At 62.3% G+C, this 57671-nt stretch carries 49 protein-coding genes and 1 pseudogene (2 of these 50 only partly in view); 20 read left to right on the top strand and 30 right to left on the bottom strand.

Annotation, left to right across the window (positions count from 1 at the left end):
- Nucleotides 1-258, top strand: partial view of a GcrA family cell cycle regulator gene (locus ACWTU8_RS21725; protein ID WP_455849781.1) — the 3' portion only. The gene continues 261 nt to the left of window position 1, outside the view; only the last 258 of its 519 coding nucleotides appear in the window; the start codon falls outside the window, past its left edge; the stop codon is at nt 256-258.
- A 115-nt stretch (nt 259-373) separates the two neighbouring features.
- Here ACWTU8_RS21725 and ACWTU8_RS21720 read toward each other — a convergent pair whose 3' ends face one another.
- From ACWTU8_RS21720 to ACWTU8_RS21710, 3 genes are all read right to left on the bottom strand, one after another.
- Nucleotides 374-1381, bottom strand: a complete 1008-nt coding sequence (locus ACWTU8_RS21720) for a magnesium and cobalt transport protein CorA (protein WP_455849780.1) — start codon at nt 1379-1381, stop codon at nt 374-376.
- Nucleotides 1382-1472: 91 nt separating this feature from the next.
- Nucleotides 1473-2198 (bottom strand): phosphate signaling complex protein PhoU, encoded by a 726-nt coding sequence (gene phoU / locus ACWTU8_RS21715; protein ID WP_455849779.1) that lies wholly within the window; start codon nt 2196-2198, stop codon nt 1473-1475.
- 202 nt (nt 2199-2400) lie between these two features.
- Nucleotides 2401-3672 carry an ATP-binding protein gene (locus ACWTU8_RS21710; protein WP_455849778.1) on the bottom strand — a complete coding sequence of 424 codons (1272 nt, stop codon included), beginning with the start codon at nt 3670-3672 and terminating at the stop codon, nt 2401-2403.
- A gap of 222 nt (nt 3673-3894) precedes the next feature.
- Between ACWTU8_RS21710 and ppk2 the strand changes: the two genes are divergently transcribed.
- Nucleotides 3895-4803, top strand: coding sequence for a polyphosphate kinase 2 (ppk2, locus tag ACWTU8_RS21705; protein WP_455849777.1), 909 nt, complete (start codon nt 3895-3897; stop codon nt 4801-4803).
- Nucleotides 4804-4874: 71 nt separating this feature from the next.
- Here ppk2 and ACWTU8_RS21700 read toward each other — a convergent pair whose 3' ends face one another.
- The 3 genes from ACWTU8_RS21700 to ACWTU8_RS21690 all read right to left on the bottom strand — a co-directional run bounded on the left by ACWTU8_RS21700 (nt 4875) and on the right by ACWTU8_RS21690 (nt 7104).
- The gene (locus ACWTU8_RS21700; protein ID WP_455849776.1) at nt 4875-5621 is read right to left on the bottom strand and encodes an enoyl-CoA hydratase-related protein; all 747 of its coding nucleotides are present in this window, start codon (nt 5619-5621) and stop codon (nt 4875-4877) included.
- Nucleotides 5622-5636: 15 nt separating this feature from the next.
- A complete protein-coding gene (locus tag ACWTU8_RS21695; RefSeq protein WP_029356847.1) occupies nt 5637-6275 on the bottom strand; it encodes an acyl-homoserine-lactone synthase in 639 nt (212 codons plus the stop codon).
- A 97-nt stretch (nt 6276-6372) separates the two neighbouring features.
- Nucleotides 6373-7104: a helix-turn-helix transcriptional regulator gene (locus ACWTU8_RS21690; RefSeq protein WP_455838405.1), complete on the bottom strand. Its 732-nt coding sequence runs from the start codon at nt 7102-7104 to the stop codon at nt 6373-6375.
- 289 nt (nt 7105-7393) lie between these two features.
- On the opposite strand from ACWTU8_RS21690, the gene ACWTU8_RS21685 reads away from it, so the two are divergent.
- Entirely contained in the window at nt 7394-8212 is an 819-nt protein-coding gene (locus tag ACWTU8_RS21685; RefSeq protein ID WP_455850021.1) for a transporter substrate-binding domain-containing protein, read from the top strand.
- Between the two features lie 56 nt (nt 8213-8268).
- On the opposite strand, the gene ACWTU8_RS21680 is transcribed toward ACWTU8_RS21685, so the two are convergent.
- The gene (locus ACWTU8_RS21680) at nt 8269-8679 is read right to left on the bottom strand and encodes a tellurite resistance TerB family protein (RefSeq protein ID WP_455849775.1); all 411 of its coding nucleotides are present in this window, start codon (nt 8677-8679) and stop codon (nt 8269-8271) included.
- 166 nt (nt 8680-8845) lie between these two features.
- Between ACWTU8_RS21680 and ACWTU8_RS21675 the strand changes: the two genes are divergently transcribed.
- Complete coding sequence (locus ACWTU8_RS21675) at nt 8846-10495, top strand: lysine--tRNA ligase (RefSeq protein ID WP_455838404.1); 1650 nt, start codon at nt 8846-8848, stop codon at nt 10493-10495.
- On the opposite strand, the gene ACWTU8_RS21670 is transcribed toward ACWTU8_RS21675, so the two are convergent.
- The 7 genes from ACWTU8_RS21670 to ACWTU8_RS21640 form a co-directional block, all read right to left on the bottom strand.
- The gene (locus ACWTU8_RS21670) at nt 10458-11315 is read right to left on the bottom strand and encodes a thermonuclease family protein (protein WP_455849774.1); all 858 of its coding nucleotides are present in this window, start codon (nt 11313-11315) and stop codon (nt 10458-10460) included. The two genes, ACWTU8_RS21675 and ACWTU8_RS21670, sit on opposite strands and share 38 nt — an antisense overlap.
- A gap of 9 nt (nt 11316-11324) precedes the next feature.
- On the bottom strand, nt 11325-11975 hold the full coding sequence (locus ACWTU8_RS21665) for a S24 family peptidase (protein ID WP_455849773.1): 651 nt from the start codon (nt 11973-11975) through the stop codon (nt 11325-11327).
- Between the two features lie 81 nt (nt 11976-12056).
- Nucleotides 12057-14276 carry a 3-hydroxyacyl-CoA dehydrogenase NAD-binding domain-containing protein gene (locus ACWTU8_RS21660; RefSeq protein ID WP_455849772.1) on the bottom strand — a complete coding sequence of 740 codons (2220 nt, stop codon included), beginning with the start codon at nt 14274-14276 and terminating at the stop codon, nt 12057-12059.
- 14 nt (nt 14277-14290) lie between these two features.
- Nucleotides 14291-15499, bottom strand: a complete 1209-nt coding sequence (locus tag ACWTU8_RS21655) for an acetyl-CoA C-acetyltransferase (protein WP_455849771.1) — start codon at nt 15497-15499, stop codon at nt 14291-14293.
- Between the two features lie 31 nt (nt 15500-15530).
- Nucleotides 15531-16703 (bottom strand): acyl-CoA dehydrogenase family protein, encoded by a 1173-nt coding sequence (locus tag ACWTU8_RS21650; protein ID WP_455849770.1) that lies wholly within the window; start codon nt 16701-16703, stop codon nt 15531-15533.
- Nucleotides 16704-16756: 53 nt separating this feature from the next.
- A complete protein-coding gene (locus ACWTU8_RS21645) occupies nt 16757-18553 on the bottom strand; it encodes an acyl-CoA dehydrogenase (RefSeq protein WP_455849769.1) in 1797 nt (598 codons plus the stop codon).
- A gap of 310 nt (nt 18554-18863) precedes the next feature.
- Nucleotides 18864-19325, bottom strand: a complete 462-nt coding sequence (locus tag ACWTU8_RS21640) for a MerR family transcriptional regulator (protein ID WP_455850020.1) — start codon at nt 19323-19325, stop codon at nt 18864-18866.
- Between the two features lie 475 nt (nt 19326-19800).
- On the opposite strand from ACWTU8_RS21640, the gene ACWTU8_RS21635 reads away from it, so the two are divergent.
- From ACWTU8_RS21635 to ACWTU8_RS21620, 4 genes are all read left to right on the top strand, one after another.
- Nucleotides 19801-23724 carry a peptidoglycan-binding protein gene (locus ACWTU8_RS21635; protein ID WP_455849768.1) on the top strand — a complete coding sequence of 1308 codons (3924 nt, stop codon included), beginning with the start codon at nt 19801-19803 and terminating at the stop codon, nt 23722-23724.
- 192 nt (nt 23725-23916) lie between these two features.
- Nucleotides 23917-24840, top strand: coding sequence for a sulfite exporter TauE/SafE family protein (locus tag ACWTU8_RS21630; protein WP_029356872.1), 924 nt, complete (start codon nt 23917-23919; stop codon nt 24838-24840).
- Nucleotides 24840-25631: a TIGR02186 family protein gene (locus ACWTU8_RS21625; RefSeq protein ID WP_029356874.1), complete on the top strand. Its 792-nt coding sequence runs from the start codon at nt 24840-24842 to the stop codon at nt 25629-25631. Before ACWTU8_RS21630 ends, ACWTU8_RS21625 begins: the two co-directional genes overlap by 1 nt.
- 106 nt (nt 25632-25737) lie before the next feature.
- Entirely contained in the window at nt 25738-26994 is a 1257-nt protein-coding gene (locus ACWTU8_RS21620; protein WP_455849767.1) for an Hsp70 family protein, read from the top strand.
- A 6-nt stretch (nt 26995-27000) separates the two neighbouring features.
- Here the strand turns inward: ACWTU8_RS21620 and ACWTU8_RS21615 are convergent, their stop codons facing one another.
- Nucleotides 27001-27903 carry a LysR substrate-binding domain-containing protein gene (locus ACWTU8_RS21615; protein ID WP_455849766.1) on the bottom strand — a complete coding sequence of 301 codons (903 nt, stop codon included), beginning with the start codon at nt 27901-27903 and terminating at the stop codon, nt 27001-27003.
- A 277-nt stretch (nt 27904-28180) separates the two neighbouring features.
- On the opposite strand from ACWTU8_RS21615, the gene ACWTU8_RS21610 reads away from it, so the two are divergent.
- From ACWTU8_RS21610 to ACWTU8_RS21600, 3 genes are read left to right on the top strand one after another with little or no spacing between them, the layout of a single operon-like run.
- Entirely contained in the window at nt 28181-31114 is a 2934-nt protein-coding gene (locus ACWTU8_RS21610) for a molybdopterin oxidoreductase family protein (RefSeq protein ID WP_455849765.1), read from the top strand.
- Nucleotides 31111-31845, top strand: coding sequence for a 4Fe-4S dicluster domain-containing protein (locus ACWTU8_RS21605; RefSeq protein ID WP_029356878.1), 735 nt, complete (start codon nt 31111-31113; stop codon nt 31843-31845). Before ACWTU8_RS21610 ends, ACWTU8_RS21605 begins: the two co-directional genes overlap by 4 nt.
- A gap of 11 nt (nt 31846-31856) precedes the next feature.
- Nucleotides 31857-32792 (top strand): dimethyl sulfoxide reductase anchor subunit family protein, encoded by a 936-nt coding sequence (locus tag ACWTU8_RS21600; protein ID WP_455849764.1) that lies wholly within the window; start codon nt 31857-31859, stop codon nt 32790-32792.
- Nucleotides 32793-32798: 6 nt separating this feature from the next.
- Here ACWTU8_RS21600 and pdeM read toward each other — a convergent pair whose 3' ends face one another.
- From pdeM to ACWTU8_RS21575, 5 genes are all read right to left on the bottom strand, one after another.
- Entirely contained in the window at nt 32799-33515 is a 717-nt protein-coding gene (pdeM, locus tag ACWTU8_RS21595; protein ID WP_029356883.1) for a ligase-associated DNA damage response endonuclease PdeM, read from the bottom strand.
- The gene (locus tag ACWTU8_RS21590) at nt 33512-36034 is read right to left on the bottom strand and encodes a ligase-associated DNA damage response DEXH box helicase (protein ID WP_455849763.1); all 2523 of its coding nucleotides are present in this window, start codon (nt 36032-36034) and stop codon (nt 33512-33514) included. Before ACWTU8_RS21590 ends, pdeM begins: the two co-directional genes overlap by 4 nt.
- Nucleotides 36035-36119: 85 nt before the next feature.
- Nucleotides 36120-36980, bottom strand: a complete 861-nt coding sequence (locus ACWTU8_RS21585; RefSeq protein WP_455849762.1) for a C40 family peptidase — start codon at nt 36978-36980, stop codon at nt 36120-36122.
- 31 nt (nt 36981-37011) lie between these two features.
- Nucleotides 37012-37362, bottom strand: a complete 351-nt coding sequence (locus ACWTU8_RS21580; protein ID WP_455849761.1) for a MarR family winged helix-turn-helix transcriptional regulator — start codon at nt 37360-37362, stop codon at nt 37012-37014.
- Between the two features lie 70 nt (nt 37363-37432).
- The gene (locus tag ACWTU8_RS21575; RefSeq protein ID WP_455849760.1) at nt 37433-38797 is read right to left on the bottom strand and encodes a leucyl aminopeptidase family protein; all 1365 of its coding nucleotides are present in this window, start codon (nt 38795-38797) and stop codon (nt 37433-37435) included.
- Nucleotides 38798-38919: 122 nt separating this feature from the next.
- Here ACWTU8_RS21575 and ACWTU8_RS21570 point away from each other — a divergent pair, with 122 nt between their 5' ends.
- Nucleotides 38920-39741 carry a tetratricopeptide repeat protein gene (locus ACWTU8_RS21570; protein ID WP_095517160.1) on the top strand — a complete coding sequence of 274 codons (822 nt, stop codon included), beginning with the start codon at nt 38920-38922 and terminating at the stop codon, nt 39739-39741.
- A gap of 113 nt (nt 39742-39854) precedes the next feature.
- Here the strand turns inward: ACWTU8_RS21570 and ACWTU8_RS21565 are convergent, their stop codons facing one another.
- From ACWTU8_RS21565 to ACWTU8_RS21525, 9 genes are all read right to left on the bottom strand, one after another.
- Complete coding sequence (locus tag ACWTU8_RS21565; RefSeq protein WP_455849759.1) at nt 39855-40871, bottom strand: type II secretion system F family protein; 1017 nt, start codon at nt 40869-40871, stop codon at nt 39855-39857.
- A 12-nt stretch (nt 40872-40883) separates the two neighbouring features.
- Nucleotides 40884-41897 (bottom strand): type II secretion system F family protein, encoded by a 1014-nt coding sequence (locus ACWTU8_RS21560; RefSeq protein ID WP_455849758.1) that lies wholly within the window; start codon nt 41895-41897, stop codon nt 40884-40886.
- A 29-nt stretch (nt 41898-41926) separates the two neighbouring features.
- Nucleotides 41927-43435: a CpaF family protein gene (locus tag ACWTU8_RS21555; RefSeq protein WP_455849757.1), complete on the bottom strand. Its 1509-nt coding sequence runs from the start codon at nt 43433-43435 to the stop codon at nt 41927-41929.
- Nucleotides 43436-43464: 29 nt separating this feature from the next.
- Nucleotides 43465-44748 carry an AAA family ATPase gene (locus ACWTU8_RS21550; RefSeq protein WP_029356896.1) on the bottom strand — a complete coding sequence of 428 codons (1284 nt, stop codon included), beginning with the start codon at nt 44746-44748 and terminating at the stop codon, nt 43465-43467.
- Nucleotides 44749-44782: 34 nt separating this feature from the next.
- A complete protein-coding gene (locus ACWTU8_RS21545) occupies nt 44783-45526 on the bottom strand; it encodes a CpaD family pilus assembly protein (RefSeq protein ID WP_455849756.1) in 744 nt (247 codons plus the stop codon).
- 14 nt (nt 45527-45540) lie between these two features.
- On the bottom strand, nt 45541-47073 hold the full coding sequence (locus ACWTU8_RS21540; RefSeq protein ID WP_095517027.1) for a type II and III secretion system protein family protein: 1533 nt from the start codon (nt 47071-47073) through the stop codon (nt 45541-45543).
- Entirely contained in the window at nt 47070-47882 is an 813-nt protein-coding gene (gene cpaB, locus ACWTU8_RS21535) for a Flp pilus assembly protein CpaB (RefSeq protein ID WP_455849755.1), read from the bottom strand. The genes ACWTU8_RS21540 and cpaB overlap by 4 nt, the downstream gene beginning before the upstream one ends.
- A gap of 221 nt (nt 47883-48103) precedes the next feature.
- A complete protein-coding gene (locus ACWTU8_RS21530; protein WP_095517026.1) occupies nt 48104-48622 on the bottom strand; it encodes an A24 family peptidase in 519 nt (172 codons plus the stop codon).
- 147 nt (nt 48623-48769) lie between these two features.
- Nucleotides 48770-48943, bottom strand: coding sequence for a Flp family type IVb pilin (locus ACWTU8_RS21525; RefSeq protein WP_029356905.1), 174 nt, complete (start codon nt 48941-48943; stop codon nt 48770-48772).
- Nucleotides 48944-49295: 352 nt separating this feature from the next.
- On the opposite strand from ACWTU8_RS21525, the gene ACWTU8_RS21520 reads away from it, so the two are divergent.
- From ACWTU8_RS21520 to ACWTU8_RS21510, 3 genes are all read left to right on the top strand, one after another.
- Nucleotides 49296-49718: a pilus assembly protein N-terminal domain-containing protein gene (locus tag ACWTU8_RS21520; protein ID WP_455849754.1), complete on the top strand. Its 423-nt coding sequence runs from the start codon at nt 49296-49298 to the stop codon at nt 49716-49718.
- Nucleotides 49719-49870: 152 nt separating this feature from the next.
- Nucleotides 49871-50428, top strand: coding sequence for a TadE/TadG family type IV pilus assembly protein (locus tag ACWTU8_RS21515; protein WP_095517024.1), 558 nt, complete (start codon nt 49871-49873; stop codon nt 50426-50428).
- Between the two features lie 37 nt (nt 50429-50465).
- On the top strand, nt 50466-51086 hold the full coding sequence (locus ACWTU8_RS21510) for a TadE/TadG family type IV pilus assembly protein (RefSeq protein WP_455849753.1): 621 nt from the start codon (nt 50466-50468) through the stop codon (nt 51084-51086).
- On the opposite strand, the pseudogene ACWTU8_RS21505 reads toward ACWTU8_RS21510, so the two are convergent.
- Nucleotides 51038-52033: pseudogene (locus ACWTU8_RS21505) on the bottom strand (phosphate/phosphite/phosphonate ABC transporter substrate-binding protein). The gene ACWTU8_RS21510 and the pseudogene ACWTU8_RS21505 sit on opposite strands and share 49 nt — an antisense overlap.
- 153 nt (nt 52034-52186) lie before the next feature.
- Between ACWTU8_RS21505 and ACWTU8_RS21500 the strand changes: the two are divergent.
- The 5 genes from ACWTU8_RS21500 to dnaA all read left to right on the top strand — a co-directional run.
- A complete protein-coding gene (locus ACWTU8_RS21500) occupies nt 52187-53425 on the top strand; it encodes a phosphopentomutase (RefSeq protein WP_455849752.1) in 1239 nt (412 codons plus the stop codon).
- Entirely contained in the window at nt 53418-54326 is a 909-nt protein-coding gene (gene mutM, locus ACWTU8_RS21495; RefSeq protein ID WP_455849751.1) for a bifunctional DNA-formamidopyrimidine glycosylase/DNA-(apurinic or apyrimidinic site) lyase, read from the top strand. The genes ACWTU8_RS21500 and mutM overlap by 8 nt, the downstream gene beginning before the upstream one ends.
- A gap of 99 nt (nt 54327-54425) precedes the next feature.
- The gene (locus ACWTU8_RS21490) at nt 54426-55199 is read left to right on the top strand and encodes an enoyl-CoA hydratase (RefSeq protein ID WP_127211873.1); all 774 of its coding nucleotides are present in this window, start codon (nt 54426-54428) and stop codon (nt 55197-55199) included.
- Nucleotides 55200-55380: 181 nt separating this feature from the next.
- Nucleotides 55381-55647: a 30S ribosomal protein S20 gene (gene rpsT, locus ACWTU8_RS21485; protein ID WP_029356919.1), complete on the top strand. Its 267-nt coding sequence runs from the start codon at nt 55381-55383 to the stop codon at nt 55645-55647.
- A 917-nt stretch (nt 55648-56564) separates the two neighbouring features.
- On the top strand, nt 56565-57671 hold the 5' portion of the coding sequence (gene dnaA, locus ACWTU8_RS21480) for a chromosomal replication initiator protein DnaA (protein WP_245316063.1). It continues 366 nt past the right edge of the window; the window shows 1107 of its 1473 coding nt (coding positions 1-1107); it begins with the start codon at nt 56565-56567; its stop codon lies off the right edge, out of view.

The following is a 57671-nucleotide window of genomic DNA, read 5'->3' as shown; positions in this document are numbered from 1 at the left end:
ACCGCGCTGCAGGCGCAATTCGACACCGCACCGGTGGCGCGTCATTACGTCCGTCCGGTCGAGAACGTCGTCGTGCCGATCTCGCGGCATCTGCAACTCGTCGAGTTAACCGAGCGGACATGCAAATGGCCGAATGGCGATCCGCTTTCGGAAGAGTTCCATTTCTGCGGCAACGACGCGGCCGAAACCGGGCCCTATTGCAAGTACCACGCCCGCATTGCGTTCCAGCCCGCATCAGAGCGGCGGCGGAGTAGATAAGGCAATAGGGGAGTAGGGCAGTATGGGAGTAGGTAAAGATTAGGCTTTGTGAGTGCGACCCTTGGCAACGCACTACATACTCCCTTACTGCCCTACTCCCCTATTGCCTTCTATTTCACAGCCACCCATTCCTGCGAAAACGCCAGTACAGGAAAGAGCAGATCGCAGCGATCGCAGCCAGCACGAGCGGGTAGCCATATTCCATCTTCAGTTCCGGCATGTCGTCGAAATTCATGCCGTAGATGCCGGCGAGCGCCGTCGGCACCGCCAAGATGGCAGCCCACGAGGCTAGCTTCTTGGTGTTCGCCGTTTCCTGGCTCTGGCCCACCAGGAGGCTGGCCTCGAAGGCAAAGGCGAGAACCTCCCGCAAACTGTCGATCTTTTCCTGCACGGTGCGGATATGATCGGTCACGTCGCGAAACAACGGGTGCATGGCTGCGTGGATCTGCGGCAGGTCGGCGCTGGTCAGCCGGCGGCAGACCTCCACCAGCGGCAGCGCCGCATTGCGCAAGCGCAACAGATCGCGGCGCAGCATATAGAGCCGCTCGATATCAGGTCCAGTCATAGGCCTTAGCAGGACCTTGTCCTCGATCGCCTCGACCTCGTCCTCGATCTGCTCGAGCACCGGCATGTAGTTGTCGACGATGAAATCGAGAATGGCATAGAGGACAAAATCCTCGCCCTTGGCCAGCGAAAGCGGGCAGCTTTCCCAATGCTGGCGAACGGCGGCATAAGAAGTCGACGGACCGTGCCTGACGCTGACGATATAGCCGGCGCCGACGAACAGATGCGTCTCACCGAAGGTGACGCGCCTGTCGATCAGTTGAGCCGTGCGGGCTACGATGAACAACGCATCGCCATATTGCTCGATCTTCGGCCGCTGATGCGGATGCTCGGCGTCCTCAATCGCCAGATCGTGCAGATGGAATTGCGCCTGGACGCGAAGCAACAGGTTGCGGTCCGGCTCCAGCAGGCCGATCCAGACGACATGACCTGGCTTCTTGGCCCATTCGCCAGCTTCCTCGATCGGAATGTCGGCGACACGCCGGCCGGCGGTATAGACGCTGGAAGCGATGATGGCCGATGTCGGCGGGGCCGGCGTCAGGTTCCGAACGGTTTCCATCGCTACCTCCTGGAGGCATGGCCTCGGGTCAGGATCAGGAACGTTCGGTAAAGCTTAGCCCAAATCAGCAATGGGTTCGAGAGGCAGCCGTTCACTTCGCGGGTAGCGCTCCCGGGACAACAATCTTATCTGTCTTGTCGCCCTTCGGCCGCTCGGCCGGCATCTGGTCGCCGGTTACGATGTAGTAGATCGTCTCGGCGATATTGGTGGCATGATCGCCGATCCGCTCGATATTCTTGGCGCAAAACAGCAGGTGCGTGCAAGGCGTAATGTTGCGCGGATCTTCCATCATGTACGTCAGCAACTCGCGAAACAGCGAGGTGTACACGGCATCGATCTGATCATCGCGATCACGCACGAAGCCGATTTTTTCCACCGAGCGCGACGCGTAGATGTCGAGCACTTCCTTGAGCTGCGTCAACGCCAGGTCGGCCAAGGCCTCAATGCCGCGGAACAGGCTGGTCGGCTGGCGCCCTTCTATGACGGCAACCACGCGCTTGGCGACATTCTTGCCGAGGTCGCCGACCCGTTCGAGGTCCGCCGAGATGCGGATCGCGCCGACGATCTCGCGCAAATCCGTCGCCATCGGCTGGCGCTTGGCGATGATGATGATCGCCTTGTCGTCGATCTCGCGCTGCCCTTCGTCCAGAACGGAATCGTCACGGATGACTTTCTGGGCAAGGCCGGGGTCGGCGTTGACCAGGGCCGCGATCGCCTGTTCGACCATGCGTTCGGCATGCCCGCCCATCGCGGCGATGCGCTTCGACAAATATTTCAGCTCCTCGTCATAGGCGCTGACGATGTGCACGGACTGCATAGAGATGCCTTCCCGGGGTCTTCTGGTCCCAGTCGTTTCCTCGAATCCCCGCTGATATGCTAGCCGGATGACAGAAAAAAGAAACCGTTAGAGCGACGTGCGTTCACTTGGATACAGAGTACGCTCTAAATCCCTTATCCACGCATCCGACTATCCTGAAATCTTCCGGTTTTCGGGCCACGCCTTCTTAGATAGTGAGGCGTCAGTGCGCCGGCAAATGCACCGTGAAAGCTGCGCCCTTGCCGACCTCCGACTTGATCGAGAGCCTGGCATTGTGGCGTGTCAAGATATGCTTGACGATGGACAGGCCAAGACCGGTGCCTTTCTGGGTCCGGCTGTTTTCGACATCGACGCGGTAGAAGCGTTCGGTAATGCGCGGGATATGCTCCTCGGGAATGCCGGGGCCGAAGTCCCGGATGGTGACGTCGATGCCCGGTTCGGGACCGTCATCGCGGTGAGCAATCGTCACCACGACACGTCCACCCGACTGTCCGTATTTGCAGGCGTTTTCCAGCAGATTTTCGAAAACCTGGAAAAGTTCATCGCGATCCCCGGGCACATCAAGCGGCCCTTCTGCGAAATCCCGCTCTATGGCAACGCCGTTTTCCCTGGCAAGCGGCCCCAGCGAATCGATGACGCTGTCGAGGGTCTGGCGGAGATCGACCTCGGTTCCCGGCTTCAGATAAGGTTTCATCTCCAGCCGCGACAGCGACAGCAGGTCGTCGATCAGGCGCGCCATGCGGCCGGTCTGGTTCTGCATGATCTGCAGGAACTGCTCGCGCGCCGCCGGGTCGTTGCGGGCCGGGCCGCGCAGCGTCTCGATGAAGCCGGAGATCGAGGCGAGTGGGGTGCGCAGTTCGTGGCTGGCATTTGCGATGAAGTCGGCGCGCATCCGGTCGATCCGGCGCGCCTCGCTCTGGTCCTTGAAGACCAGCACATAGAGGTCGGTGCCGTGACCGACCGAAGACGCACTCACCCGATAGGCCCGTTCGACCGGCAGCTTTTCGGTATAGTCAACGACATCCGAAGCGGCGGCGCCCGATAAAATACTGTCCAGCAAGGCCTGCATCTCGGGCGCCCGGAATTTCAGCGACAGCGACATGCCCGGTGCTATGCCGCCGAAGGCGGCGAAGGCGGCGGCGTTGGCATGGACGATCGTGGCGGTGCGATCGAAGATGATCAGCGGATCGGCAACGGCGGCCGCCAGATATTCTCCCGACAGCTGTTGTAGCCCGCCCGCCTCGATCGCCGCGGCATCCTCCGCTGACTGGGGCGCAACGCTGGCCGGCAGCATCGCGGCGGCAAGCAGCAGTACGGCACATGCCAGCAGCACGACATAGCCGGACATGTCTGCGAAACCATAGACGGTCAGGACCGCGACGATGCCGGCCGCCAGCAGCCAGCGGCTGTTCCACAACCGGATGACGACGGCTTGCGCCGTGCTTCGCTGTTCTGCGCCGCCGATGTCAGCCATTGTCAGCCATTCGCGCGCATTGTGCCTCCCTCACCCCGACCGGTCAGGTGGAACTCCCCACTGGACCGGCGCCAAAGCGCCGTGCGTTACAATTGGACGCACAAAGGACGCTCTACCACTCTCAATCTGCTGCATCGTTCTTTCCGAAATCGATTCCGATTTTCGGGCCGATGCAGTAAGGCTCCAATAGCATGAGTCCGGAAACTGGAAAGGTTCGTCTCGATGAAAAACCCCAAGGAAGATGCCGGCGCGCCCGTTCCAGGGCCGCTGAAGATCCGCATCGACGGCAAGGAGCGCGAATTCGACATCGACGATCCCAAGCTTCCGGCCTGGGTCGAGGACAACAAGCTGACCGCCGGCGGCTATCCCTACGACAAGAAAATGAACAGCGACGAGTATGACGAGGCGCTCGAGCGGCTGCAGATCGAGCTGGTCAAGGCGCAGGCATGGCTGCAATCGAGGGGCAAGCGGGTGATGTCGCTGTTCGAAGGACGCGATGCCGCCGGCAAGGGCGGTACGATCTTCGCGCTGCGGCAGTACATGAATCCCAGGACAGCGCGCAACGTAGCGCTCACCAAGCCTAGCCCAACCGAACTCGGGCAATGGTATTTTCAGCGCTATGTCGCGCACTTTCCGACATCCGGCGAGTTCGTCACTTTCGACCGCTCCTGGTACAATCGCGCCGGCGTCGAGCCGGTCATGGGCTTCTGCACGCCGGAGCAGCATGAGAAATTCCTGGACGAGACGCCGTATTTTGAACGGATGATCTGCAACGAGGGCATCCATTTCTTCAAATTCTGGTTGAACATCGGTCGGGAAACACAGCTTGAGCGGTTTCACGATCGCCGCTGGAGTCCTTTGAAGAGCTGGAAATTCTCGCCGATCGACATTGCCGGCATCACCAAATGGGACGACTACACCAAGGCGCGCGACCTCATGTTCGAACGCACGCACGAGGAATTCGCGCCCTGGATCATCGTGCGGGCCAATGACAAGCGGCGCGCGCGACTTGCCATCATCCGGCGCATCCTGTTGTCGCTTCCCTATGACGGCCGCGATCTTGACGCCATCGGCAAGGAAGACAAGAAGATCATCGGGGAAGGGCCTTCGTTCCTGGGAAAGCGGGCCTGAAGCACTGCCGCGCGCCCCCAAGGACGCGCGGCACGATTCCGAATATTCCTGTCATTCTGCCAAATGACTTCTTATGCCGCCAGCCGGGCAATCCGCTGCAGCCGCTTCAGCGTGGTATCGTCCTGCAAAGCCTGCTGAAACAGCGAAATCTCCTGGTCAATGCGATCGCAGAGCGCGCCTGTGTCGCCCTTGAGCAGGTCGCGCGTCTGCAGCAGTGCGGCGAATGGCTTCTTGGCGAGTTGCCTGGCTCTGCCTAGTGCGGCTTCCTCGACATCGCCCACCACGATCTCCGTGACCAGGCCAAGCATCCTGGCGTCCTCGGCACTAAGCGTGTCGCCCAGGCAGAAGAAGCGGAAAGCGCCGGCATAACCGAGTTTCTGCGGCGCCAGGATGCTGGTCGCCGCGTCCGGCACGAGGCCGAAATCGACGAACGGCACCCGGAACGTGCTTTCATCAGATGCGATCACCATGTCGCAATGGAACAGGATGGTGCAGCCGACGCCGACGGCGTCGCCATCGACACAGGCAAGGACTGGTTTGGGGAACGTCGCCAAGGTGCGGAACATGTCGGTGACGGCGGCGATCAATCGTTGATGCTTGGTGGCGTCGAGGAATTCGGAAAAGTCGCCGCCGAGGCAGAAGCAGCCGGCGAGGCCGCGCAGCACCACGACGCGCACATCATCGTCGATTGTGGCTTCGTGGAAGATCTTGGCCAGGCTTTCATAGGCTCGCCCGTCCAGCACCGGCCGGCCGTCATCTGACGACACCGTGACAATTAGCGTATGATTGCGGAACTCTGTTTGCGGGTGGATGTTCATGGCTGTCTCCAATTCTCACGAGGCCTGCCTCATTCCGAGCCTGTCGGGATAACCCCTGGCCAGCACTGGTGCGAAATGACTGCGACGCGAGCGCACCACCTCAAGCGTATGCTCGTTGAAGGTGAGCAGCGTCGCGACGACCTGCTGGTTGCCATAGGTGCGCTGGTAGCCAAGCGGCTTCGCCAGGAAGTGCAATTGCAGCGCCCGCAGGACCCACATCGGCTCGAACTCGATGATCACCTGGTTGACGTTGCGCCTCAGCCCCCACTCGACGAAGCCGGCAATGAGCTCGGTGCCGACCGTCGACACGCCGCGCTTGCCGTCACGAAAGCCCGGCGCCACCGCATAGCGGGTCAGTTCCCAGACGTTCGGCCCGGACGGCGGCGTCCCTTCATAGAGGTCCGCCAGCACCTCGGTCAGGAGATGCGCCCGCGTTGTCGGCAACATCCGCTGATAACCGGCGAGCTCGCCATTGCGGATGACGAGCTGATGCACCGCCTCGTCATGGTCGAACTGATCGATCTCAAGGCCATCGGGGCGCTGCAGATCGGTCCACCCCATCTCCTCGACGAAAATCTTGTAGCGCAAACGATGAACGGCCTCCCAAAGGTCGGGACGTTCCATAAGTTCCTGTGTGGTAAGGGAAAAAAGCATCTGCCGTCTCCTAGGTTCAATAGGAAGATACGGCCGGGCTGTCCCGAGAAAATTACGCGATCACGTAGGCAAGAATTTCTAGGCCGGCACGGCCGAGCTAGCTAATATAGCCGCGCCTTATCGCTTCCGCGACTGCTTGCACCCGGTTGACGGCACCGAGTTTGCTTTTGGCGTTAAGAAGGTGTTTCTCTGACGTGTGTTCCGAAATGCCGAGAATCTGTGAAATCTCCCATTCGGACTTGCCGACGGCGGCCCATTGCATGCATTCGCGCTCACGCGGCGTCAGTTCGATGTGGTCGATGGTCTTGGCCGCCATCGTGTGGATCTGCATGGCGCGGCCAATCGCATAGGTCGCCACCAGCGACACCAGCCCAAAATCGGCGCCAGACAATTCGACGGCTTCGCCGCCGAGCGACACCATGACGATCTGGCCATCGAGCGTGATCAGCGGGAAGGCCAATCCGTCGCGCAGCTTGAATTCGCCGGCGTCGCCCATCACTTCGCCGCTGCTCTTGTCGATGCGAATGCCCTGAGACGCTTCCCGCCACTGGAACGGCGCCTGCAGCTGCTTCATGTGGCTGACGACGGGGTCATGGTCGACATAGTTGCGCGCGACGTAGCGCTCCAGCCATTCCCCCGGCCACTCGCAAAGCAGCACATGGTCCTTTTGCTGGCCTCGTGGCGTTCCCGGTTGCGGAACCGTCCCGGCCATAAGTGCCGTCAGACCGAATTCCGAGGTTATGCCAAGCAGCTTTTCGCAGACCGCGGCCGCCGTATTGGCGTGCTGCAGCTGATCTATGAATTCCAGTGTGCGATCGAAGTGGCCCATTGCAACATCTACCCCATGTTGCCTTCTGCGTTGAGATCAACGGTCCAGCGCTTGACTTGCACTTTGCCATCGACCCCGGATTACAAACCTGCTCCTCTCTGTTTGCAGCGCCTTGCGGCTACCCTCCAGCCGACGCCGCACATGTTTGCAAGGTCGCTGAAGCATAACCCTAAATCGGCGTGATGAAATCAAAAACCGTTGTGCCTGTAGCATTTTCGTACCAAAAGCCACATTGGACAGGACAGGGCGGAGCTCGATCGTGGCAATTCGGTGGACAACCATCGTCTTGATGATGGCAATCACCGGGGCACAGTGGCTCACGGCAGCGCGTGCCGCGGAGCCGCAAGTGCCGGTGCTGTGGGATGCCAAGGAGCGGCTGCCGAAGCCTGACCTTTCCGCGCTGCCGCGTCTTAGATTTCTGACCACCACCGATTTCCCGCCGTTCAACTTCCTCGACAGAGCGGGTCGCTTGTCCGGCTTCCACGTCGATCTGGCACGCGCCATCTGCGCCGAACTCGGCATCGCGGAAAAATGCCAGATCCAGGCGCTGCCTTGGGCCGAGCTCGAAGGGGCGCTGCAGAAGGGCGAAGGCGAAGCGATCATTGCCGGCATCGCCGCCACGCCGGAGACGCGGTCGAAATACGCCTTCTCGCGTTCCTACCTGCAGTTTCCGGCGCGCTTCATCATGCCGAAGACAAAGGCGTTCACGGAACCGATCTTCGACAGACTGCGCGGCAAGCGCGTCGGCGTGGTCGCCGGCTCCGCGCATGAGCGGATGCTGCGCGACTATTTCGGCACCGTTCAGGTCGTCCCCTTCGACCGGCCGGAAGAGCTCTATGATGATCTCAAGGCCGGCAAGATCGACGCCGCCTTCGGTGACGGCATGCGCTTCGCCTTCTGGCTGGGCGGGTCGGATGCCGCAGCCTGCTGCCGCTTTGCCGGCGGCCCGTATCTGGCGCCAGAATATCTGGGCTCGGGCATGGCCATCGCCACCAGGGCCAACGATCCGGCGCTGGCCGCAGCGTTCGACTACGCACTGCAGGAGATTTCGGTGAAGGGCACCTTCGCCGAATTTTATCTGCGCTATTTCCCGGTCAGTTTTTTCTGATCCGGTCAGTTTTCTAGTCCGGTCCGGTCAGTTTTTCTGAGTCTTCAGGGCCTGGATCAAGTCAACGTGCGCAGGCGGGCCTTGGCGGCACGGGCGATGGCGGCGACGGTGAGCGTGTCGAGATCGAGTTGGCGACGGATAAGCTGCAGCACCCTCACCTCCTCCAAACGCATTTCGAGGTCGACGGCCGCAACCTCGAAGGCTGCGGCATAGGCGGTATCAAGCAGGCGTTCGGGCAGTGCTTCAGCGACCCGCGTCAAAACGCCTTCCAGCCCGTCCTTTTCGTGCAGCATCTTTTGGCAGTCCTGGGCGACGCCGACCAGCCGGTCGTGGTCGAAATCCTCGAACACCGGCCATGAGCGGACGACGTCGCCGATCCGCGCCAGTTCGACATTGGTCATGTCGCGATCGGACGCGGAGGTGATGACCATCAGATAGATCAGGGCTTCATGCGGCGGCAACGACATTTAGAACTCCTCAAACGGGCTCCGAAGTTAGGAACGCGGCACCGACGCCGCAAGGAAAAAGAGCCGCGATCGTTGACGCCCACGGCAGGCACGCCTAGAGACCGGTTGAAAACCTCTTCCGGCCCCCATTTGCGGCGATGCCGGCGAACGATTTGGAAACAGTGACATGGCGGGATCAAACATCGTCGATCTCAATCCCGAGGTGCTTGCGGCAGCGGCTGAAAGCAAGGCGTGGCCGTTCGAAGAAGCCAGGAAGATCGTCGAGCGCTACAAAGACACTGATTTTCCCGAGACCGTTCTGTTTGAGACCGGCTACGGTCCGTCGGGGCTGCCGCACATCGGTACTTTCGGCGAGGTCGCACGCACCTCGATGGTGCGCCATGCCTTCCGCGTCCTCACCCGGGACGCGGTCAAGACCAAAATATTGTGCTTTTCCGACGACATGGACGGCATGCGGAAGATTCCGGACAACGTCCCCGATCGCGCCGCACTCGAGCCGCACCTGCACAAGCCGCTCTCGTCCGTCCCCAACCCTTTCGGCGGCGACTATGCGAGCTTCGCAGACCACAACAACGCAATGCTTTGCCGTTTCCTGGACACGTTTGGCTTCGACTACGAGTTCGCCAGCGCGACGGAATACTACAAGGCTGGCCGTTTCGACGACGTTCTGCTGCGCGCTGCCGAACGTTTCGATAAGATTATGGACGTGATGCTGCCGACGCTCGGAGAGGAGCGTCAGGCGACCTACAGTCCGTTCTTGCCGATTTCCCCCAAAAGTGGCCGCGTGCTTTACGTCCCCATGAAGCGTGTCGACGCCAAGGCCGGCACTATCACCTTCGATGATGACGGCACCGAAACCACGCTGCCCATAACCGGCGGCAGGGTGAAGCTGCAATGGAAGCCGGATTTCGGCATGCGCTGGGCGGCGCTCGGCGTCGATTTCGAAATGTTCGGCAAAGACCACCAGACGAATGCGGTGATCTACGACCGTATCTGCAATATCCTGGGCGGGCGGGCGCCGGAGCATTTCGTCTATGAGCTGTTCCTGGACGAGAACGGCCAGAAGATTTCGAAGTCGAAGGGCAACGGACTGACCATAGACGAGTGGCTGACCTACGCGCCGACCGAAAGCCTCGAACTCTACATGTACCAGCGGCCGCGGCAGGCAAAGAAGCTCTATTTCGACGTCATTCCGAAGGCGGTGGACGAGTATTACGCCTTTTTGTCCGCCTATCGCCGGCAGGAGTGGAAGGAGCGGCTGGGAAACCCCGTCTGGCACATGCATGACGGTAACCCGCCTGTCGTCGACCTGCCGGTGTCGTTCGCGCTGCTGCTCAATCTGGTCAGCGCCTCGAACGCCCAGAACAAGGACGTGCTGTGGGGGTTCATTTCGCGCCACACATCGGGCGTGACGCCGAAGACCCATCCCGAGCTCGACCGGCTGGCCGAATATGCGATCCGCTATTTCGACGATTTCGTGAAGCCGGCCAAGGTGTACCGGGCCGCCGACGCGGTCGAGCGCGAGGCGCTGACGAAACTCTCCGAGGCGCTCGCCACGTTGCCGCCAGATGCCGATGGCGAGGTGATCCAGAATGCCGCCCTCAACGTCGCGCGCAAGATCGAACGCTATCAGGACCATTCGAAGCAGAGCCCGGAGGGCGGGCCGGGCGTGTCGGTCGCCTTTTTCCAGATGATCTACCAGGTGCTGATAGGACAGGAGCGCGGCCCACGCTTCGGTTCCTTCGCCGCGCTCTACGGCATCGCAGAAACCCGCGCGCTCATTCAGAAGGCGCTGGCTGGTCAGTTGGCGGCGTAGCCGTCGTCTCGGTTGGCGGCGTAGCCGTCGCCGACGGATCGAGAATCAGCTGCGTCGGCTGCGCTGCCGCGACAGGGGCTGGTGCCGGAGGCAGGCCGGCGAGACTGGGCGGCGGCCCGAAAATGCCCTTCCTCGCCGTACGCGCCTTCTCGCCGGCCTCGACGTAAGGGCCACCCTCGGCTGCGCGCGCCCAGCCGTTTTCGATCAACCACTGACCGACATCCTGGTTGCCAACGCGGCATTCGGCGGCGATCAGGTCGCGGCCGCCTTCGGGCGGCACCGCGCAAACCACCGCCCGGCCGCGCAGGAAAGCACGGAACGCCGTTCGCGCCCGGCTGCCGCACGTCCAGGACTTGCCGCCGTCGGCGCAAGTCTCGTCCTGCAAGACGATGTCGATACCCGAAATCGCGACCGAGTAGCCCTTGGCCTCGATCACACCGGCGGCCGGCGCAACCGGCTGGAACAGTTTTGTGCCGTTCCAGTCGTCGGGCATTTTCAATTTGGGCGGTTTAGGGGGTCCGGCCAGCGCCAGGTCACTCAGCGGGGCGCGCGGCTCGACCCGTTCAAGCTCTTCGGGCTGAAGCTGCGGCGGCGCGACGACCTCGGGATCGATGGCCCTGGAATGCGCCTCCGGCCTTGCCGCCTTGGGTCGCGGGATCGCTGATGTGGCAGGCGCGTCGGATTGCGCCGCCATGCCGGCCTGCGCTCGAGCCGCGACACGGCCGTTTTCGCCTTGAAGCACGGCGCGGCCGCCGGCGACGATCGCGGCCCCCATAACCAAGATCGTCAACAAGGCAGCGGCTTTATGTAGCGGACGCACTGGCGGCCCCTACTGGCTTGCCCAGACAATCCGCGCCACCCATTCGACATCGCGCATAGGGATTTCGCGGTCCGGGTGATCGGGATTGAGCGAGACCAGCATGATCGACTTCGACGACTGGCGGTCCAGCACCTTCGCCATGACCTCGCCGGCATTGGTCTTGACGACGACCCGGTCGCCCTTGCGGGTGGCAGCGCCCGGCTCGACGATCAGCACGTCGCCATTGCGGTACAGCGGCAGCATGGAATCGCCCTGAACCTGCAGCGCATAGGAGGTTTCGGTCGCCTGTGCCGGAAGCTCGATCAGGTCCCAGCCTTGCCCCGCCGGAAAACCGGCATCATCGAAGAAGCCGCCGGCGCCGGCCTGGGCGAAGCCGAGCAGCGGCACCGAAGACCTCTGTGCGGGCAGAGATCCGGGAGCGGGCTTGCCCCGGCCTTCGACCAGCCCCGTGAATTCGTCGAGCGAGGCGCCCGTCGCCTCGATGATCTTGGCCAGTGATTCGGTCGACGGCCAGCGCGGCCGCCCGTCCGAGGACAGCCGCTTCGACTTGTTGAAGGCAGTCGAATCGAGGCCCGCGCGTTTCGCCAGCCCGGAGGCCGAGAGCGAATAGCGCTCGGCGAGAGCATCGATGGCGGCCCATACGCGGTCATGCGAGAGCACTTTGCTCTCCTTCAGAACAGGAAAAAATACCTTCTCCGTTCTAACCGGTGGCCGTGATTTTGTCCACCACCGAAGGCGGCGTCACGCCGCCTTCTTGGCTTCGCTCCTGGCATAGGGATCGAAGCGTTCGTAGAAAGTGTCGCCCTTCTCCGCCATGTCGAGCAGGAGCTTGGGCGCCTTGAACTCGGCGCCGTACTTCTTTTGCAGGCCCTTGGCGATCTTGACGAATTTCTTTGCGCCGATGCCGTCGATGTAGGACAGCACGCCGCCGGTAAAGGGCGCGAAGCCGAAGGCGAGGATCGAGCCGACATCGGCTTCGCGCGGATCGGTGACGATGCCCTCCTCCATCACCCGCGCCGCCTCTAGCGCGATGGTGACCAGGAGCCGCTGCTTCAGTTCCTCATAGTCGACCTTTCCAGGCGCCAACTGCGGATAGAGATCCTTCAGGCCCGGCCACAACTTCTTCTTGGCAGGCTTTTGCGGATAGTCGTAAAAACCCTTGCCGTTCTTGCGGCCAAAGCGACCATGCGTGTCGACCAGCGTGTTGATCAGCGCCATCTGCTTCGGGTCGACCGCGTTTTCGCCGAGATCGCGCATGGTCTGCTTCATGATCTTCTGCGCGAGGTCGATCGCCGTTTCGTCCGTGAGCGCCAAAGGACCGACCGGCATGCCGGCGGCCTTCGCCGCGTTCTCGATCATCGGCGCCGGAACACCCTCGATCAGCATCTTGTAGGCTTCCGACATGTAGCGCAGCACGCAGCGGTTGACGTAGAAGCCGCGCGTGTCGTTGACGACGATCGGCGTCTTCTTGATGGCGCGGACGAAGTCGATCGCGGCGGCCAGCGCCTTGTCGCCCGTCTTCTTGCCCAAAATGATCTCGACCAGCATCATCTTGTCGACCGGCGAGAAGAAATGGATGCCGATAAAATTCTTCGGCCGCGCCGAAATCTTCGCCAGCGACGTGATCGGGATGGTGGACGTGTTCGACGCGAAGACCGCCGACGGCTTCAGCATGGCCTCCGCCTTTTCGGTGGCGTCCTTCTTGACGCCCGAATCCTCGAACACCGCCTCGACCACCAGGTCGCAGCCTGCGAGGTCGGCATAGTCTGCCGTCGGCGTGATCAGCGACAGCAGCCTGTCCTTGTCCTCTGGCTTGGCGCGGCCCTTCCTGACCTGATCCGAGATCAGGCTGTCCGAATGCGCCTTGCCCTTGGCGGCAGCTTCCATGTCGCGGTCGAGCAGCACCACCGGAATGCCGGCCTTGGCCGTGACATAGGCGATGCCGGCACCCATGAAACCGGCGCCGAGCACGCCGATCTTCTTGAACTTGGTTTCCGGCACGCCGCTCGGACGACGCGCGCCCTTGTTCAGTTCCTGCAGCGACACGAACAGCGAGCGGATCATCGCCGCCGCTTCCCTGGTCTGCATGATCTCGGTGAAATAGCGCTGCTCGATGCGCAAGGCGGTGTCGAACGGCACCAGCAGGCCTTCATAGACGCATTTCAGGATGGCGGCGGCGGCAGGGTAGTTGCCATAGGTCTCGCGACGCAGGATGGCGATTGCCGGAGGCCACAGATTGGCGCCGGCCACCGAATAGACCGGGCCGCCGGGCAACTTGAAGCCCTTCTCGTCCCACGGCGCCACCGGCTTCAAGCCATTTTTGATCATTGCTTTGGCGGTTTCGACCAGCTTTTTCGGCTCGGCGATCTCGTGGATCAGGCCCATCGACTTGGCCTTCTGCGGCGACAGCGTCTGGCCGGAGGTCAGCATCTGCAGCGCCTGCTGCTGGTCGGTCAGCCGCGGCACGCGCTGGGTGCCGCCGGCGCCCGGGAAGATGCCGATCTTCACTTCGGGGAGCGCCATCTTGACCTTGTCGGAATCGGCCGCGACACGGCCATGGCAAGCGAGCGACAGCTCGAATGCGCCGCCCATGCAGGTTCCGTTGATCGCCGACACCCACGGCTTGCCTGAGGTTTCCAGTTTGCGGAACAGGCCGGTCATATAGCCGGCATTTTCGAACAGCGCCTTGGTCGCCTTGTCCAGGTCCTTGGCTTTGTTGGCGGCGAAGGTCGCCAACATCTTCTGCAGCATGGTGATGTCGGCGCCGCCAGAGAAACTATCCTTGCCGGAGGTGATCACCGCCCCCTTTGTCGCCGCGTCGCTCGCCACCTTGTCGACGATGGCGTTCAGTTCCAGCATCGCTTCTTCGGTGAAGACGTTCATCGAGCGGCCAGGCATATCCCAGGTGACCAGCGCGATGCCGTCAGCGTCGATGTCGAGGGTGAAATTGGTGTAGCTCATCGTCTTTCTCCCGGTCAGACGCGTTCGATGATCGTTGCGGTGCCCATGCCGGCGCCGATGCAGAGCGTCACCAGCGCGGTGTTCAGGTCGCGGCGCTCCAGTTCGTCCAGCACCGTTCCGAAGATCATCGCACCTGTCGCGCCGAGCGGATGGCCCATGGCGATGGCGCCGCCATTGACGTTGATCCTATCGTGCGAAATGTCGAAAGCCTGCATGTAGCGCAGCACCACCGAGGCGAACGCCTCGTTGAGCTCGAACAGGTCGATGTCCGACAGCTTCATCCTGGCGCGCTTCAGCAGCTTCTCGGTCACGTCAACCGGACCGGTCAGCATCAGCACCGGTTCCGAGCCGATATTGGCGAATGCACGGATGCGCGCGCGCGGCTTCAGGCCGAGCGACTTTCCAGCCTTCTTGGAGCCGAGCAGAACGGCCGCCGCGCCATCGACGATGCCGGACGAATTGCCGGCGTGGTGGACGTGATTGACCTCCTCCACCTCGGGATGCTTCTGCACCGCGACGGCATCGAAGCCGCCCATTTCGCCGGGCATGACGAAGGACGGGTTGAGTGCGGCCAGCGACTGCATATCGGTCGAAGGCCGCATGTGCTCGTCGTGGTCGAGGATGGTCAGGCCGTTCTGATCCTTGATCGAGATCACCGAATTCTTGAAGCGGCCTTCGCCCCAGGCTTTGGCGGCGCGCTTCTGGCTCTCGACCGCATAGGCGTCGACGTCGTCGCGCGAAAAGCCGTATTTCGTGGCGATCAGATCGGCCGAGATGCCTTGCGGCACAAACCAGCCCGGCAGGCCGACCGAAGGATCCATGAACCAGGCGCCGCCGGATGCGCCCATACCGACGCGCGACATCGATTCGACGCCGCCGGCGATGACGATCTCGTCGGCGCCTTGCGCGATTTTGGCCGCCCCGAAATTGATGGCGTCCAGGCCAGAGGCGCAGAAACGCGAGATCTGCATGCCGGGCGCTTTCGTGTCGTAACCCGCCTCGAAGGCGGCGGCACGCGGAATGACAGAACCCGCCTCGCCGACCGGGTCAACGCAACCGAAGATGATGTCGTCGACGATGCCGGTATTCAGCCCATTGCGGTCGCGGATCGCCTCAAGCACCTTGGCGCCGAGCCGCACCGCCGGCACCTCGTGCAGCGAGCCATCCTTCTTGCCCCTGCCGCGCGGCGTTCGCACTGCGTCATAGACATAAGCTTCGGCCATTTTCCTGCTCCTTGGTTTGCCGAAAAGTCGCTCAGAGAGAGCGTCCAATCAGCAATTTCATGATCTCGTTGGTGCCGCCGTAGATACGCTGGACGCGAGCGTCGCGGAACATGCGGGCGATCGGATACTCATTCATGTAGCCATAGCCGCCATGCAATTGAAGGCACTCGTCGACGACTTTTCCCTGGAGGTCGGACAGCCAGTATTTGGCCATCGAGGCCGTCGCCGGGTCGAGGCCACCATTGATATGGCGTGTGACGCAGTCGTTGTAGAAGACCCGGCCGATGGTAGCTTCGGTCTTCAGTTCGGCAAGCTTGAACTGGGTATTCTGGAATTCGATAATCGCCTTGCCGAAGGCTTTGCGCTCCTTGACGTAGTCGATGGTCAACGCCAGCGCCCGCTCGATCATGGCGATGGCGCCAGTGCCGATCTGCAGCCGCTCCTGCGGCAATTGCTGCATCAGCTGGACGAAGCCCTGGCCTTCCTCGTGGCCGAGCAGATTGGAGGTCGGCACGCGCATATCGTTGAAGAACAGTTCCGACGTGTCGTTGGCCTTGAGCCCGATCTTGTCGAGGTTGCGGCCACGCTCGAACCCTTCCACCTCGTCGGTCTCGACGACGATCAGCGAAGTGCCCTTGGCGCCCTTCTCCGGATCGGTCTTGGTGACGACTATGATGAAATTGGCGAGCTGGCCGTTGGTGATGAAGGTCTTCGAGCCGTTGACCTTGTACTGGTTGCCATCCTTCTCGGCTCGCGTCTTGACCCCCTGCAGGTCGGAGCCGGCGCCGGGCTCGGTCATGGCGATGGCGCCGATCAGCTCGCCGGTCGCCAGTTTCGGCAGCCATCTCTTCTTCTGCTCTTCCGAGCCATAATGGAGGAGATAAGGGGCGACAATCGAATTGTGCAGGCCGATGCCGAAACCGTCGACGCCGACGTGGCCGATCGCCTCGATGATGGCGCTCTCATGCGCGAATGTCCCGCCCGAACCGCCATATTCCTCCGGCATCGAGGCACAGAGCAGACCGGCCGCGCCCGCCTTCAGCCAGCACTCGCGGTCGACCATCTCGTTCTTCTCGAACTCGTCATAGCGCGGCGCGATCTCTTCCGACATGAAGCGGTGCGCCATGTCGTAGAGCATGCCGACCTCGTCTGCCGCCCAGGTGGGTTTGGGCAAAGCAAGCACTTCGGCAGGATTTGTCGCCACGATTTCCTCCGCGTATCGACAGGTTAAGGCCGGCTGTACCGACGCTGTCGAGCTTAGAACGCTTCCGCCGGCAGTGCCATCAATGTCTCGGCGCCGCTGGAGATGCGGGCGAGATGCGCCGACGTCTCCGGCATAATCCGCTCCATGAAGAAGCGCGCCGTCACCAGCTTGTTGTCGTAGAAGGTCGAAGGCCCATTGGCGCCATTCGCCAATTTCGCCCCGGCTGCCTTGGCCATCTGCGCCCACATGTAGCCCAGCGCCACCAGGCCGAAGAGATGCATGTAGTCGGTCGAGGCGGCGCCGGCGTTGTCGGGCTTGGCCATGCCGTTCTGCATCAGCCACATCGTCGCCGCCTGCAGATCGTTGAGGCCCTTCTTCAGCGCCTTGGTGAAAGGCGCCATCTCCTCGTCGGTGCGGTTCTCCTCGCAGAATTCGCCGACCTCCTTGAAGAAGGCCTGCACGGCGCGGCCGCCATTCAAGGCCAGCTTGCGGCCGACGAGGTCGAGTGCCTGGATGCCGTTGGCGCCTTCGTAAATCATGGCGATGCGGGCATCGCGCACGAACTGGCTCATACCGTGCTCTTCGATGTAGCCGTGGCCGCCGAACACTTGCTGCGCCATCACCGCGTGGTCGAAACCCTTGTCGGTGAGCACGCCCTTGACCACCGGCGTCATCAGGCCGGTGTAGTCGTCGGCAGCCTGGCGGTCCTTGTCGTCACTGGCACGGTGAGCGATGTCCGACTTGATCGCCGTCCACAGCGCCAGCGCGCGGCCGGCCTCGTTGAAGGCCTTCATGGTCATCAGGCTGCGGCGGATGTCGGGATGGACGATGATCGGATCGGCTTTCTTGTCCGGCGCCTTCGGCCCGGACAACGAGCGACCCTGCAGGCGATCCTTGGCATAGGACACAGCGTTCTGGTAGGCGACCTCCGACAGAGAAAGCCCTTGCAGGCCGACGCCGAGCCGGGCCTCGTTCATCATCGTGAACATGGCCTTCAGCCCGCCATTGGCCTCGCCGAGCAGCGTGCCTTGCGCCTCGTCATAGTTCATGACGCAGGTCGAATTGCCATGGATGCCCATCTTCTCCTCGATCGAGCCGCAGGACACGGTGTTCTTCTCGCCAGGATTGCCTGATGCATCGAGCTTGAGCTTCGGCACGATGAACAGCGAAATGCCCTTCACGCCTTCCGGTGCGCCCTCGATGCGGGCCAGCACGAGGTGGACGATGTTGTCCGACATGTCGTGCTCGCCGGCCGATATGAATATCTTCTGGCCTGAGATCCTGTAGGTGCCGTCGCCATTGGGAACCGCCTTAGTGCGCAGCAGGCCGAGATCGGTGCCGCAATGCGGCTCGGTCAGGTTCATGGTGCCTGTCCAGGCGCCCTCGACCAGCTTCGGCAGCCAGATCGCCTTCTGCTCGTCGGTGCCGTGAGTAATGATCGCCGCGATCGCGCCCTGCGTCAGGCCGGGATACATCATCAGCGACATGTTGGCCGAAACCATATATTCGGAAACAGCAGTATGCACCGCGTAAGGCAGACCCTGGCCGCCAAATTCGACGGGTGCGGCCAGTCCCATCCAGCCGCCATCGCGATACTGGTCGAAGGCCTCCTTGAAGCCTTTCGGGGTACTCACCGAGCCATTGTCATGGCGCGCGCAACCTTCCATGTCACCGACGCGGTTCAGCGGCTGCATGACGTTTTCGGCGAGCTTGGCGCCCTCGGCGAGGATGGCCTCGACCACATCCGGCGCCGCGTCGGAAAATCCGGGAAGGTTGGAATAGCGTTGGTAGCCCAGTACCTCGTTCAGCACAAACAGTGTGTCCTGGACCGGCGCCCTGTAGATCGGCATGCGTTTCCTCCACCATGCGGCCTTGGCCCCGAAATCAAGCCCCAAGATGAAGTCAGGGACAGCATGCGGACCAATGTTCAGGTCGGGGATAGCAAAAGTTGACGTTTGCGTAAACGTCAATTTTTTGATGCGACAAATTTTCCCGAAGTCTCACCCGTGAGCGTAGCGGCGCTACACCGTTGAAGCCAGTGCGGAACAGATTGAAATGTAGTCCTCCCGACGCAGCCGGAAGACAGAAAGAGCCGCGCGGCCAAGGCCACACGGCTCTCATTCGTCAGAAGCCCGGTCACCGGAAGCCGGCGAGATCGAATTATCCGGCGACGCTGGCCTGCGGCGCCGCACGTTCGCTCAGCATCTGACGCACCGCCGCCATCGAGTTGCTCAATTCGTTGATGGCATCGTCGATCAGCGCCCGCTGCTTCTGCAGACGGGCAAGCTGCTTCTCCGACTTGTCGAGCGCCAGTCGCAACTGCTTGGTGTTGGAGCCTGTCGGATCATACAGATCCATCATCTGCTTGACGTCGCGCAGCGAGAATCCGACCTTGCGGCCGAGCAGGATCAGCTTCAGCCGCGCCTTGTCGCGGCGCGTGTAGAGACGGGTCGAGCCGTCGCGCTGCGGATTGAGAAGGCCCTTGTCCTCGTAAAAACGCAGCGTGCGCAGCGTTACTCCGTATTTCTTGGCCATTTCGCCGATGCGGACAAGATCCTCGCCGGCTTTATCAGACATGTCATTAGCATTGGCCGCGGCTGCGCCGGGCGAAACAAGTTTCATGGTCACTGGCTTTCCCCATCTGGTGGCGTCGCGGTCCCGGACCTTGCGTCGCCTGAGTGGAAGCGGGGGCGTGCTTCCACTCGTGGTTTCAACAAACAAATCGCAAACGGCACAGTCTGTGCACCCTTACGTTTACGTCAATTCTATACCGATAGCCGCCTCACGAAGCAAGGGCGTTGTGGGGAGGAACTTTTTGCCGCATCCGCCAGCGCACGGCCCGGCGGCGCTTTGGGCGGCCCGCCAACGTTGTAACTTCTTAAGCTTAGTTAACGCGTTGTTTACCACGTTGGGCGAAATGTGCGCATGTCGGTTACCCGTGTTTATCCTGTAGCGAATTTTTCACGGTTTTTCGGAGCGCGGGTGAAACCCGGGAAGTTGGTCTTCCGCCGCAGCAAAGCCGCGCGGCCGCCTTCGTTTCCGGCAGGACTTTGGGAAACTGGTCGTAAGCCAGCAGTAATTCTGAACGGGCGCATCGATGAACAGCAAGCGGTCCTATCTCGATACACTCAACGCCGGCAGGCAGCGCAGGCCGCACACCACGCTTGAACAGCTCAACCGTTCCCTGGAAACGCTGGAGCAGCGGCTGGAGCGGACGCGCGAGGACATGAGCGAGCGTCTCGATCCGCGCCGGCCGAGCGCGGAGCCGCGCTATGCCAGCGCCCGACCCGATGAGGATCCGCGCCTCGCACAGCCGCCGAAAAGCCCGGCGCCGGCTACCTTCGACCAAAGTTACCAGGCCATCGCCCGCGATATCGACCGCGTGCGCGGCCAAGAAGACGGCGTCGCCGTGGTCGGCAAGATCGCCGGCGAATTGCGCGGTCTGCGCGAGGAACTGCGCCACCAGATGACCGCCGGCCTGCAGCGCGAATTCGAAGCGCTGCGCAAGGACATCGAGCGGGCTTTCCAGGCAAGCCCCCAGCCCGGTGGCCAATCGGGGGGAGGCAAAGGCAGCGCCGAACTCGGCGTCGAGTTCGAGCGGCTTTCCAGCGCCATCCAGACCCTTGCCGAAAAGAGCGACGACAGAAGCGTCAACATGCTCCGGCTCGAGCTGGAGCAGGTCAAGGCCGCGCTCGACACGTTGGCGCGCGAGGAGAGCGTGCAGGCGGTCGGCCGCCGCTGGGACGATTTCGACCGCCGCTGGACCGCGTTCGAGGATCGTGTCGATGCCGATCAGCGCAAGTCGTCGGACGCACCCGGGCTTTCGATGCTGACCGACCGGCTCGAACAGATCAGCAATGCCGTCAACAATTTGCCGGAATCACTGTCGCTGCGGTCGCTCGAAGAAAAGGTCCGCACGCTTGCCGGTGCCATAGATCATTTCGCCAGGCAGCAGGACAATCGCGGCAGCAGCACATTCGCTATGATCGACGAGCGGCTGGACGAGATTTCCCGCGCTATCGTCGCATCCACCGTCGCCGCGCAGGCCAATTCATTCGACCCCGAACCCTTCGAACGAATCGAGAAGCGAATCGCCTCGCTTGCCCAGCAAATCGAGGAAGTCACGCAAGTTCACCCCAGCGGCGAGGTTATCGACCGCCTCAACATGCTGTCGAGCCGGGTCGACGATCTTGCCGGCCGGGCCAATTTGCCGGAGCAGGCGATGGAGCGTCTCGACAAGCAGATCGCGCTCATTGCCGACAAGATCGACAGGGCGCCTGCCATGCCGGATGCCGACTACATCTTCCAGGGGCTGGAGCAACGTTTCGACGTGCTGTCCGGCATGATAGAGCGCCGCCAAGGCGACGCGATCGAACAAGGCAACATGCTGTTTCGTGATCTCGAGCGCCGGCTGGACGAAGTCGTCGACAGGCTGGACCAACGTGTGCCGCAGATCGACGGGGCCGGCATCATGGACGCCATCGACGCCCGCTTCAGCGCGCTGGCCCAGCGCATGGAAACGCGCGTTCGCGATTCCGCAAGCGAAGCGGCGATCCGTGGCCTGGAAGGCCGCCTCGAAGATATTTCAAGCCGGCTGGATTCATCCGCGGCACAAGTCGCCGGCATCGACCCGGCCCTGATCCGCAGCCTGGAGGCGCAAGTCGCGGGTCTGTCGGCGCATCTTTCGAAGCCCGGCACGCCACTGCCGGAATTCGAGGACATCAGCCCTCGTCTCAACGAAATCGAGAAGTCGCTGGCTGGCACCCGCGATTCCATCCTCAGCGCGGCGCGCGAGGCCGCCGAGAGCGCCGTCCGTTCGCTGGCCGGCTCCAGTGCCAACACGGCGGCCGTCTCTGGCCTCGCCCAGGATCTGAAGACGCTCGAAGCACTGACGCGCCGTTCCGACGAGCGCAATTCGAGGACCTTCGAGGCCATTCACGACACGCTGCTCAAGATCGTCGACCGACTGGGCTCGCTGGAAACCGGCGAGGCGACCGAAGCCGCGAGCGAGTTCACGCAGCCTGCTGCGCCGGTGCGCGCGCGGGCGGCACGAGCCTCCAAGATCACGGTCCAGGACGCGCCGTCCATGGATATCGACCAGCCATTACCGCTGACTGGAGACATGGCCGACCTTGACAGCCGTGCCAATGCTGTCATGCGCAATGAGCCAGACCCGCGCACGCCGGCCGAAGCCGCTGCGGCCGCGGCCATGGCGGCGCTTGGTTCGGATACGGTGACGGAGAAAAGTGAGCGGCCCGGTGGGCGGAAGTCGATGCTCGGCGGACTGGCGCGCGCCTTCAAGGGTAAGAAGGAGGCAGACGTTCCACCGCTTGCCGGCTTGGCGCCTGATGTCGAGATACCGAGCGCCGATCTCGACGAGCCGCTGGATCCGAAGGTTGCCAACCGGCCGCTGGAGCCCGGCTCCGGCCCCCCCGACCTCAACGCCATCATGAAACGCGTGCGCGACGAACGCGGACCGCCGGTCAGGGCCGGCAATGCCGATGCATCGAAATCCGACTTCATCGCCGCAGCCAGACGCGCGGCGCAAGCGGCCGCTGCCGAGGCCGACGCTCTCAAGCGGCAATCGACGATGAGCGGCCCGGTGAAGGCGCTCAGGATCGGCGACCTGCTCAAGGCGCGGCGCAAGCCGATCCTGATGGCGGCCGCCGCAGTCATGCTAGCGCTCGCCGGCTTACAATTGGGCAAGGCCTTCTTCTCGGATCCCGTTGAAATAGCCAGCAATGATGCGGCGCCGGTCGTGGCCGCGCAGCCGGCGGAAACCGTGTCGGCCGGTACCGCCAGCGAGCCGAAGACGGATGCGCAAACTGCAGCACAGGACAGCGCGCCGGCTCGCGCCGTCCGGCAAGCAGAACCGTCGGAATCGATAGCCGAGGACGACATGCCGGCACCGGCCGCTCGCGCCGCGCTGTCGGACGCCGGAACGACGATGGGCACCGCACCCGAGGCTGAACCCGTTCCTGTGCCCATGACTCCAACGGCGCCGCCCGATCCGGCGGCGGCGAACGTGACAGCCTTGGCACCTGCGGGCCCGACGGCTCCGGACACCGATCCAATGGCCACAGCGCGGGTCGCCACGCCCGCGACCCAAGTGATGACCGGCACGGTCACACCTGCGGATGCTTCGACAGCGGCGGCCACTGCCAACATCGACATCCCAGCCGACGCCGGCCCAGCTGCCTTGCGTGACGCAGCGGCCGGCGGCGACGCCAAGGCGTTGTTCGAGATCGGCTCGCGCTACGCCGAATCGCGCGGCGTCAAGCAAGACATGGCAGCTGCCGCCAAATGGTATGAGAAATCAGCCGAACTCGGCTTCGCACCGGCGGAATACCGGATCGGCAACTTCTATGAGAAAGGCACCGGGGTCGCGCGCGACGTCAAGAAGGCGAAGACCTGGTACCAGCTCGCCGCGGCTCAGGGCAACGCCAGCGCCATGCACAATCTCGCCGTGCTCTTTGCCATGGCTGCGGACGGAGTGACCGACAATGAATCCGCCGCGCACTGGTTCCAGGCCGCCGCCGAGCTCGGCGTCAAGGACAGCCAGTTCAATCTCGGCATCCTGGCGGCGAAGGGCGTCGGCATGAAGCAGAATCTCGAAGAATCCTACAAATGGTTCGCACTCGTCGCCAAGACCGGCGACAAGGATGCGGCGGCAAAGCGCGACGAGATCGCCAAGGCGCTCAGGCCCGAGCAGCTCGAACGCGCACGCGCCGCCGCCGAACTGTGGAAGGCAGAGCCGATCGATCCTGCGGCCAATTCGGCCGACATTCCCGAATCATGGCAGGACGGCACGCCGCAGACGACCGCCAGCGTCGACATGAAGAAAGTCGTTCAGAATATCCAGCGCATTCTCAACAAGAACGGCTATGAGGCCGGCAATGCCGACGGCGTGATGGGCCAGAAAACCAAGGATGCCATCATGGCTTTCCAGACCGACAACGATCTGCAGGCGACGGGCGCCGTCGACGAAAAACTGGTCAAGGCACTGCTTGCGCGCAAATAACGTCAGATGCGTCGTTTCCGCGACGCCGTTGCCACACATTTGCCTGTTAACTGATTGAGTTGTTTTTTGTTTCGGCGGCGTGGCGAGGTTTGACTTCGCCGCCCGGCCGGCGCAAGAACGAGATAGCCTTTTTGGCGCGAAATGCCCGCAACGGTTGCATTCGCCGAGAGGCAAACTGATCGAGACTGACGGGTGGGCATCTATCTCCCGATCGCGGAACTTTCCGTCAACATTTTCGTGCTGCTGGCCATGGGCGCGGCAGTGGGCTTCCTGTCGGGCATGTTCGGAGTGGGCGGCGGCTTCCTCATCACGCCGCTGCTGATCTTCTACAACATACCGCCGGCGATCGCGGTCGCCACCGGCGCCAACCAAGTCATCGCCTCCTCCTTCTCCGGCGCATTGTCGCATGTGAAGCGCGGCACGCTCGACTTCAAGCTCGGCGGTGTGCTTTTGGCAGGCGGCATCGTCGGCTCAACCGGCGGCATCTTTGTCTTTGGTTTCTTGCGCCGGCTCGGCCAGCTCGACCTGTTCATCTCGCTGCTCTATGTCGTGCTGCTTGGCACCGTCGGCGGGCTGATGCTGGTCGAGAGCGTCAATGCGCTGCGCGCCACCCGCAGCGGCGCGGCACCGGTGCTAAAGAAATCCGGCCAGCACAACTGGATCCACCGCTTGCCGCTGAAAATGCGGTTCAGGGCCTCGAAGCTTTTCGTCAGCGTCATCCCGGTGCTCGGCCTCGGCGCTGGCATCGGCTTCCTGTCGTCGATCATGGGCGTCGGCGGCGGTTTCATCATGGTACCGGCGCTGATCTATCTCTTGAAAGTGCCGACCAACGTCGTCATCGGCACGTCGCTATTCCAGATCATCTTCACCTCGGCCTACACGACGCTGGTCCACGCCACCACCAACCAGACAGTAGACGTTATGCTCGCCTTCCTGTTGATGGCGGGCGGCGTCGCCGGCGCGCAATACGGCGCCAAGGCCGGCCAAAGGCTGCGTGGCGAGCAGCTCAGGGCGCTGCTGGCATTGCTGGTGCTGGCGGTCGCAATCCGGCTCGCCATCGATCTGTTCGTGACGCCGCCCAACCTCTATTCCCTGTCCGGCGTGGATCCGACCTGATGGCGGGCTTGAGGGCGTTCTTGGTCGTTGCCTCGCTGTCGCTGTTGGCAGTCGCGTCACCCGGAAAAGCGCAGACGCCAGCTACCGAAAATATCCAGATCGGCCTGTCCACCGACCATGTCTCGATCACCGCCGGCTTTTCCGGCGCCGATCTCACCATCTTCGGCTCACTGGAAAATGCCGACCCGCTTGTCGCGCGCCAGGGGCGCTACGACATCATCGTCGTGCTTGAGGGTCCGGCCCGGCCGGTCGTCGTGCGCCGTAAGGACCGGGTGCTCGGCATCTGGATCAATCTGGAGTCCGAGACCTTCGAGAATGTGCCGGTGTCCTATTCGGTGGCGACGACGCGCCCGCTACAGGACGTCACCGACCCCAACAGCTACAAGCAGCTGTCACTCGGCGCCGCCAACATCTACATGCAGCCGGCCGACGATGGCGACAGTCCAGCGACAATCCAGGAATTCACCGCGGCGCTGCGCGAGCGCAAAACGGCGACCGGCCTCTACAGCGAGAACGTTGGCGGCGTGCAGTTCCTGTCGCAGAACCTGTTTCGCGCCACCGTCAGGCTCGCCCCCAACGTTCCAGTCGGCACCCACAAGGCCCGTGCGTTTCTGTTCAAGAGCGGCCTGTTCATCAAGGAAAGCTCCGCCCAGCTCGAAATCCGCAAGTCCGGTTTCGAACAGTCGATCTTCCGCGTCGCCCACGATTATTCCTTCCTCTACGGCGTCTTCGCCGTGTCGCTAGCCATGCTGACAGGCTGGCTCGGAAGATTGGTCTTCCGAAAGGACTAGGCCTCTTCCGAAAGGTGGTTCCCCTTTTGGGGTTCATGGGTTAGACCGCGACCCCGGCCCGACTGGACACGAGCTGTCGCTCCCACATCAGAATACAGGACTTACGATGCGACCAGCATTCGGCGGTATCGACTTCGGCACTTCGAATTCCACCGTGGGCGTGGTCAGGAACGGGCAGCCGCGGCTGGTGGCGCTGGAAGACGGCGAAGTGACGCTGCCGAGCGCCGTATTCTTCAACTTCGAGGACAACCGCACCTATTTCGGGCGCCGCGCCATCGCCAACTATACCGACGGCATCGAAGGTCGCCTGATGCGCTCGCTGAAGAGCGTGCTCGGCAGTTCACTTGTCCATGAAAAGACGCGGATCAAGGCCCGATCGATCGCCTTTACCGAGATCATCGGTCTGTTCGTCGGCCATCTCAGGAAAAGGCTGGAGGACAATGCCGGCCATACGGTCGAGAGCGTGGTGCTCGGTCGTCCCGTGCAGTTCGTCGACGATGATGCCGAGGCCGATGCCAAGGCTGAAGGTGAACTCGAGAACGCGGCACGCGCCCAGGGCTTCAAGCATATCGCCTTTCAGTTCGAGCCGATCGCGGCGGCGCTCGACTACGAGCAGAAGGTCACGCGGGAAGAACTGGCGCTGATCGTCGACATGGGTGGCGGCACATCCGACTTCTCGATCGTGCGGGTGTCGCCGCAGCGCGCCCGCTCCCTCGATCGCAAAGACGACATTCTGGCGAGCCGAGGCATCCACATCGGCGGGACCGACTTCGACCGGCTGTTGAGCATCGCCCATGTAATGCCGCAGCTCGGCTACCTCTCGCCGACCAAGGACGGCAAGCGCAACTTGCCGGCCAGCTACTTCATCGACCTGGCGACATGGCAGCGCATCAATCTGGTCTACACCCCGAGGGCGATGACGCATCTGCGCCAGATCCGCTACGAGGCGGAACGCGCCGACCTGGTCGACCGTTTCATCCATATCGTCGAGCATCGTTACGGGCACGCGCTGGCTGCTTTGGTTGAAAAGGCCAAGATCGCGCTGACGGAGCAACTTTCTGGTGATGTCGTAGTCGCGCTGCCCGGTGCGAAGTTCGCGGCAGAAATTTCGCGCGCCGGACTCGAAGCCACGATCGTTAGGGAGATCGAACGAGTGGCCGCGACGGTTGGTGAGACCATCCGGGACTCGCAGGTGAAACCATCCGACATCACCGCGGTGTTCCTGACCGGCGGATCGACCGCCATCCCGCTGGCAAGGCAGCAGATATTAGCCTTGTTGCCGCAGGCGTCCGTCATCCAAGGTGACATGTTCGGCTCGGTCGGGCTTGGGCTGGCGCTCGACGCGCAGCGGAAATTCGGCTGACCCGGCTTACCCCCGGACGGTTTCGTCGGCCCTCGCGCTCAGATGCACCTTGAGTGCCATCTGGGCCAGGCTTGCCTGCCGGTCACGATGCGTGATCATCGCGAAATCGCGCTTCGGCAGTTCGATTGGCACGGACCGCAAGCTGCCTTCGGCAACGGCTCGTTCGACGACGAGCCTCGAAATGATGGTGGCGCCGGCGCCGGCCTCGACCGCCTGACGAACCGCCTCGTTGCTCGGCAGTACCAGGAATATCCGCAGGTCCGCGAACGAGATCCCTTCGCGGCGGGCAAGATCTTCCAGCACCTCGCGCGTGCCTGATCCGCCTTCCCTGATGATCCAGCGGAACTCCCTGATATCCGGATGCCCGCGCGAGACTTCAACGATCTCGGGATGCGAATGCGCCACGACCAGCATCAGTCGATCCACATCGACCTTGGCGCGCCGCAATATGTCGGATTCAGTGCGCCCCTCGACCAAGCCAAAATCCGCCGTACCGTCCAGGACATTGGTCTCGACCTGCCTGGTGTTGCCGATGGTCACGCTCAGCCTGACGGTGGGATAGGCCTCGTGGAAGGAGGCCAGGCGGCGCGGCAGCCAGTAGCTGGCAATAGTTTGGCTGGCGGCGATCGAAAGGCTGCCGGTGATCGTCTGGGAAACGTGCTCCAGCACATTGTGAGCGGCAGCCGCCCGTTCGAGCACGGCCTTGGCCTCAGGCAGGAACCGGTGCCCGGTCTGCGCGAGCTCGATGTTGCGGCCGACCCGGTTGAACAGCCGGACGCCGTGCTGCTGTTCGAGCGAGCGGATGGCGGCCGACGCCGCCGACTGGGAAATGCCCAGCAGCTCGGCCGCCTTGGTCATATGCCCTCGCTCGGCGACAGCAACGAAGATCCGCAATTGGTCTAGGGTCATGAGAGAATTAAGAAACAAATTCGATTGAAGTTACAAGAGCAACTTGTTAGACGGATCGATTGCTTTGTTCTAAGTTTCCGAAAGAAATTGGAAAAATATCGCGGCCAGGCCGCAAAGGGTAGAATGTGATCGGGCGGTTAAAATCCCTGTTTGCCCATTGGACCCGCAGCCTACGGCGCCGGCTTGCCGGCGATCGCTATCATCCGGAAGAGCACTACATGCGCGGCCCCGGGCCGAAGACGAGAGGCAAATTCACGGCTTACAAAAGCACCGGATCATGAACCACCGAACGCTGCGCGGCGCCAATTCCGCACCGTCCCAATGGCCCCTTGCCGACACACGCGCGCCCGACGAGGGCGATGGCGTCGATACTTCGCCCGATGTCTCCGACAGCATCGCCAAGACCACCTGCTACATGTGCGCCTGCCGCTGCGGCATCGACGTCCACATCAAGGACGGCAAGGTCCGCTACATCAACGGCAACAAGGACCATCCGGTCAATCGCGGCGTGCTGTGCGGCAAGGGCAGCGCCGGCATCATGCAGCACTACAGTCCGGCCCGGTTGAAGAAGCCATTGCTGCGCACAGGTCCGCGCGGCTCGGGAGAATTTCGTGAGATCGAGTGGGAGGAAGCATTTTCCATCGCGACGGAACGGCTTTCAAGGATACGCCAGACCGATCCGAAGAAACTCGCCTTCTTCACCGGGCGCGATCAGTCGCAATCCTTGACCGGCTGGTGGGCGAGCCAGTTCGGCACGCCGAACTTCGCCGCCCATGGCGGCTTCTGCTCGGTCAATATGGCGGCCGGCGGGCTCTATACCATCGGCGGCTCATTCTGGGAGTTCGGCGAACCCGACTGGGACAACACCAGATACTTCATGCTGTTCGGCGTGGCCGAAGACCATGATTCCAATCCGATCAAGATCGGTCTCGGCAAGCTCAAGGCGCGCGGCGCCAAGGTGGTCTCGATCAATCCGTGCCGCACCGGCTACAACGCCATCGCCGATGACTGGATCGGCATCCGGCCCGGCACCGACGGCCTGTTCGTGTTTGCCCTCGTCCACGAATTGCTGAAGGCCGGCCGCGTCGACCTCGATTATTTGCTGCGTTACACCAACGCCCATGTCCTCGTCATCCAGGAGCCGGGTGCGCCCGATGACGGGCTGTTCGCGCGCGACAGTGACGGCAATCCGCTGGCCTGGGACAGGGCGGCGAAAGTGCCCATCAGCGCCACCGACACTGATGCAAAACCGGCGCTGACCGGCAATTTCCAGGTCGACGGCCACCGCTGCGTGCCGGTCTTCCAGCTCATCGCCGACCGCTATCTGCAGGAGAGCTATTCTCCCGATGCGGTTGCCGAACGCTGCGGCGTTCCCGCCGACACCATCCGCCGGATCGCCGCCGAACTGGCGCATGTCGCCTTCGACAAGGCGATCGAACTGCCGGTGGCGTGGACGGACTGGGCCGGTCGCCGGCACGAGACGATCAAGGGCCGGCCAGTGTCGATGCACGCGATGCGCGGCATCTCGGCCCATTCGAACGGCTTTCACTCTTGCCGCGCCATTCATCTGCTTCAGGTGCTTCTCGGCACAGTGGACGTGCCGGGCGGCTTTCGCTTCAAGCCGCCCTACCCCCGCTCGGCGCCGCCGGAGCTGAAGCCGGCGGGCAAGGACGTCAGGCCGATGACGCCGCTGGAGGGCATGCCGCTCGGCTTCGTCTGCGGGCCGGACGATCTGCTGGTCGATGATGACGGCGCGCCCATCCGTCTCGACAAGGCTTATTCCTGGGACTCGCCGCTCGCCGCGCATGGACTTATGCACACCGTCATCCGCAACGCTTGGGCCGGCGATCCCTACAAGATCGATACGCTGATGATGTACATGTCCAACATGGCCTGGAACTCGTCGATGAATACCGTCGAGACGATGGCGATGCTGACCGACAGCGAAGAGGCCGGAAACTACAAGATCCCCTTCATCATCTATTCCGATGCCTATTATTCCGAGACCGTGCCATTCGCCGATCTCGTGCTTCCCGACACCACCTATCTCGAAAGGCATGACTGCATCAGCCTCCTCGACCGGCCGATCAGCCATGCCGACGGGCCGGGGGACGCCATCCGCCATCCCGTCGTCGAGCCGGACCGCGACGTCAGGCCGTTCCAGTCGGTGCTGATCGAGCTCGGCGTGCAGCTCGGCCTGCCCGGCTTCGTCGATGATGACGGCTCGGCCAAATACCGCGACTATGCCGATTACATCGTCAATCATGAGCGCTCGCCGGGCATCGGCCCGCTCGCCGGCTGGCGCGGCAAGGACGGCGCCTCGATCGGTAAGGGCGAGGCCAATCCCGACCAGCTTCAGCGCTACATCGACAATGGCGGCTTCTGGCACCATGATTTTGCGGACGACCAGCGCTACTACAAGATGGCCAACCGCTCCTATCTCGATTTCGCCGAGAATATGGGCTTCATCCCGAAGGCCGAGCCGATCGTCTTCCAGCTCTATTCGGAACCGATGCAGCGGTTTCGTCTGGCCGCGCGCGGCCATGGGCGGGTGCTGCCGCCGAAGGCGGAGCGCAGCCGCATCGAGACCTATATGGACCCGCTGCCGTTCTGGTATGCGCCCTTCGAGGAGGCCGCTGTCGACCTCGAGAAATACCCGCTGCACGCGCTGACACAGCGGCCGATGCATATGTACCACTCCTGGGGTTCGCAGAACGCGTGGCTGCGGCAGATCACCAGCCAGAACCGGCTGTTCGTGCACAACCGGACCGCGGCCGGCCTCGGCCTTGCCGATGAGGACTGGGTGTGGATCGAGAGCATCAACGGCAGGGTCAAGGGGCAGATCAAGCTGGTCGACGGCGTCAACCCGGATACGGTGTGGACCTGGAACGCGATCGGCAAACGGCGCGGCAGCTGGGGGCTGAAGGACGACGCCGCCGAATCGAATCGCGGCTTCCTGCTCAACCATATCATCGGCGACCAGACCTCCGCCGATGCGAACGGCAAGCGCTATTCGAATTCCGATCCGGTGACCGGCCAGGCGGCATGGTTCGACCTGCGCGTCCGCATCGTCAAATGCGCTGCTGAAGAAGCAGGCTTCACCGAGCCGCAGTTCGAGCGCTTCCGGCAGCCGCCGCATTTCGAACCCTCGCCTGACAAGCTCAGTTTCGGGGCCGAGTTCCGCCGGGAAAGAGAAGCTGCCAGACCATGACCTGCCTTCCCGCCCATACCGACAAGAAGCTCGGCCTGGTCATCGATCTCGACACCTGCGTCGGTTGCCAGGCCTGCGTCACCGCCTGCAAGGAATGGAACACCGGCGGTCACATGGCGCCGCTGACCGACATCGATCCCTATGGCGGCGATGTCGACGGGGTCTGGTTCAACCGCGTGCACAGCTATGAGCACATAACGGAGATGGGTGGGCGCACGGTCAATTTCCCACGCTCCTGCCTGCATTGCGAGACACCGGCCTGTGTCACCGTCTGCCCGACCGGCGCCTCCTACAAACGGGCCTCGGACGGCATCGTGCTGGTCGACGAGGACAAGTGCATCGGCTGCAAATTATGCAGCTGGGCCTGCCCCTATGGCGCGCGAGAATTCGACACCGATGTTGGCGTGATGAAGAAATGCACGCTGTGCGTCGACCGTATCTACAACGACAATCTGGCGGAAGAAGACCGCGTGCCGGCCTGCGTCGCCGCCTGCCCGACCAGCGCGCGGCATTTCGGCGATCTCGGCGACCCGGCATCGGCCGTGTCGCAGCTGGTGGCCGAGCGCGGCGGCGTCGACCTGATGCCCGAACTCGGCTATCACCCGACCAACAAATATTTGCCGCCGCGCGCCCATACCACACGCGCCGCATCGGTGCCGGCGCCGGCGCTCGAAGCGGTGCGGGCCGAGGGCGGTTTCCTCGGCTGGGTCGACCGCATGCTTTCGAACTGATCCGCACATCCATGCATCCAGCTTTCTCGGTCGTCTTTTTCACCACCGCTACGGGGGCCGGTTACGGCCTGCTCGCGCTGCTCGGGGTGCTGGCCGGACCGGGGTTCGTCCCGCCTGACTTCTGGCTCGGCCTCGTCGGCATGGGGCTGGCGCTTGGACTGATCTCGGCCGGCCTGTTGTCGTCGGCCGGCCACCTCGGCCGGCCAGATCGTGCCTGGAGGGCATTCTCGCAATGGCGCAGCTCCTGGTTGTCGCGCGAAGGCGTTGCGTCGGTCGCGACCTTCGTGCCGGCGGGGCTGTTCGCCATGGGCTGGGTGGTCCTTGGCCGCACGGACGGCTGGGTGGCCGTAGCCGGGCTGCTGGCTGCGGTCGGCGCGGTCATCACCGTCTGCACCACCGGCATGATCTATGCATCGCTGAAGCCGATCGCCCAGTGGCACAGCCGCTATACCTTGCCCGGTTATCTCATTTTTTCGGCGATGAGCGGCAGCATGCTGCTCAACGCGCTGCTGCAGTGTTTCGGCATGGGCTCGACTATACTTCTGGCAGCTTGCACGCTGCTGACCTTGCTCGGCTGGGGCTGGAAGGTGGCAACCTGGCGATACAATGACAGGCTGGAAATTGCGACAACCGCCAACACCGCGACCGGGCTTGCCGGCGGTACTGTGCGGTCGCTGGAATGGCCGCACACCGAGGAAAACTACCTGCTCAAGGAGATGGGCTTTCGCATCGCACGCAAGCACAAGGCGCGGCTGCGCCAGATCACGCAAGTGCTGGCCTTCGCTCTGCCCCTCTTGCTGCTGGTTGCCGTGTTCGCCTTGCCATGGCCCTATGCGGCGGGGCTGTCGACACTCGCCGCAATCGTCCAGTTCGCTGGCATGCTGGTCGAGCGCTGGCTGTTCTTCGCCGAAGCCAAGCACACAGTCACCCTCTACTATGGCAGGTAGAGCAGCTCAGCCCGGCCTGAGCATCGCGTGGGAAATGGCGAAGATGCGCTCAGCGCCGAGCATATAGGCCATCAGCGTTTCGCGGCGGAACAGCCCGGCATAGGCGCGATCGAGCACATTGAGCGAGCCGGTATAGGCGCCGAAGGCCGGCATGATCATGCGGCCGCCATCGCCGGCAAAGCAGCGGCGCCGCACCGAGCGGCCTTGCTGCACGATGCGGGCGCAAGGGTGCAGATGGCCGGCGACCTCGCCTTCCACTCTCAATGCCGAAGGTTCATGCCGGAATACGAGAGAGCCTATGGCCAGTTCGCGCACCGTCTCGCCGGGCAGGTCGGCCGGCGCGTCCGGGTCATGGTTGCCGGCGACCCAGAACCAGTCGCGGCCGGCCATCAGTCCTTCCAGCCGCTCGCGAAAGCTGGAGTGCATGCGCGCGGCGCCGCCGCCGTCATGAAAGCTGTCGCCGAGGCTGACGACGATCGCCGGCTGATAATCGGCAATCACCGCCTGCAATCGGAGCAATGTCGCGCCGGTATCGTAAGGCGGGATCAACGTACCGCGCCGTGCCAGCGACGATCCCTTTTCCAGATGCAAGTCGGACACGGCCAGAAGCCGAAGCTCGGGAAAATAAAGCACGCCGCGCCGATCGCAGATTGCGCGCTCGCCGGCGATGCCGATACGATCGGCATCCGCCAGGGGCGCAGTCATGGCGAGCGCAAGTGTCATTTCGTCCCCATGGCCTCCTCGACCAGCGTTGCCGCATCCATCAGCAGCGTATCATCGGCCTCGCCATGCACCGGCATCTTGCCGATCTCGAGCATGATCGGCACGGCGAGCGGCGAGATCTGCTCAAGGTTCTTATGCACGATTCGTCCCTGGATACGCGAGAGCATCTCGGCAAGTCTGCTGACATCCAGCAGACCGGTGGCCGCATCGGCACGCGTCGCCTGCAACAGGATATGGTCGGGCTCATGGCTGCGCAGAACGTCGTAGATGAGATCGGTCGACACGGTGACCTGACGGCCGCTCTTCTCCTGGCCCGGATGACGTTTTTCGATCAGCCCCGAGATCAGCGCGCAATTGCGGAAGGTGCGCTTCAAGAGCCAGCTGCCGGCGAGCCAGGCTTCGAGGTCATCGCCCAGCATGTCCTGGTCGAAAAGTTCGCCGAGCGAAGGTTTCTTCACCCTGAACATCCTGCCCATATCAGCAAGCGACCATATGGCAAGTGCATAGTCGGTGGCGACGAAGCCGAGCGGCCTGGCTCCCGCCCTGTCGAGCCGGCGGGTGAGCAGCATGCCGAGCGTCTGGTGCGCCAGCCTGCCCTCGAACGGATAGGCCACCAGATAGTGCCGGTTGCCGCGCGGAAAGGTCTCGATCAGCAGGTCGTCGCGTTTCGGCAGCACCGATTTGTCGGCCTGGAAGCGTAGCCAGTCGGCGACCTGTTCCGGCAGCTTTTTCCATCGCTGCGGGTCGTCCAGCATGATGCGGACCTGTTCGGCGAGGTAGGTCGAAAGCGGAAATTTGCCGCCGCCATAATAAGGCACCTTGGCATCGCTGCCGGGCGCATTGGACACGAAGCACTCGTTCTCGCGGATGCCCTCGAAGCGCAGCACCTTGCCGGCAAACATGAACGTGTCGCCATGCGTCAGCGTTTCGAGGAAGGCCTCCTCGATTTTGCCGAGAACGCGGCCGCCGCGCGACGCGGACCCCTTGCTGCCGGCCTGGACGTAACGCACGTTGAGCGCCGGCACCTCGATGATGGTGCCGACATTCAGCCGGTATTGCTGGGCAACCCGAGGATTGGACACGCGCCACAGCCCGTCCTTGTTCAGGCGGATGCGGGCATAGCGTTCATAGTTCTTCAGCGCATAGCCGCCGGTGGCGACGAAATCGACGACACGGTCGAATGTCGGCCGATCGAGGCTGGCATAAGGTGCAGCCGTTCTTACTTCCTCGAACAGCGTATCTGCAAGGAATGGCGCGCCACAAGCGCAACCCAGCACATGCTGCGCCAGCACGTCGAGCCCGCCATTGACCAGCGGCGGCGTATCCTGGGCGCCGAGATAGTTGGCGTCGAGTGCCGCCCGGCATTCCAGCACCTCGAAGCGGTTGGCCGGGATCAGGATGGCCTTCGACGGCTCATCCATGCGGTGGTTGGCGCGGCCGATGCGCTGCGCCAGCCGGCTCGCGCCTTTCGGCGCGCCGACATGTACGACCAGGTCGACGTCGCCCCAGTCGATGCCCAGGTCGAGCGTCGAAGTGGCGACGATGGCGCGCAAGGCATTCTCGCCCATCGCTTTCTCGACGCGCCGGCGCTGGGCGACATCGAGCGAGCCGTGATGCAGCGCGATCGGCAAAGTGTCTTCATTGACCCGCCACAATTCCTGGAACAGCAGTTCAGCCTGGCTGCGTGTGTTGACGAACAGCAGGGTCGTCTTGTGTCGCTTGATCTCGCTGTAGATCTCCGGTGTCGCGTAGCGGGCCGAATGTCCAGCCCACGGCACGCGCTCCTCCGAATCGAGAATGGAGATCTCCGGCTTGGCGCCGCCGGTCACGACAATAAGTTCGGCCAGGCCGCCGGGTGGATGCTGGCTGACCAGCCAGCGCCGCAGTTCGTCCGGCTCGGCGACCGTCGCCGACAGGCCGATCGTCTGCAAGCCGGGAACAAAGGATCGCAGCCGGGCCAGCCCGAGCGACAGGAGATGCCCGCGCTTCGACGTCACCAAAGAATGCAGTTCGTCGAGCACGACGTAGTGCAGATCCTCGAAGAAGCGCCTGGCGTCGGGCGCGGCAATCAGCAGCGCCAGTTGCTCGGGCGTGGTCAGGAGAATGTCGGGCGGCGCCAGCTTCTGCCGCTGGCGCTTATGCGCGGGCGTGTCGCCGGTGCGCGTCTCGATGGTGACAGGCAGCCCGATCTCTTCGACCGGCTTGCCGAGATTGCGCTCGATGTCGACCGCCAGGGCCTTCAGCGGCGAGATATAGAGCGTGTGGATGCCGCGACGCGCCTGCCCCGGCTTTCTCTTTGGCCGCTTGGCCAGCTCGGTTAGTGAAGGCAGAAACCCGGCCAGCGTCTTGCCGGCGCCGGTCGGTGCGATCAGCAGCACCGACTGCCCGGCTTGGGCGGTCGCCAGCAAGTCGATCTGATGGGCGCGCGGCGACCAGCCCTTTTGCGCGAACCATTTGAGGAATGGCTCGGGCAAGTGCACGGCGGCATTCTGTTCGGCGAGGCTCGGCTGCTCTGTCACGCGCCAGAGGTAACGCGGCGGCGCGCAATCGCCAAGAAGAATCGGAACAAAAGGTGATCGAGTGTCTCCCTTCTCCGCTCTGGCGCTACGGCCGCCGAAACCCTGTCGGCCCGCCATAGAGATAGCCGATGCGGGCGACGGCTTCCTTGAACCCTTCACGCGAGACCAGCATGGTGTGGCCATTGGCGTGGATCATGGTCTCTGGGTCAATCATGATCGCAACGTGGCCTTTCCAGAATACCAGATCGCCGCGCTGCAGTCCGGCAAAGTCCGGACCAGGTTCGAGCGCCTCACCGATGGTCGTCGCCTGCATGTCGGAATCGCGCAGCACTTGCCTGCCGGCCATGTGCATCGCCAGTTGCACGAGGCCGGAGCAATCGATGCCGAAGCCGGAGGCGCCGCCCCACAGATAGGGTGTGCCGAGAAACATCTCGGCAACCGCGACATAGTCGGGGGCAGCCTCGGCGACAGGCCTGATATGGCCCGATATGACCGCCTCGCCGGACGGCAGCAGTGCATAGTGCGTGCCGCGCGTTTCGGCCGCGCCCGCCACCCTCACCGCCGATCCCATCGACAGCTGCCCGCTCAGCGGAAGCCGCAAATCCGGTCCGGGATAGAGGAAGGTGCGCGGCACCGAGACGAGATGGGTGGGCGCATGGTCCCGCCCGCCCAGCGCGGAGTCGGCGACATAGCCGACATAGCCGTCGCGCTCGGCCTGGATCCAGGCCCAGCCTTCGGCATCCTCGAAGACAAGGACGTCGTCGCCGAACAGAAGCTGGGTGTTGACGCCGGCATCCGGCCGCGGCTCGTTGCGGATATCGGCCACTGCGGCTGAAATCCGAGCTGGCCGCCCGGCGACGAAGCGATCGGCGGCGACCTCGCCTTTCAGCTTGGCATCGGCGAGATCGGAACGGAAGGCGTGAAGGCGGGCATCCCTGGCGGTCAAATCGGCAACTCGTTCAGAAGGACAGTTCGGGTCAAATGGGCAATTCCTGGGCCTTGGCGATGATAACATCGCCGAAGCGCTCGACAAAGAGAGCACCTTCGACGGTGCGCTTGACCAGCACGTTGCGCTTGTCGAGCTCGTCGCGATGGCGCGAAACCAGCTTCAGTGCGCCCATCGTGTCGAGCGCGCGGGTGATCACCGGCTTGGTAACATTGAGCCGGGCGGCGAGCCCGCGCACCGTGTGCGGCGGCGGGTCGAGATAGATCGTAAACAGGATTGCCGTCTGGCGCATGGTAAGGTCGGGTATATCGTCGCGCACCTGGGACAGCATCACCTGCTGCCACAGTCGCAAGGCCTGGCTCGGGCGCATGGAAATCGACATCCGACCAGAATGACGGCAAATTGTTTCGGTTCCGTTTCAGTCTTGAGACCTTCCTGTAGGACCGGAACCGTCAGGCGTGGCGTTTCGAGATAACCCTTTCCAGCGCTCGGATGCCTTGCGCCTCGCCGCCGGCGAGACCATACGGACGATCGGATGGGTTCCAGGCGAAGATGTCGAAATGCGCCCAGGCGGCGGTCTTCTCGACGAAGCGCTTGAGGAACAGCGCTGCGGTGATCGAGCCGGCGAAACCGTCTGACGTGACGTTGTTGATGTCGGCGATCTTCGACGACAGCTTTGCGTCATAGGGCTTCCACAACGGCATGCGCCATAGCGGATCCTCGACCGCGGCGGACGCAGTCGCCAGTTCGGACGCCAGCGCTTCATCGCCGGTGTAGAAAGGCGGCAGGTCGGGGCCGAGCGCGACGCGAGCAGCCCCCGTCAAGGTCGCCATGTCGATCAGCAGTTGCGGCTCGTCGTCGTCGGCCAGCGCCAAGGCATCCGCCAGCACCAGCCGTCCCTCGGCATCGGTGTTGCCGATCTCGACGGTGATGCCCTTGCGGCTCACCAGCACGTCGCCAGGCCGGAAGGCGTTGCCGGCAATCGAATTCTCGACGGCGGGGATCAGCACACGCAGCCGGATCTTCAGCCCGGCGGCCATGATCATTGAGGCGAGCCCCAGGACGTTGGCGGCGCCACCCATATCCTTCTTCATCAAGAGCATGCCCGAGGACGGCTTGATGTCGAGACCACCGGTGTCGAAGCAGACGCCCTTGCCGACCAGCGTCACCTTCGGGGCGTTCTTCGGCCCCCAAATCATGTCAATCAGACGCGGCGCGCCGACCGATGCGCGGCCGACCGCATGGATCATCGGGAAATTCTTCTTGAGCAGCTCGTCGCCCTTGGTCACCGACATTTCGGCCTTGTGCCTCCCGGCCAGCGTCCGAACCGCCTTCTCCAGCTCGTCCGGTCCCATGTCGCTGGTCGGCGTGTTGACCAGATCGCGCGTCAGGAAGACGCCATCGGCGATGCGGCGAACACGCGCCGCGTCGGCGCCGGACGGCAGCGAAAAACGCAGCGCCTTGCCGGGCTTTTTGCCGTAGCGGGTGAAGACATAGCCGCCGAGCGCCAGTGCAATGGACGCCAGTTCCGGTTCGGCGGGTGCCGAGGCGAAATGCCAGTCGCCTTCGGGCAAGGCTCTCGCCAGCCCGCCGATGGCAAGCGCGCCTTCGCCATCGCCCGTGCCGAACAGTGCTCCGGCAAGCGCGCCGTTTTCGCCGGGTATGAGCAGCGTCCTGCCGGCCTCACCGGAAAAGCCGTTGGCCTTGGCCCAGGCGAGCGTGGACGAGGCAAAATCCGCTGCATCCAGCCTATCCTTCGCCACCAGGTGAACCGGCAGCGCGGTCTTCAGTTTTCTCCCGATGAGTTCGACTGGCATTCGATGGTCTCCGGCTTCCGAGTCGGCGCTTTTTAACTGTCCGTTAGGGTTAACAGAATATTTCTGCGGGAGGGAAGATGGCCACGTAACGGCCACGTTTACGAATGGAGGCCCTGGTGCAGATGCCGACCAACCGCATGACGAACGCCACGGGGAAGCGGCTGATAACCACGGCGTTCATAATAGCGCTCGCTGCAAGCGTTGCAGGCTGCGGGACCAGCAAGCTGACGACCGGCTCGATCGGACGCACCAGCGGAAAACCACTGGAAACCATGTCGGCCGGCGAGCTGCACAAGGCGACGATCGCGCTCGGTCAGTCCTACGCCAAAAACCCCAACGACAAGCGGATCGCGACGAATTATGCCGCGGCGCTGCAAATGGATGGCGACGTCGACCAATCGCTCGCGGTGATGCGCAAACTGGCGATCGCCCTGCCGAAGGACCGCGACGTGCTCGCCGCCTATGGCAAGGCACTGGCCGCCAACGGGCAGTTCGAGCCGGCGCTCGACGCGGTGCGCCGCGCGCAGACACCGGAATATCCCGACTGGAAGCTGGTATCGGCGGAAGCCGCGATTCTCGACCAGCTTGGCCAGAGAGACGAGGCGCGCCAGAATTACCGCAAGGCGCTTGACCTCAAGCCGAACGAACCTTCAATCCTTTCAAATCTCGGCATGTCCTATGTGCTGGAAGGTGATCTGCGCACTGCCGAAACCTATATGCGCTCGGCCGCCCAGCAGCCGAACGCCGACAGCCGCGTCCGCCAGAACCTGGCGTTGGTCGTCGGCCTGCAGGGCCGCTTCGACGAAGCCGAGAAGATCGCCTCCCAGGAGCTTTCGGCCGAACAGGCGCAGGCGAACGTGACTTACCTTCGCCAGATGCTCGCCCAGCAGAACGCCTGGAGCCAGCTCAAGGACCAAGACAAGGCAAAGCCTGCCACCAATTGACCACGCCGGCTTTGCTCAAACCTGCCAGTTCCCTCAGCTCTCGATATGCTTGAAATACAAAGCCGCGTTGCATCAGCACCGCGGCTTTCGCATGTGTTGTCGCCTTGGCGAGGCTATTGGCTGCTCGACGTCGGCTGGTCGCCGAAGATGCCGCGCTGGCTCACCTGGATGCCGGCGGGGCCTAGAATGATGGCAAACAGCACCGGCAGGAAGAACAGGATCATCGGCACGGTGAGCTTCGGCGGCAAAGCCGCGGCTTTCTTCTCGGCGGCGTTCATGCGCATGTCGCGGCTTTCGCCGGCAAGCACGCGCAGCGCATGCGCCACCGGCGTGCCGTAGCGCTCGGCCTGCACCAGCGCCTGCGACACCGACTTGACCGACTCCAGGCCGGTGCGGCCTGCAAGGTTTTCGTAAGCCTGCTTGCGTTCCTGCAAGTAGGAAAGCTCGGCATTGGTCAGGATGAACTCTTCGGCAAGTGCCACCGATTGCGCGCCGATCTCGTCCGCGACCTTACGAAACGCCGCCTCCACGGACATGCCGGATTCGACGCAGATCAGCATCAGATCGAGTGCGTCCGGCCACGCCATCTGGATCGACTGCTTGCGTTTGGTGGCGCGGTTGTTGACATAGAGCACCGGCGCGTAAAAACCCGCATAGGCGACGACGATACAGACGAACAATTTGATGAGAGGCGGCTGCTCCGGCAACCCCCCGAGCACGAACAGATACATCGCGGCCAGCGCAAACCCGACAAAGGGCAGGACCAGACGGAAGAAAAGAAACCGCGTCAGCGGATTCTGCCCGCGAAAGCCCGCCACCTTGAGTTTCTGCAAGGTGCCTTCATCGGCCAGGGCGCGCCTCAGGTCCAGCCGGTCGACAATGTTGCGCATGCCGATAGACTGTTCCTCGCGCAGGCCCTTGCGGCGGCGATCGGCCTCGATCGCAAGCCGCGCACGCTGCTTGGCGCGCAATTCGTCGCGCTCCAGCGCCACGGATTTCATGCGCGCCTTGAGCTGGTTTCCGCCAAAGGCAGGCAGCAGCGTAAAGACGGTCGCAAACACCGCGATGCCAACCAGCAAGGCAATCAGAAACGCCGGATCGGTAAGGGTTTTGACGACGTTCTCAGTCATGCGCTCGAAATCCTAAACTTCGAAGTTCATCATCTTGCGCATCACCAGGATGCCGATCCCCATCCAGACCGCCGAGCAGCCGAGGATCAGATTGCCGGCGTTGGTGGTAAACAGAGGCATGATGTAGTTCGGGCTTGTCAGGTAGACGAGAAAGGCGACGACGAAAGGCAACGCGCCGATGATCACGGCGGACGCCTTCGCTTCCATAGACAGCGCCTGGACCTTGGCCTTCATTTTCTTGCGGTCGCGAAGCACGCGCGAAAGATTGCCCAGCGCCTCGGAAAGATTGCCGCCGGCCTGGGACTGGATCTGGATGACGATGCCGAAGAAGCTCGCTTCCGTGCACGGCATTGTCTCAGCCATGCGCATGCTGGCGTCGGGGATCGACAGGCCCATCTGCTGCGAATCGACGATGCGGCGGAACTCGGTCTTGACCGGTTCAGGGGATTCGTTGGCGATCAGGCGGACGGCGTCGTTCAGCGGCAGACCGGATTTGACCGCACGCACGATGATGTCGAGCGCGTTCGGAAATTCGTTGAGGAACGCCTTGACCCGGCGGGCGCGGCAAAACGAGACGAACCAGCGTGGCAGGCCGAGAGCACCGACCAGAAGCGCACCCGGCAAGACAAACAACGGCGCGTCGATGAAATAGGCAAGAAACGTCAGGGCGACGCCACAAACCGCCGAGTAGAGATAGAAGCGCTCAAGTGAGAACTTCATGCCTGCCTGACGGATCTGAGCCTTCAGTGGCGGCTTTTTGACGATGCTCTGGTTGGTTTTTTGCTTCTGTTCGAGATCCTTCAGCGAATCCTGGACCGATTTTCGCCGCTTGGCCGCTTCCGCCATGCGATCGCGCGAGGCCTTGACGACGGCACCATCCGTCTCGGCGGTCTTGATCGTTTCAAGCCGCCTGCCGACTTGCTTCTCGGTGCTGATCCGATTGAACAGAAAAGCATAGGCGACCGCGCCGGCGCTAAAGCCGGCGAGCATGATGAATGCCAATACCGTGCCGTCAATTCCGAACATCGATTCCGGCCCCTACGCTTCCAGGCACATCAGTCAGCGCGTTTCTCCATGGCCTCGAGCGCATTGGCGAGGCGCTGTTCCTCGCCATAATAGCGGGCGCGCTCCCAGAAGTGCGGTCGACCAATACCGGTCGACACGTGCTCACCCAGCAGCCTGCCGTTCGCGTCTTCGCCCTTTATGTTGTAGAGAACGATGTCCTGCGTGATGATGACGTCGCCCTCCATTCCAATCACCTCGGTGATGTGGGTGATGCGACGTGATCCGTCGCGCAGGCGTGCAGCCTGGATGATCACGTCCACCGAACCAACCACGATCTCACGCACGGTTTTCTGCGGCAGCGTGTAGCCGCCCATAGCGATCATCGATTCGATACGGTTCAGGCATTCGCGCGGGCTGTTCGAGTGGATCGTGCCCATCGAGCCGTCATGGCCGGTGTTCATCGCCTGCAGAAGATCGAACACTTCAGGTCCGCGCACTTCGCCGACGATGATGCGCTCGGGCCGCATGCGCAGGCAGTTCTTGACCAGGTCGCGCATCGTCACCTCGCCCTCGCCCTCGAGGTTGGGCGGGCGGGTTTCCAGACGCACGACATGCGGCTGCTGCAGTTGCAGCTCGGCCGAGTCCTCGCAGGTGATGACGCGCTCCTCGCGGTCGATATAGTTGGTCAGGCAGTTGAGCAGCGTCGTCTTGCCCGAGCCTGTGCCGCCTGAAATGACGATGTTGCAGCGGACGCGGCCGATAATCTTGAGAATCTCGGCGCCGTGCGGCGAAATGGCGCCGAACTTGACCAGCTGATCGAGCGTCAGCTTGTCCTTCTTGAACTTGCGGATGGTGAGCGCTGTGCCGTCGATGGCGAGCGGCGGCGCGATGACGTTGACGCGGGAACCATCGGGAAGACGCGCGTCGCAGATCGGGCTCGATTCATCGACGCGGCGGCCAACCTGGCTGACGATGCGCTGACAGATGTTGAGGAGCTGCTGGTTGTCGCGGAAACGAATGCCGGTCTGCTCAACCTTGCCGTTGACCTCGATGTAGACGTTCTTGGAACCGTTGACCATGATGTCGGCGATGTCGTCGCGAGCGAGCAATGGCTCCAGCGGCCCGTAACCCAGCACGTCATTGCAGATGTCCTCGAGCAGTTCTTCCTGCTCGGCAATCGACATCGCGAAATTCTTGATCGCGATGATGTCGTTGACGATGTCGCGGATTTCCTCGCGTGCGCTTTCGGAATCGAGCTTGGCGAGCTGCGACAGGTCGATGGTGTCGATGAGCGCGGCAAAGACCTGGCTCTTGGTGTCGTAGTAGGTTTCGCTCTTTTGGCGCTGAACCTTTTTCGGCTCCGGCGCCAATGGCGGCGCCTCGACCGCACGGCGCACGGGCGGCAGCGCGGCAGACGCGCCAAGCGACGGCGGCAGTGCGGGCTTGCCAAGAACCGCCGTTTCCGCAGGGTTTGCCGCCGGCGCGGCAGGCGCAGGTGCCGGCTGACGGAATTCCGGGGTGAACCGGCTGCCGTCGTCGCTGCCTCTTTTACCAAACATGATCGATTACCAATTCCGCTCCGGAAGCATCACTTCTTGCTGCGCGAGAGCTTGCCAAGGAAATTGCCGAGGCCCGCTTTCTTTCTTGCCTTGATTTCGCTGCGCCCGGTCAGCACATGCGCAATCTCGTTGACCGTGCCGACAACCGGGTTCTTGGCATCCATTTCGCCGAGCATGCGCCCGTTGTTGGCGGCGTTTCCGAACAGCAGCGGTTCGAAAGCAATGACCGACATCGGCGACAGGCCGAGCGAATCGGCGAAGTCGGATGACGAAATCTCCGGACGCTTTGGCACGCCGGCCTGATTGATGATCAGCTTCGGCGGGGGATCGTTCGGGCGAAGCCGTTTGAACATGTCGACCAGATTCTTGGTGTTGCGCAGATTGGCCAGCTCCGGCGTCGCCGTGATCACGATCTCATCGGCCTTGACCAGTATGTTCTTGGTCCATCCCGTCCAGACGTGCGGAACATCGAGCACCAGAAGCGGCACGCTGCGCTGCGCCGTGTCGATAAGCTGCGTGAAAGCGTCGGGATCGAAATCATAGACCCGCTCGAGCGTTGAAGGCGCTGCAAGCAGCGACAGATGCTGGGCGCACTGGGCAAGCAGCCGATCAAGATAGACCTCGTCGAGGCGCTCCGGTGAGAAAACGGCTTCGGCAATGCCTTGCGCGGGATCCTGATCGAAATTGATGTTGGCCGTTCCGAAAGCGAGGTCGAGATCGGCGACAACCACTTCGGACTTGAACAGCGACGACATCGCCCAAGCCACATTGTGGGCAATGGTCGAGGAGCCGACGCCACCCTTGGCGCCGATGAAGGCGATCGAGCGGCCGATCGGCTCGGCTTCCGGATCAACGAAAATCGTCGATATCACGCTGACGATATCGGCCATCGACACCGGCGCGATGACATATTCGGAAATGCCGGAGCGGATGAGCTCGCGATAAAGCCCGACGTCATTGTAGTGGCCGATGACCACGACCTTCGAGGTCGGATCGCAATATTCCGAGAGCTGCGTGAGCTGCTCGAGCAATTGCGTCGGCTCGCTGCGCGATTCCAGCAGGATCAGGTTCGGTGTCGGCGCCGATTGGTAGAATTCGATGGCGGTGGCGATGCCGCCCATATGGACCTTCAGATGGGCCTTCGCCATGCGACGATCCTCGCCGGCGCGCTCGACCGGGTTGGCAACGCCCTCGGTCTCGCAAAATGCCTGAATCGAAATGCGCGGAATCGGCCGCAACGCCTGCATGGCGGCGATGTCCTGCTGCGAGGTTTCGCCGCCATCTACAGGAGTGTCGTAGGCAAGATTGCTCATCGTCATTTCTTTCCGTGACTTGCGCGGCTCAAGCTCAATACTCAACTTCCGAATTGCCGAAGAACTCTTCCGAAATGCCTCTCTGGCGGTAGACGTCGATCACCGCGCCGCGATTTTCCGCGTCGATATCGGATTGCTTGCGCGGCCCGATCAGATCGGCCGGATTAGCCATCTGGGCAGCAAGATTGTTCTGATACGAGCAGCCGAAATCGGCGTAGTGCTTGTTTTCCGATGTCTGCAGCAGGTCTTCGGGCCAGCGTCCGCATCTGTCGGTCTGCGCCTTCACCGAGACATAGGCGACGCGGATCGGCGCGGACGCTTCGGCCGAAACCGACTGGTAGGTGGTCATGACGATCCGGTTCCGGCTGATGCCGCTGGCAATCGCAAGTCTGGCGAAATCGCGACCGGCCGCGGTCGCGGCGATCTCGTTGGCCGAACCGCGCGGGATCGAGATCGTCAGGGTCGGAGCGGCGCTCTTGTCGTAGCCATCCAGGAAGCCCAGAAGGGTGTCGCGCTGAGAGCCGGTCATGCCGCGATCGCCGGCGCCGACCGGAAGGTCGATCTTCAGGTTCTTCTCAGCAATTACGATCGGATGGGTGGTGCGATAATCGTCCGGAACAGCGCCGACCGTGATGCTGTCCCGCTTGAGATCGGCGCAGCCCGCCAGCAATGCCGCGACCGCAACCGTCAGGACCGGAATGGCTGGCCTGTAGATACGCGAACGGCCGGACCGCATCACTGCGGTGTTCGTCCTTGCCTTCAACGCTGACTGAGACATGTCCGCTTCCCCGCTTATTTGTAGATGAAGCCGACAACGCCGTGGTAACGGCCGTTGGGCTTGTCGGTCTGCATGGTGCCGTAGACGCGATTGACACGGCCAAGGAACATGCCGGCGCCATCGCTGGCGGCGTTGAAATTGTCGTCCGGCTTGGCAAGAGCGTTGCGCGTCACCGGCTTCACCAGGTAGGGCGTGATGATGATGACGAGCTCAGTCTCGTTGCGGACGAAGTCTCGGCTACGGAACAGCGTGCCAAGCACTGGGATCTTGGTCAGCCCGGGCAGCCCGGCGACCGCCTGCCGGATGTCGTCCCGAACCAAGCCTGCGATCATCATCGAACCTCCGGAAGGCAGTTCAACGGTGGTGTCGGCCAGCCGCTTGCGGATCGACAGCAAAGTGGTGCCGGGCAAATCACCGGCCGCTTCGAGCACTGTGGCGCCTTCCATCGTAGGCTCCGAAACCGACGTCCTCACTTTAAGGCTGATGCGGCCGGCCGAGAGCACGACAGGCTGGAATTCGAGGCCAATTCCATATTCGAGCTTTTCGTTAGTGTAGGTAACCTGGCCCGTTTGATTGTCGCTTGAAACGTTGTTCGTTCGGCTTGTGATTAGATTGAATTCACCGCCGACTTTGAACGTCGCTTTCTCGCCCGAGACCGCAGTCAGTGTCGGTTCGGCCAGCGTCTTCATGACACCGCTTTGCTCCATGGCGTTGATGTACGCTTGAAGCGCCGAGGTGCCGATTGACAGTCCCGAAAATTGCGACAGGGGTTTTCCCAGTCCGTATGCGGGGCTGGTCAATGCGCTCCAACTGATGCCATTGCTGTCGCCGTTTCCGATCAGATTGACGCCAAGCTGCTTCATCACCGAGCGGCTGACTTCCGCGACCGTCACCTTTAGCGTCACCTGGTCGTCACCGATGATCTGCAAGAGGTTGACGATCTTGCTGACACGACGCTCGGAATCCGGATTGTCGATGTCGACACCGGCTTCGGCCGAGCCGCCAGAGGCGGTCTGCGAATATTGTCCCGTGGTCGCTTCACCGCCGGACACGAAGATGGTGGCCAGATCGACCGCGCGCTTGGCATCCAGGGGAGTGTCCACGGTTCCGGTGAGGACGACGTTGTCGTTCAGCAGTTCGACAGTGATGGTCGATGATGGGATGAAGCGCCTGATATAGTCTTCCAATCCGGCGACGTCGCGTTCGACTGCCAGATCCAGGCTGACGATCTGTTCGCCATTGGGGCCGAAGACGAAGATGTTGGTGTCGCCCACCGCCTTTCCGAACAGATAGATGCGCCTGGCGGTGCGGGTCACCGCATCGGCGACCGCCGGGTTGGCGACGAGAATATCATAGGCATCGCTCGGCAGGTCGATGACCACCGATTTGTTGAGGCCGAGCTTGACGCGCTGGGTGGCTGTCGTAGCCGACACCTCGGCTTTCCTGCCTGCCGCATTCGCCTCGACGGGGCCTTGCGCATTCGTCCCAAGGAGGAACAGGCCGATAGCCGCAGCCAGGGCGACCGGCAGTCTAGCGTTTAGCCTCATTGCCTTGCCCCCACTTCGGAAACTTCGCCTGACTTGATCAATCGTACTGTTCCGCGCCGCCCATTGCCGGAAACGAGATAATCGGCCTCGCCCAGATTCTTCTCATGGGTGTCGCTGATCGACCGCAGCGCCAATGTCAGGCGATCCGCCATTTGCTGAGCGACGGTGATGATTTCCGCCTGCTGCGATGTCAGTTCCAGTGTCGCGGTTTGGCCGACCCTGGTCCTCTTGCCTTCCTCGTCCTCCTGGATGGTCTGGTCGATTGCCAGGACGCGAATGTTCTTGAGGATGGTTTCGGTCGTAAAACCGCTGCCGCCGCCCGCGGCATCGGCTCTGCGGGTCATGATGACATCGACGAAATCATTGGGAAGAATGAAGCCGCCGGCCGAAGTGTCGGCCGATACGGCTGTGGCGACGGCACGCATGCCGGAGGGCAGGATCGACGACATGAAGCTCTGTCCCTCGCCGATCAGCTTGGACCGCCGCAGCGGCTCGCCGGCATACATCGCGACACGGGCGACGCCGCCTTTCAGCTTCTCAAGCGCATCGGGCTCCGCGGCGCGGGTGATGAAATTTGCGTTGACGCCGTCGGCCGGCCAGGACTGCCAGCTGATGTTGTTCTCGAGCGGGCTGCCCATCGGAACGTCGCCTGTCAGGACAAGCACGTCCTGCAGCGCGATTGCCGGCGCCACGGGGCCGGAATCGACGATTTGAGGCGGCGGAGCCGCCACCATGTTTTTTGCAACATATCCTGCGCCACCCGCCGCGGCCACCGCCACGCCTAGAATGATCAGTCGGGATGCTGGCATCTGTCCGAACCTCGCCTTGGCAAACCACGTAGCCAAGCCGGACCTTGCAGCGGCAATCGTCAAAACAAGGTTAATTTAATACTTACGATCGTGATTAATTTAACGTTTACATAAATTTGAGGCATCGCTCCGTACCGCAAAAAAGGCTGCCAAGCTGCCTGCTTCAACGCCAAATCGAAGAATGGTAGGCATGGTCTGACGAGAAATGTTGGCGGCGAGAATCAGACCGCCAGCCTTGCAAGTGCCCACGCCATCAAGGGCGAATTCGGAAAGGTGAGCAGGCCGCCAATGCCAAGCGCGATGCCATAGGGAACGCCTGATGTCTCGTCGGCGAAATGGCGTAAAAACGGATTATGGCTTGTAACGGCGGCAAGCGGCGATTTCCGATAGACGAGGATTGCGAGCGTCAGCAGGCCACCGATGAATGTCGAGACCACGAGATATTGGATGAGATGGACATTGAGCCCCATCCACACCGCAGTGGCGGCCAGCAGCTTGGCGTCGCCGCCTCCCATGCCGCCGAGCGCGAACAGACCGAAGGTCACGGCGAGAACCAGGCCACCGGCGGCGAAATGCCAGCCATAGGTTGCCCAGTCCATTCCCGTCAGCGGCGCGACCAGGGCGAAGACGGCCATAAGCAGCACCGGCACGCGATTAGCGATCGTCATCGACAGCATATCGGAGATCGCGGCGAAAAGCATGCAGAACGGAAAGACGACGAAGATCAGGGCTTCAAGCATCTGCGCGGGCCTATGGTCACTGTACCTAGCCCCAGCCTAGACATATCCGATTAACGATTGATGAGGCCGAAATTTCAAAATCGGCTGACACAATGATCAAGGGCCGCCAATAAGGCGGCCCTTGATCCGAAAAACGACCAGACGCTATTAGCCGGCGGTGTTGAGCGTAGTGGCGATCCCGTTGAACTTCGCGTTCAGCGCGTTGCCCAGCGAGCCGGCGCCGACCATGATGGCGAGCGCGATGAGAGCGGCGATCAGACCGTATTCGATAGCGGTCGCGCCGGATTCGTCCTTCACAAAACGTGCAATGAGATTAGACATTCGAGAGCTCCTACTCCACGTGTTACAGCAGTTCCGTCAACTTCTCTTGGCGGCTGATCGGATACTGCCAATCTACGAAGAAGCTCTTTCGATCGGCTTAATAAACAGCCTTACCGATTCCTTTCCGGCTTCGATGACATTGCGTGGTTAACCGTAAACTAAGTGACGCTATGGCCCGACAGGCACGTCAAGGGCCGCGAAATGCGCAGTCTAGCGATTTGGGAAAGGGGCGGCCCGCTGCAGACAATCACGATTCCGATCCCGACATCATCACGGCACTCCTCCGCTTAACCGTTGGTTCACCAATCTCGTTCATGTTCCGTTGAGCAGTTTGCCGCCGTGGAGCGCTACAATGACCGGGCCGAGATCGTCCTTTTCGATTGCCGCGCTCCTTGCCGCCACGGCCTTAGTTGTGCCGGTCAAGGCTGGCGCCGGCATCGAGGTCACGATGAACCAGGCGAAGATCGTCAAACTGTCGCGCGCCGCCGATACGATCGTTGTCGGCAACCCGGCGATCGCCGACGCCTCCGTGCAGGATGCTTCGACGATCGTGCTGACGGGCAAAGGCTTCGGCGTCACCAACCTCGTCGTCCTCGATCAAGAGGGCCGTCCGATCGTCGACGAGCAGATCACCGTCGTGCGACAGGACGCGTCGTCGGTGCGCATCTACCGGCGTGCCGAAATACAGACCATGTCCTGCACGCCGTATTGCGAAAGCTCGTATAAAAGCGATGCGGAGAAGGCCTCGGAAGCCGAGATGAGCGCCGGCCGGTAACGAGCGGATTGTTCTCACCCCGCTGAAATGCCGCTTCGGTTATCGGCCTGTTAAAATCTCTCCCTCGAATTTAACGATCGTACAAACCGCACTTCAATGGGTTTCCGCTAATATTCCCTCCGACACCCCTTCAGGATCGGCAGACACGGGACATGATCAGAGCAGGACTAGCAGGCTTTTCCGCGCGCTTCCTTGGCGACCGGCGCGGCAGCACGGCTTTGGAGTTCGCGATGCTTGCCGTGCCATTTGCGCTCCTCATCTTTGCCATACTGGAGAGCTGCATTTCATTTGCCGGGCAAGAGGTGATGGCCAACATCACCGACGATGTCGCGCGCCAGCTACGGACGGGCCAGGTAAGGCAGGCCGATGTGACCGAGGCCACGCTGAAGACGATGATCTGCAGCCGGCTGGAGATCATGGTCGCCAAGGACTGCCCGGGATTGGAGGTGGACCTGCGCGAGTATCCGACCTTCGCCGCCGCGGCCCAGGCGGGCTTCAAGATCCAAGACCGCGAAATCGTGTTGACCGGCACGGACCCCGCGGCTTTTACGGTATCCCCGGGCTTGGCTGAATCAATAAACATGCTGCGGGTTTTTTACAAATGGCCCGTCATGACCGATTTCATGGCCAAGTCGATGGCCAATCTGAAAGACGGCAACACGCTGCATTTCGCATCGGTGACCTGGCAGAACGAGCCGTTCGACAATTGAAAACGCACCGTTGCGTGGGTGGGAAAAGGACGGAGGCATGGGGCGTGCGGTGGCACATATGAGGATCGCTGGGATATGCACGAAAACCATCCGGTTCTGCTCCGATAGCCGCGGTGTCGCGGCCGTTGAGTTTGCCTTCATCGTGCCCGTCCTGCTGATCATGTACTTCATGACCATGGAAGCCTCACAAGCCATCGAAACCAGCAAAAAGGTCAGTCGCATCGGCAGCATGGTGGCGGATCTCGTTACCCAGCAGCAGACCATCACGGCAGCCGATCTCGATGCGATCATGCAGATCGGCAACTCCACCCTTCGGCCGTACAACCGATCGACCCCGGAAATCATCATCACCGCAATACAGGTCACGGACGAAACGACGCCGAGGGTGCTGGTCGTGTGGTCACGCAAGATGGTCGGTAGCGCCTTCAGCGCCGCCACCGCCAAAAACTCCATCACCAAGGTTCCACCGGCGCTCGAGATCAAGGGCACCTTTCTTATTCGCGTCGAAAGTAATCTCGCATACCAGCCGATCATCACCTGGTCGGTGGACAGTGAGAAGCGGCTCGGATTGAGTTCGGCTTTCGACTCGATATCGATGGGCGAAACCTATTATCTCAGGCCCCGCAGGAGCCCGACGATTCCCTGCAGCACCTGCTGAAACGACCGCGCCCGACTCCGGCCGCCATTGCTATCGGCCGTTACCTGACACCAGGCGCACGATGGCTGCAGCCATCGCGTAATTCTTCGGGCCAGCGACCGCGAAGCCGCCGGAATGTTTCGATTCCAGAAGATCGTAGACATCCGGCGACATCGATTTGAGTTTGATGAGAAACACGGTGAGCCGCCGTTTGGCTTCGGGATCGAGATCGCTGCGGACGGCATGGGGACCATACCGCAGCAGGCCGGACGTCCACACGACCTGAAGTGCTGCTTTCGAAAGCCCTGCCATTTCCAGCCTGGCGACCGTGCCGCCCGCAACATCCGGCTGGCTATCGGTCACCGCCGGCATCAGCCGAAGATGGCATCGGCCTCGCCATCGACCAGCATCGTTTCAGCCGCCGCAGCCGAATTGGCGTGCGTCAGAAATGGCGCATCCTTGGCGATCTTGACGCCTTCGGCGGCCAGCCCGGCAAGCGGCAAAAGAGAACCGCCGACACTGTCCGGAGGCACCATGGCGCCCCGATGTGCCTCCATCGCGGCCAGATCTGGGACCTTGCCGTCCCGCGTCAGCAAGACGGATCGGATGCCGATAACGCTGTCGGAATCGACAGGCGCCACAAGAGGCTCGGCGCATTCGCAACGTTCGGATGCGATGGCGTAGGCGGTCGCCGAAAAGTCCGCATATTAGATGTGGGCGTTGGCATGCGCCTCGATCGGCGCCGCGTAGTCGCGGGAAACGACAAACTCCACCTTCATGCCGAGCGCCTTGGTGTAGGCGTCCGTCAACAGCGCCAGACCCGGAACGGTGTTGCCGGCGCCGGGCTCGGCGACGATGCCGACACGAAACGTGCCGATGTCATCCCGCCAATCGGCGCGCATCGGGTTTGACCAGGCCGCACCCGGCAGCGTCATGATGGCTGCGGAGGCCTTCAAGGCATGCCTCATGTGAGTTCCCCGCTGGTTTTCGTCAATCCACGCCGATGCCGGCATTTCGCCACATCTCAACTATCGCGCCAAGCCGTCTGCTTCCGAATTGCCAATGGCGGCGCGGCCCCCTAGTCTGGGCGGACAGACAACCGATAATAATGAATCCCTGCAATGGCGCGCGCCTTCCTTTTTGTTCTCGATTCCTTCGGCATCGGCGGCGCGGCCGACGCTGAGCGCTATGGCGACACCGGTTCCAACACGTTCGGGCACGTCGCTAGAGCCTGCGCCGAAGGCCGGGCGGATCGCGAGGGGCTGCGCAAAGGCCCGCTTTTCGTACCCAACATGCTCTCGCTCGGCCTGGGCCACGCGGCGAAAACCGCGACAGGATTCAGCATCGACAGCGGCGGCGAGGCCCATCTCGCCTCCGCCTTCCATGGCGCGGCGCAGGAGATTTCGAGCGGCAAGGACACGCCATCGGGCCATTGGGAAATCGCCGCCTTGCCGGTTCGCTTCGACTGGGGCTATTTCCCGGACACGGTTCCCGCCTTTCCAGCCGAACTGACCGAAGCGATCATCCGCGAAGGAGAGGTGCCGGGCATTCTCGGCAATTGCCATGCCCCGGGCACCGAGATCATCGAGCGTTTCGGGGAGGAGCATATCCGCACCGGCAAGCCGATCTGCTACACTTCGGTCGACTCCGTCCTGCAGATCGCCGCCCATGAAGTTCACTTCAGCCTGGAACGGCTCTACGAATTCTGCAAGGTGGTGCGCAGGCTGGTCGATCCGCTGAACATCGGACGGGTGATCGCGCGGCCCTTCATTGGGGAAACCGCCGCCAGCTTCGAACGGACGCACAACCGCCGGGACTATTCGGTGCCGCCGCCTGAACCGACCCTGCTCGACCGGTTGACGGCGCGCGGCAGCCGGGTCATCGCGGTCGGCAAGATCGGCGACATCTTCGCCCATCGCGGCATTTCGGAAGTGCGCAAGGCCGCCGGCAACATGGCGATGTTCGACAAGGCGCTCGGCGCGATGGCTGACGCGGGCGACGGCGATCTCGTCTTCGCCAATTTCGTCGATTTCGACACAGAGTTCGGCCATCGGCGCGATGTTGCCGGCTATGCCGCCGCGCTCGAGGCCTTCGACCGGCGGCTGCCGGAGGCGCTTGCACGGCTGAGGCAAGGCGACCTTCTCATCCTCACGGCAGACCATGGCAACGATCCGACCTGGCACGGCACCGATCATACACGCGAACGCATTCCGGTGATCGGCACGGGACCAGGTTTTGGCGGCGACATTGGGCTCAGAACGACGTTCGCCGACATCGGTGAAACCGTCGCCGAGCATCTTGGGCTGGCACGCGGCCGTCACGGCACCTCCTTCTATGCATCGATAGGCGGCCATGCCTGAGTTGCCTGAGGTCGAAACGGTGCGGCGGGGCCTGCAGCCGGTTCTGGAAGGCGCCCGTATCTCCCGCGTCGAGGCACGCCGGCCCGACCTGCGCTTTCCGTTTCCCGAAAAATTCTTGGAGAGGCTGACCGGCAAGACAATTGCAGCGCTCGGCCGCCGGGCCAAATACCTGACGATGCACCTGAAAGGCGGTCCGGTGCTGATCTGCCATCTCGGCATGTCGGGTTCGTTCCGCATCGAAACGTCCGATGACAGGGAAATGCCCGATAGCAGCGAAATGTTGGGTGCGTTTTATCACGAGCGCTCGAAAAGCGCGGTACACGACCATGTCGTCTTCCATATCGTCTCTCCCGAAGGCGCCCGGTCCCGCGTGACCTTCAACGATCCGCGCCGTTTCGGCTTCATGCTGTTTTCCGAAGGGGCGCCCGACACGCATCCGATGCTCGCGGGGCTGGGCGTCGAGCCGACAGGCAATGCGTTGGACGGCGAGTTGGTCGCCTCGCTGCTGAAAGGCCGGAAGTCGCCGCTGAAGGCAGCACTTCTCGATCAGCGGCTGATCGCCGGGCTTGGCAATATCTATGTGTCGGAGGCCCTGTGGCGCGCCGGTCTGTCGCCGTTGCGCGAGGCGGGCACCATAGCAAAACCTGGAAAGAAGGCCAAACAGCAGCGCGACGCCCTGGCCGAAGCCATCCGCTCGGTGATCGCCGACGCGATCGCCGCCGGCGGATCGTCGTTGCGCGACTATATGCAGACCGACGGGTCACTGGGATATTTCCAGCATTCGTTCGCGGTCTACGATCGCGAGGGCGAACCCTGCTCCAAGCACGGCTGCGGCGGCCATATAGAGCGCATCGTACAAAGCGGGCGTTCCACCTTCTATTGCCGGACCTGTCAGTTGTGAGCTAGGTGCCGGGTGAGCTAGGTGCCTGGTGTGACCTAGATGCCGAGTATGAGCTGGACGCCAGATGTAAGTTAGATGACCGACTGAGGAGATACAGTCATGGCCTATGAAACGATCATCGTGGAAACCCGCGGCAAGGTCGGGCTGATCACGCTGAACCGGCCGAAGGCGCTCAATGCGCTGAACTCCCAGGTCCTAGCGGAAATGGTCGCGGCCGTGAATGGCTTCTGCGCGAATGCCGACATCGGCGCGATGGTCATCACCGGCTCCGAAAAAGCCTTCGCGGCAGGTGCGGACATCAAGGAAATGCAGGCGATCTCCTTTGTCGACGCTTATGTGCAGGACTTCTTTGTCGGCTGGGAAGAGTTCACCCGGGCGCGCAAGCCTGTTATCGCGGCGGTGGCCGGCTATGCGCTTGGCGGCGGCTGCGAACTGGCGATGATGTGCGATTTCATCATCGCCGCCGACAACGCCAAGTTCGGCCAGCCCGAGATCACACTCGGCGTCATGCCGGGCATGGGCGGATCGCAGCGCCTCACCCGCTTCGTCGGCAAATCGAAGGCGATGGACATGTGCCTGACCGGACGGATGATGGATGCGGCGGAAGCCGAGCGTTGCGGTCTGGTGTCGCGTGTGGTGCCCGCCGTCGAGCTGCTCGAGGAGGCGTTGAAGGCGGCGGCCAAGATAGCTGATTTTTCGCTGCCGTCGGTGATGATGGCGAAAGAGGCCGTCAACCGCGCCTATGAAACGACACTGGCCGAAGGGCTGCGGTTCGAGCGCCGGCTGTTTCACTCGCTGTTTGCGCTCGATGACCAGAAGGAAGGCATGGCGGCCTTTGCCGAGAAGCGGAAGCCAAATTTCACGAACCGATAGATCGTGACGACAGCGGCCAGAAGCGAGCGACAGCAGCGGCCAAAAAGAAGGCGAAGCAGCGTTGACGCGCCGGAAAAGCTGAACTATAAGCCGCACCAACCGAGGCGGCCCTGTGGCTGCCCGTTTGTTTTTGCGCCCTGCGGCATCCCGCATGCGCCCACCAGATCAGAAGAGAGGCATCATGGCCAATACCTCCTCGGCCAAAAAGGCAACGCGCAAGATCGCTCGTCGCACGGCGATCAACAAGAACCGCCGCTCGCGCGTGCGGACCTACATCCGCCAGGTCGAAGAGGCGCTCGCCTCGGGCGATAAAGCTGCCGCGCAGGCTGCTTTCAAGGTGGCGGAACCGGAATTGATGCGCGCCGCGACCAAGGGCGTGGTGCACAAAAATACGGCGTCCCGCAAGGTCTCGCGCCTGGCGCAGCGACTCAAGGTGCTGTCGGCCTAATATACCTTTACTGATCTTGTCCTCTTCAAGCCCGGCCGCTCGTGCCGGGTTTTTTCGTTTGCCGGCAAGTACTTAAAAAGAAATCTCGCAAACGGACACTCCGCACGATTTCAATGTTCGAAATGCTTTGCCGGCATATACATGTCTGCTGATAGGCGCAGCCGCTGAAAGCGTTCACGGCGAAGATATCGGCTGTCAAAAATCAGCTGTATTTTTCAATAAGTTATTGACGGTCATCCACAGCTTGTTCACATCGGGCGCGGGGGATGGGGAACATTTGCCTGTCAAGAAAATTATTTCAGAAAATTTCGCGCGATGCGGCCTTTTTCATATTCGCCGGAAAAGGGTTTGAATCACAATGGCTTTGTCAAAACATGCCAGTGCAACGCAGGCTCCGAACCCGTCTGCGCTAACCACATTCCTTAAAAATCCGTTAGGCGTGGCCTTGCCCTATCCACGGCGATTTCGTTAATGTCGGTCTATCGAGAGGGACGGGCCGTTGGGCCCTTAACCCAGCCTGAATCGGCCAGCAAAAAATGGCAGAATTCGTGACGTGGATCATTTCCGCGTACGGGCTTGGTTTGTCTTTTCGATACGGTAGGGGATTGGCGTAATTGTACATGGCAGATCAATAACGCGCCGGCGTTTTCGCCGGAGGGAGTTGTATGCCCTGACATGACCAAAGCGGGCTGGCTCTGATGGGGCGGCGCCGGTTCCCTGACAATGAGGCGACATCATCTGCCGGCGGCGGCGATGGTGTCGCAGCGAGGACACGGTCGCCGGAAACATGGATGCAGGAGGCGCATTCCCGGCGGAAAAGGTACAAAAGGACAAGGAACTCGATCATGCAGAGCGGCATCGAAAGGGAGCTTACGGGCGACCTCCCATTCCCTGGAACCTTAACCGAAGGGGACGATATGTCGGCTTCCATCGACGCGGAACAAAAGTTCGACCGGGTGAAGGCCCAGTTGAAGGCGCGTCTTGGAACCGAAGTCTATTCGAGCTGGTTCGGACGCATGAAGGTCGCCGAGGCGTCCCGGGGTATTGTCCGCATCTCGGTTCCCACCGCCTTCCTGCGCTCGTGGATCAACGGCCACTATCTCGACCTCATCGCCGAGCTGTGGAAACACGAGGATCCTGAAATCCTCAAGATCGAGATCGTCGTGCGCACCGCTACCCGCCCGGGGCGCAACGGCGTCGAGCCCGAAGTGGCCCCGGCGCGCAAGATGACCAGGCAAGCGCAAACGGCGCTGGCCGCGGGGACAGCAAGCCCTGGCAGGCTGGAGCGGGTACCGGCACCTCGCCCGGGAACGCCTGCAGAGACCGAGTTCCGGCACAATGTGCTCGGTTCGCCGCTAGACCCGCGCTACACGTTCGGCTCCTTCATCGAGGGACCGTCAAACCGGGTGGCCTTCGCCGCCGCCAAAGCGGTGGCGGAATCGCAGTCGAGCGCGGTGCGCTTCAATCCGCTGTTTCTTCACGCGACGGTGGGGCTGGGCAAGACTCACCTGCTGCAGGCGATCGCGGCGGAATCGCTGAAGCAGAATCCGAAGTCGCGTGTCGTCTATCTCACCGCCGAATATTTCATGTGGCGGTTTGCCACCGCGATCCGCGACAACAACGCGCTGACGCTGAAGGAACAGCTGCGCGACATCGATCTTCTCATCATCGACGACATGCAGTTCCTGCAAGGCAAGTCGATCCAGCATGAATTCTGCCATCTGATCAACATGCTGCTCGACAGCGCCAAGCAGGTGGTGGTCGCGGCCGACCGGCCGCCGTCGGAACTGGAATCGCTGGAGCCTCGCGTCCGCTCCCGCCTCAACGGCGGTGTCGCGCTCGAAATGTCGGCGCCGGATTTCGCCATGCGGATCGGCATGCTCAAGCTGCGCCTTGCCACCGCCAAGGCCGATGATGCGTCACTCGACATCTCGGACGAGATCCTCAACCATGTCGCTCGCACGGTGACCGGCAGCGGGCGCGAACTCGAAGGTGCGTTCAACCAGCTTCTGTTTCGCCAGTCG

The organism is Mesorhizobium sp. BHbdii, from assembly GCF_053848045.1.
Note: the sequence above shows the minus strand (reverse complement) of the source record. Positions and strands in the feature narration are given on the sequence as shown.

What these genes read in the sequence shown, in the direction of transcription:
- ACWTU8_RS21610 (WP_455849765.1), top strand. Translation starts at nt 28,181, where the DNA reads ATGAACCACCGAACGCTGCGCGGCGCCAATTCCGCACCGTCCCAATGG.
- ACWTU8_RS21655 (WP_455849771.1), bottom strand. Translation starts at nt 15,499, where the DNA reads ATGGCCGAAGCTTATGTCTATGACGCAGTGCGAACGCCGCGCGGCAGG.
- ACWTU8_RS21490 (WP_127211873.1), top strand. Translation starts at nt 54,426, where the DNA reads ATGGCCTATGAAACGATCATCGTGGAAACCCGCGGCAAGGTCGGGCTG.
- ACWTU8_RS21620 (WP_455849767.1), top strand. Translation starts at nt 25,738, where the DNA reads ATGCGACCAGCATTCGGCGGTATCGACTTCGGCACTTCGAATTCCACC.
- ACWTU8_RS21510 (WP_455849753.1), top strand. Translation starts at nt 50,466, where the DNA reads ATGGGGCGTGCGGTGGCACATATGAGGATCGCTGGGATATGCACGAAA.
- ACWTU8_RS21625 (WP_029356874.1), top strand. Translation starts at nt 24,840, where the DNA reads ATGGCGGGCTTGAGGGCGTTCTTGGTCGTTGCCTCGCTGTCGCTGTTG.
- ACWTU8_RS21675 (WP_455838404.1), top strand. Translation starts at nt 8,846, where the DNA reads ATGGCGGGATCAAACATCGTCGATCTCAATCCCGAGGTGCTTGCGGCA.
- ACWTU8_RS21500 (WP_455849752.1), top strand. Translation starts at nt 52,187, where the DNA reads ATGGCGCGCGCCTTCCTTTTTGTTCTCGATTCCTTCGGCATCGGCGGC.
- ACWTU8_RS21695 (WP_029356847.1), bottom strand. Translation starts at nt 6,275, where the DNA reads ATGCTTTTTTCCCTTACCACACAGGAACTTATGGAACGTCCCGACCTT.
- ACWTU8_RS21540 (WP_095517027.1), bottom strand. Translation starts at nt 47,073, where the DNA reads ATGAGGCTAAACGCTAGACTGCCGGTCGCCCTGGCTGCGGCTATCGGC.
- ACWTU8_RS21700 (WP_455849776.1), bottom strand. Translation starts at nt 5,621, where the DNA reads ATGAACATCCACCCGCAAACAGAGTTCCGCAATCATACGCTAATTGTC.
- ACWTU8_RS21545 (WP_455849756.1), bottom strand. Translation starts at nt 45,526, where the DNA reads ATGTCTCAGTCAGCGTTGAAGGCAAGGACGAACACCGCAGTGATGCGG.
- ACWTU8_RS21580 (WP_455849761.1), bottom strand. Translation starts at nt 37,362, where the DNA reads ATGTCGATTTCCATGCGCCCGAGCCAGGCCTTGCGACTGTGGCAGCAG.
- ACWTU8_RS21710 (WP_455849778.1), bottom strand. Translation starts at nt 3,672, where the DNA reads ATGGCTGACATCGGCGGCGCAGAACAGCGAAGCACGGCGCAAGCCGTC.
- cpaB (WP_455849755.1), bottom strand. Translation starts at nt 47,882, where the DNA reads ATGCCAGCATCCCGACTGATCATTCTAGGCGTGGCGGTGGCCGCGGCG.
- ACWTU8_RS21550 (WP_029356896.1), bottom strand. Translation starts at nt 44,748, where the DNA reads ATGAGCAATCTTGCCTACGACACTCCTGTAGATGGCGGCGAAACCTCG.
- ACWTU8_RS21530 (WP_095517026.1), bottom strand. Translation starts at nt 48,622, where the DNA reads ATGCTTGAAGCCCTGATCTTCGTCGTCTTTCCGTTCTGCATGCTTTTC.
- ppk2 (WP_455849777.1), top strand. Translation starts at nt 3,895, where the DNA reads ATGAAAAACCCCAAGGAAGATGCCGGCGCGCCCGTTCCAGGGCCGCTG.
- ACWTU8_RS21525 (WP_029356905.1), bottom strand. Translation starts at nt 48,943, where the DNA reads ATGTCTAATCTCATTGCACGTTTTGTGAAGGACGAATCCGGCGCGACC.
- ACWTU8_RS21645 (WP_455849769.1), bottom strand. Translation starts at nt 18,553, where the DNA reads ATGCCGATCTACAGGGCGCCGGTCCAGGACACACTGTTTGTGCTGAAC.
- ACWTU8_RS21615 (WP_455849766.1), bottom strand. Translation starts at nt 27,903, where the DNA reads ATGACCCTAGACCAATTGCGGATCTTCGTTGCTGTCGCCGAGCGAGGG.
- phoU (WP_455849779.1), bottom strand. Translation starts at nt 2,198, where the DNA reads ATGCAGTCCGTGCACATCGTCAGCGCCTATGACGAGGAGCTGAAATAT.
- ACWTU8_RS21570 (WP_095517160.1), top strand. Translation starts at nt 38,920, where the DNA reads ATGCCGACCAACCGCATGACGAACGCCACGGGGAAGCGGCTGATAACC.
- ACWTU8_RS21560 (WP_455849758.1), bottom strand. Translation starts at nt 41,897, where the DNA reads ATGTTCGGAATTGACGGCACGGTATTGGCATTCATCATGCTCGCCGGC.
- ACWTU8_RS21635 (WP_455849768.1), top strand. Translation starts at nt 19,801, where the DNA reads ATGAACAGCAAGCGGTCCTATCTCGATACACTCAACGCCGGCAGGCAG.
- rpsT (WP_029356919.1), top strand. Translation starts at nt 55,381, where the DNA reads ATGGCCAATACCTCCTCGGCCAAAAAGGCAACGCGCAAGATCGCTCGT.
- ACWTU8_RS21600 (WP_455849764.1), top strand. Translation starts at nt 31,857, where the DNA reads ATGCATCCAGCTTTCTCGGTCGTCTTTTTCACCACCGCTACGGGGGCC.
- ACWTU8_RS21515 (WP_095517024.1), top strand. Translation starts at nt 49,871, where the DNA reads ATGATCAGAGCAGGACTAGCAGGCTTTTCCGCGCGCTTCCTTGGCGAC.
- ACWTU8_RS21605 (WP_029356878.1), top strand. Translation starts at nt 31,111, where the DNA reads ATGACCTGCCTTCCCGCCCATACCGACAAGAAGCTCGGCCTGGTCATC.
- ACWTU8_RS21680 (WP_455849775.1), bottom strand. Translation starts at nt 8,679, where the DNA reads ATGTCGTTGCCGCCGCATGAAGCCCTGATCTATCTGATGGTCATCACC.
- ACWTU8_RS21640 (WP_455850020.1), bottom strand. Translation starts at nt 19,325, where the DNA reads ATGAAACTTGTTTCGCCCGGCGCAGCCGCGGCCAATGCTAATGACATG.
- ACWTU8_RS21685 (WP_455850021.1), top strand. Translation starts at nt 7,394, where the DNA reads ATGATGGCAATCACCGGGGCACAGTGGCTCACGGCAGCGCGTGCCGCG.
- ACWTU8_RS21565 (WP_455849759.1), bottom strand. Translation starts at nt 40,871, where the DNA reads ATGACTGAGAACGTCGTCAAAACCCTTACCGATCCGGCGTTTCTGATT.
- pdeM (WP_029356883.1), bottom strand. Translation starts at nt 33,515, where the DNA reads ATGACACTTGCGCTCGCCATGACTGCGCCCCTGGCGGATGCCGATCGT.
- ACWTU8_RS21575 (WP_455849760.1), bottom strand. Translation starts at nt 38,797, where the DNA reads ATGCCAGTCGAACTCATCGGGAGAAAACTGAAGACCGCGCTGCCGGTT.
- ACWTU8_RS21720 (WP_455849780.1), bottom strand. Translation starts at nt 1,381, where the DNA reads ATGGAAACCGTTCGGAACCTGACGCCGGCCCCGCCGACATCGGCCATC.
- ACWTU8_RS21555 (WP_455849757.1), bottom strand. Translation starts at nt 43,435, where the DNA reads ATGTTTGGTAAAAGAGGCAGCGACGACGGCAGCCGGTTCACCCCGGAA.
- mutM (WP_455849751.1), top strand. Translation starts at nt 53,418, where the DNA reads ATGCCTGAGTTGCCTGAGGTCGAAACGGTGCGGCGGGGCCTGCAGCCG.
- ACWTU8_RS21660 (WP_455849772.1), bottom strand. Translation starts at nt 14,276, where the DNA reads ATGAGCTACACCAATTTCACCCTCGACATCGACGCTGACGGCATCGCG.
- ACWTU8_RS21520 (WP_455849754.1), top strand. Translation starts at nt 49,296, where the DNA reads ATGACCGGGCCGAGATCGTCCTTTTCGATTGCCGCGCTCCTTGCCGCC.
- ACWTU8_RS21690 (WP_455838405.1), bottom strand. Translation starts at nt 7,104, where the DNA reads ATGGGCCACTTCGATCGCACACTGGAATTCATAGATCAGCTGCAGCAC.